Below are 55,784 nucleotides of genomic sequence, written 5' to 3' on the forward strand. Positions count from 1 at the left end.
CGGCATAGAGTTCGCCGATCCGGCGCAACGCCTCGGCCGCCACCGGCGAGCCGGTCGCCTCAGCGACCTCGTAGAACTTGCGTCTTGTGTGCGCCCAGCAGGCGGCGAGCACGATGTCTCCTTTGCCGGTCAACCGCTCGAATCCCGCGTAACCATCTACGTGCAGGACGCCCTTGAACCGTTCGAGATGCGCCACCGGTCGCTCCGCTTTCCGGTCCGGCGCGAACAGATAGACCGCCGCCGGCGGTTCCGGTCCATTCCAGGGGCGTTGTTCGCGCGCATAGACCCAGAGCCGTCCTGTTTTCGTTCGTCCACGGCCCGGATCGAGCACCGGGATCGGCGTGTCGTCCGCAAACAGATGGTCGGAGGCGAACACGTTTTTGCACAATCGCTCATGCAGGGCTTCCAGCCACCAGCATGCGCCGCCAACCCATCCGGCCAGCGTCGAGCGTCCGAGATCGACGCCGTGGCGGGCGAAGATCTGCGACTGCCGATAAAGCGGCGTGTGATCACAATATTTACTGACCATCACCTGCGCGAGCAGCGCCGGTGTGGCCAGTCCACCAGCGATCAGCCGTTCTGGCGCCGCCGCTTGTACGACTTCGTTGCAGGCGCGGCAGGCGTATTTCGGGCGAGTGATGCGCACCACACGAAGCTGCGCCGGCACCCAGTCCAGCATCTCGCTGACGCTTTCGCCGATCGCATGGAGCGCACCACCACAACAGCCGCAGGTATCACCGAGGATCGCGAGCACAACGTCCTCGCGCGGCAGATGATCGGGCAGCGGTTTGCGTTTCGGGCGTCCGTCGTCGGTCTCGGTGACGACTATCGGGCGGTTCTCCCGGATGCGGGCAATGTCACCGTCGAGGTCTTCAAGCGCGAGCGCCAGTTGATCGGTATCCAGGCGTTCGGAGCGACGCCCGAACTGCGCTCGCTGCAACTTCTTGATGATGAGTTGGAGGCGCTCGATCTCACCGTCACGGCTGTCGACGACAACAGCCATTTCGCGCACCAGACGTTGCAACAGCGCCGTATCGGACGGCAGATTGTTGAGATCGAGCTGCATGTCCGATTTTACTCGAACGCGCTGATTCGAAGAAGCGAGTTCGCTATATTCTATGCGGGTTTCTGCGATTCAGCCTGCGAGCGCTGGCTTCCACACGCGCTCGGGTGCGCGCCAGTCGATGCCTTCGATCAGCATCGCGAGTTGTGCCGGTGTGAGCGTAATCGAACCGTCATAGCCTGCCATGACGGGCCACACGAAGCCACCTTGGTCGATGCGTTTCGTGAACAGGCAAAGTCCGTTGCCGTCCCAGAACAGGATCTTCAGCACCGATGCCTTCTTGCCGCGGAAGGCAAAGAGATGACCGGAGAATGGATCCTTCTTCAGCACGTCCTGGACCAGCATTGCGAGCCCGTCCATACCCTTTCTCATGTCGGTGTAGCCCAGCGCCATGTGCACTTTCACGCCCGCAGGAACGAACATCATGGTGCAATCTCTCCGCTCTCGATCTGCGTTCGCACAGCATCCGGATCGCTACCAACTGGAGCAAAGACGCGACCTCCATCGGCCAGGTCAACGGCCACCATTCGCTCGGGCGGACGTACGAGGTTACGCAGAACCTGCGTCTCGGCTGCGTTGTCGGCGAGCACGACGTGGGCGAGTTTCGCGCGCTTCTTTTGCCCAATGCCAAATTGCACACGCCAGCGGAACAGCAGCCCGGTGACGATCCCGTGCTTGCGGGCAACGGCAGATACCTTGGCGCCCGGCTGCTCGGTTTCCCTCGCGATCGCGAGCTTCTCCTCGTCACTGAAGAAGCGTCGGATGGGGGCGGTGGGCGCCGTCGGATCGCCGATTTCCGCGGCTGTCAAGCTCCTTTCGGGAGTTGAGTTCCTAGCACTAGTGCTAACGGCCGGGCGGGCTGAGGGGTGAAGATGCGCGCGCCAGTCGATTGTGACCTCGCCGGTATCCAGTCGGTCACGCCATTTGCGCAACGACTGCGGCGACAGCTGCATTGCAGCGGCGTAGGCACGGACGCCCATTCCGCTCCAATTCATCGCCTCCACATGCATCGCCCAGAACGCCTGTGTCGCGCGGTTGCGGATGTCCGTGCTGACGGAAAACCGTTGCTGCTTCTGCTTTCGCAGTTCTTTTATTCGCTCTTCCCGGTGCTTCTCGCGGCGCAATTCCGTCTGATATTCCGCGAGTTTACGTGCAGTGTCTTCGCCGGCAAGCTGCTTCAGCCAAGGCCGAAACGTGTTTTCGGTGAGGCGCTGCTGACGACAATATTTGCGGATCCCGAGACCGCTTCGGCGCCACGCTTCGACGTGCAGCGACCACCACTCGCGTCGCGCTTTGTTCTGGAAGTGTTTTGGTCCCACCGGAGAATCTCCACAGCAGCAGAGAACCCGAAATGGAACGACATCACACGAGGAGGAAGGTGTGCAGGAACCGGACGCTTACACACGACCGATTAGTAAGGCAAGATAAAGCGAGTTGCCTCGCTGCCGGAACTTCGTTCCTAAGTGTTTGTCTGCACATTGTTTTGAGGGGCTCGCTCTTCGTGCGATGAGGTGCGGCGGGGGCGCTTCCGACCCTTTCTTCTTTGTTTCCAACGGTCTCAGCGATGTCGCTCGCAATGTGCGGGATGCGCGAGACCGACGCGCTTGCGCTGGCATAAGTGTTTCTGCGCTACCCTGCGATGGGCGCATTTCGGCTCTTGCAGGAATTGTTTCGGTTTCCAATCGTCGTCTCATGGCACGTGACGAAAACGACTTCCGCATCCGTCCCGGCAAGGTCCGTGATCGCAGTGGTGGACGGGCGAGTGTGATCCGGATCGGCGGGATGCGCCGTCGCCCGGCCAGCTTTCTCGGCGAGGTCCATCAGGCCATACGCCGGGCGGGCGGCAACCCCGATCGGCCGGGTAGGGCCGGAAAGGGAAGCGGCCGGTTCAATGCACGAGGACGGGGCGCTGCAACGGCGCTGGAGCTGAAGGATCGGAGCGCGTGGAGCCGGGACGCGAGCGGCCGGCGCACGCGGGCGCGGCGGGTGGCGGTCAAGGCTCGCGTGGTGAAGCTCAACCCGCAGCGCGGTGCCGCGCGTGGACGGCAGTTCGTCAGCGCCAAGGCGGTGGACGCGCACCTGCGCTACCTCGAACGGGACGGCGTGACGAAGGATGGCGAGAGGGGCCAGGTCTATTCGGCCGAGCGCGACGTCGAGGATGGCCGCGCTTTCCTCGACCGGGGTCGCGAGGATCGCCATCAGTTCCGCTTCATCGTCTCGGCTGAGGACGGCGTGGAGCTCGCCGACCCGCGCGAGACCGCCCGTGATCTGATGAAGCAGATGGAAGCCGACCTCGGGACCAAGCTCGACTGGATCGCGGTCGATCATCACAACACCGGCCACCCGCACACCCACATTCTCGTGCGCGGCGTCACTGAGGACGGCAAGACCCTCAACATCGCCGGCGACTATATCGCCTACGGCATTCGCGAACGAGCCAGTGAGATTGTTACCCAGGAACTGGGCCGCCAGACCGAGCTTGAAGTGACCAAGCAGCTTGAGCGGGAAGTGGACGCCGATCGCTTCACCCGGCTCGACCGGATGCTCATCGCCGAGCAGCAGAGAAAGGAGTTCTCCGACCTGCGTCCTGACCGGGACATGCGCGACACGTTCCAACAGAATCGGGCACTGCTGATCGAACGGGCGCGCAAGCTGGAGCGCATGGGGCTGGCATCCGAAATCGAGACCGGAAAATGGATTGTATCGCCAAAGGCCGAGCCGGCGCTGCGCGAGCTTGGCGAGCGCGGCGACATCATCAAGACCATGCACCGGGCGCTGGAACGGGAGGGCCTGGCGGGAGATCGGCACCCCGCGCGCTACGTCCTGCACCGCGAGAACGCGACCGAACGCATCGTCGGCCGGGTGCTGGACAAGGGGCTCGGCGGCGACGAGATGGGCGAGCGGGTCCGGCTGGTGATCGATGGGGCAGACGGGCGTGTGCATCATATCGAGATGGATGCCGCCCGCGCAGAGGAGGTCGCCCGAGGCATGATCGTCGCGGCGGGCTCCGCCCCTCCCGGGCCCCGCGCCGCAGACCGCAATATCATGGATATTGCAGATCAAGGAGGCGTCTACCGTCCGTCCGAGCATCTGGAGCGGGCGAGAACTGCCATCGACCGCATCGGCGACGACCCCGAGGCCTTCGTTCGATCCCACGTCCGCCGCCTGGAGGCGCTGCGCCGGGCGGGCCATGCCGAGCGGATCGATGCGGATCACTGGCGCGTCCCTGCCGATCTTCCCGAGCGCGGCCAGGCCTACGATCTGGCGCGGGACCGCGCCAACATCCGAATAAGCGTGCTGTCTCCCACCGGCCTTGACCAGCAGATTGGCCACGACGGCGCAACCTGGCTCGATCGCGAACTGGTCTCACGCCAGCGCAGCGCGCTCGCTGGTGAGGGGTTCGGGCAGGAGGTGAGGGCCGCGCTCGAGAAGCGCAAACAGGCGCTCGCGAATATGGGTCACGTCAAAGATCTCGGCGACGGTCGCGTCCGGGCACCCAGGGATCTGATCCAGCGGCTTGAGGCTGCCGACATCGAACGAGCCGGCAAGGCGCTCGCCGCCGAACGCGGTTTGCCATGGCGGCCTGTCGTTCCGGGTAACTACGTCAGCGGCCAGCTTGTCGACTCCACCCAGCTATCCAGCGGCCGGTTCGCGATGATCGAGAACTTCAGTGGCGGCTTCAGTCTGGTGCCGTGGCAACCCGTACTCGACAAGCGCATCGGGCAGCACATCTCCGGCCTAATGCACAATGACAGCGGCATCGAATGGAGCTTGGGCAGAAAGCGCGGGCTGGGGTTGTGAGCGGAGGAGCAAGCCTTGCCTGCTTGGAGCCAAACAGGCCGGACCGGCGCCATCCCGTCAAGGCTGGCGCGTTCCGCGCCCCCGCTTCGCGGCTTGCGGCCTTGACCGATTGTCGCCGGCCCGGCAGGGGCTTGCCAAGCAGGTAAGGCTTGATGGGAAGCCGTGTCGTTCGATATGACCGCAGGTGAGACACCGATTGAGTGAACCTAGCTCGGTCGCGTCACCAAGGCGCCGCGCGGGAAGTGCCCCCACCAAACCAGCGAGGCTAGATCGCTGCGGACGCATCAATCATCCATGGTATCGAGTTTGCGCGCATGCCGCCGCCGGTCTTCGGTCGAGGGCGCCGCGATGCGAACTTGTGCGTCGTCGTTCGCTGGGTCCCGCCTTTGCTTTCGTTGATGCGTGGGCGTAAGTCTTTGCGCGATCGGTGATGCCCTGTCCTTGTGCGGCGGCGATGGCAGCACGTGCGGCACGGCGCACGTTCCATCCTTGCCACCTTAAGCTTAACGATTCTTTGCGCTATGCTGATCGGTGACGTGTTCGCTGCCGGCATGGACTTCGTAGTTTGGTAGACGAGAAAGAAGCTGAACAAGAAATCGCTCGTATTCGGCAACGCCTGACAGCCCTGGATGCTGAGCGGGTTGAGCTTGAAATCGCGCTCGCTACACTTGAGCAAAAGCTGACGTCTGTCAGGCTTTCCGATAAGCCATCGCTCTTTGTGGACGCGCCAATCACCAATAGTTCGCCGTCGGCGAACAAGGTTGCGCTTTTTCGCAGCCTGTTCGCCGGGCGCCCGGATGTTTTCCCTGTTCGATGGGAAAACCGGAAAGTGGGTCGCTCAGGATATGCTCCTGCTTGCGCCAACGAATGGGCCAAGGGAATATGCGGCAAGCCGAAGATTAAATGCGGCGAGTGCCCTCATCAGGCGTTTATTCCGACTTCGGATGACATTATTGAAAAACACCTTCGCGGCGGCGGCAATCTGCGTGAGGGCGACTTTGTCGCGGGGGTATATCCCTTGCTGCAAGATGAAACATGCTGGTTCCTGGCGGCCGATTTCGACAAGGAAAGCTGGGCGGACGATACCAGGGCGCTGCTGGATACATGTCGAGCAAAGGGAATTCCTGCCGCTCTGGAACGATCGAGGTCAGGAAACGGGGGTCACGTCTGGGTATTCTTCTCTGAGCCTATTCCCGCCAGAACCGCTCGTCAGCTGGGCGCTGCACTGATCACCGAGACGATGGAGAACCGGCCTGAGATCGGCTTCACCTCCTATGACCGTTTCTTTCCTAACCAGGATACAATGCCGATCGGCGGCTTTGGAAATCTGATCGCTCTACCATTGCAAAGAAGGGCGCGGGAAAACGGCAACAGCGTCTTCGTCGACGGAGATTTGCGGCCCTACGACGACCAGTGGGCCTTTCTGTCATCCTTGCCGAGGCTCTCTGCTGATACGGCCTTCAGGATCGCCGACGAGGCGGAGCTGTCGGGTCGGATTCTCGGTGTCCGGATGCCGGTGGAAGACGAGCACGCTGACGAGCCCTGGCGAATGACGCCGTCCCGTCGCAGCGAACCCCGCCGGATGGAGGCTGTGATACCGGAGAGAATCAAGGTCGTGGTCGCGGATCAGGTGTACATAGATAGGACAGAGCTCCCACCGGCCCTGATTACACAGTTCATTCGCCTGGCAGCTTTCCAGAATCCCGAGTTTTATCGTGCGCAGGCCATGCGTTTGCCGACCTTCGGCAAGCCGCGGGTCATATCATGCGCCGAACTTCATACGCGACACGTGGCGCTGCCTCGGGGTTGCCTTGAGGAAGCAATCGAGCTCATCAAAAGCCACCGCGCCGATGTTGTTTTGGAAGACCGTCGGGAAATCGGCAGGCCGCTGCCCACGGAACTGTCCTTCCAGGGAGAATTGCGGCGGCCACAGTTGAAAGCCTTCGACGCACTTGTTCCTCATGATCACGGCGTTCTTGCTGCCACGACCGCTTTCGGGAAAACCGTTGTAGCGGCAGCGCTTCTCGCCCGACGCGCCCGAAATACGCTTGTTCTCGTTCACCGGCGCGAATTGCTCAATCAGTGGGTCGAACGGTTGCGATCCTTCCTAGACATTGATCCGAAACAGATTGGAATTATCGGCGGCGGGAGGCGGAAACCGACCGGGGTCATCGATGTTGCGCTGATCCAGAGCCTTGTCCGAAAAGGTGAAGTCTCGGATCTCGTAGCGGATTACGGTCATCTTATTGTTGATGAATGTCACCATCTGTCTGCCGCGAGCTTCGAATTGGTGGCGCGTCGATCAAAAGCACGGTTTGTCCTGGGTCTTTCCGCGACCGTTGCGCGCAAGGATGGGCATCAACCGATCATCTTCATGCAATGCGGCCCTGTCCGCTACCGAGTTGATGCTCGTCAGCAGGCTTTCGAACGTGGCATTCGTCACCGCGCGCGCGATCGCTCGACAAAATTCGAATTGCCGCCATTGCTGGCGTCGGCAGAACGGCCGTCTATGCCAGCAATTTACGCGGCCTTGGCTCAGGATGAACCGAGGAACGACCTCATCTTCGATGATGTCCTGAAATCGCTGGAGGCAAGGCGTTCGCCGGTTGTTCTGACCGAGCGGAAGGATCACCTCGAATATCTTCGGAATCGGTTCGCGCCGTTTGTAAAAAATCTTGTCGTTCTGCGTGGCGGCTGCCGAGCGCAAAATCGCCGAAGCGGCTTTGCGTGTATCTGACGATCAGGAGCGGCTGATACTCGCGACAGGTCGGTATATCGGAGAAGGGTTCGATGACGGCCGGCTCGATACGCTGTTCCTGACCATGCCTATCTCCTGGAAAGGAACGTTGGCCCAGTACGTTGGCCGGCTCCACCGTCAACATGACGGGAAAACGGACGTTCTCGTTGTCGACTACGTCGATAGCGCTGTGCCGGTTCTGGCTCGCATGGCTGCAAAACGACGGACCGGATACAGAGCGCTCGGCTACGCGATCGAATAGACTGACCGAGAAGATAAGGTCCAAGCCCCGGAATTCTTGTTCGAGAGCCTTCAACCGCCGCCTGCAAGCACTTCTACGCCATAGCATGATGGCTTCATTTTTGTCTTCCGTGCTCTCGTTTCCTCGTTCCTTTTGTCCGATGGACCTGACGAGGGAGCGGCGGAATGGCGACGGAAGAGGAAAGGAAAGGGCCTCGTCCGGCCAATGACAATGGATTGAGTACCGATGAATCGCTCGACCCGCGAATTCTGCGGATTGCTGAAGCTATCGGCCGACAGCTCGCCCGCGAGCGGGCCGGGCAACCGGCCGCCGCCAATGACAACGAGCCAGGGCCACGATAGGGCCAGGTTCTTCAGCTACGGTTTCGTCTACCTGCTCGTTTGCTCAGGTGACGATCATACTCCCTGAGCAAAGCGGGCGAGGGACGGAGTGTCGTCGGACCGCGGTGAAACATGCATCTTGACGGCGGCGGAAATTGCAGAATCGATGTGAAGGTCTGATCGGAGAGAACGCCATGCTCAGGGTTGCGCTTTACGCCCGTTATTCGACTGACAATCAGAGTGTGGCGTCGATCGAGGACCAGTTCCGCATCTGCCGTGAGCATGCGGGCAGGGAAGATTGGCAGGTCGTCGATACCTATCAGGACGCCGCCATCTCCGGCGCCAGCGTGATTCTCCGACCGGGCGTCCAATCGCTATTGCAGGACGCCCGCCGTAGCAAGTTCGACATTGTGCTCGCCGAGGCGCTGGACCGAGTCTCGCGCGATCAGGCCGACGTCGCGACGCTGTTCAAGCATCTGCGCTTTGCCGGCGTACAGATCGTCACTCTGGCCGAAGGCGAAATCTCCGAACTTCACGTTGGTCTCAAAGGCACGATGAACGCTCTGTTCCTGAAGGATCTCGCCGCCAAGACCCATCGTGGTTTGCGCGGGCGGGTCGAGAAGGGCAAGGCTGGCGGTGGGCGGTGCTACGGATACGACGTGGTGAAGCGTATCGACAGCGAGGGCGAACCGGTTCGGGGCGAACGCAAGATCAATGGGGCCGAGGCTGCGATTGTCCGCCGTATCTTCCGGGAATTCGCGGTTGGGAAATCACCGCGCGCCATTGCGACCGATCTGAACCGGGATGGCATTACCGGCCCGTTTTGCCGCACCTGGGGCGACACGACGATTCGGGGGTACGCCTGCCGGGGCAATGGCGTCGTCAACAACGAGCTTTATGCCGGCGTGCTGGTCTGGAACCGGCAGCGCTTCATCAAGGACCCGAATACGGGCAAGCGGGTGTCGCGTCCGAACCCCGAGGCGAAATGGATCAGGACCGAGGTGCCGGAGCTGCGCATCGTCGATGACGAGTTGTGGCAGCGGGTGAAGCGGCGCCAGGCCGAGCTTGCAAAGCAGTTCGAGGCGACGACCACAGGCGTCCGCGCCGCGCGCGCGGAACGGCTGAACCGCCTGCGTCGTCCCGCCTTCCTATTGTCAGGTCTGCTCACCTGCGGATGCTGCGGCGGCACGTATGGCATCGTCGTCAACGATCGCTACGGCTGCCTCAGTCATTTCCGCAAAGGGATCTGCGATAACGGCCGCACCATTCGCCGCGACGACATCGAGCGGCGCGTGTTGGCGGGCCTTACCGACAAGCTGGTATCTCCCGAGGCCGTGGCGGTCGCGGTGCGCGCCTACGCGGAGGAAACCAATCGCCAGAACCATGAACGGCGAGCGCAGGCGGAAGCGGATCGTCGCGCCCTTGAGAAGATTGAGAGGAGCATCAAAAGGATCATGGACGCCATCGAGGATGGAATGTACCAGCCGGCCATGAAGGCGAGGATGGGGGAACTGGCTCAGCAGAAAGCCGAGATCGAGGCACGACTAGCCGAGGCTCCGGCCGATCTACCGGACGTACATCCGAATATCGCTGAACACTATCGCGCGAAGGTGATCCACCTTGCCGAAACGCTGGCTGAGCCTGAGTCCAACCGGGAGGCCCGCGAGGACATCCGCTCGCTGGTTGGCGAGGTGGTGATAACCCCCGGCAATAAGCGGGGTGATAGCCACGCCATCCTACGCGGCGAGTTGATGGCTATTCTCGATCTTGCTGCGGGCCGCCGAAGGTCGCCCAAGCCTGAAGTTATAACAAACGCGCTTGCAGGTCCCCGCAACCACCGAGCGACTCGGAAAGGTCGCCTTTTCGTTTTTGCGCGACATTTCGCAGAGATCGGGTGTGGCGCCTCCCGGCAGCTAGGCCACAGCGTGCCTCCTTACTCTGGGTTTAAGAAGCAACCATCAGAATCCGCGAAAGATTGGACCGCAATCAGGCTGTTCAGGCGAAACCCATTTTCCGGCCGTAGCTCAAACAGTGGTATTTTGCCTCGCGAGCTCGAAAATGCTTTATCTTTCAATGGGGGTTGACTGACACTCTCTCCGCCATTTGCACGATTTTGTACGCCAAACTACGATTTTACACGACTTCGCACTCGATAGCGCGTCTGTCAGATGCCCCTTCTCAGCACTCTTTCGCAAAACGAGCGATACGGAATGTTCGACACGATTGATGGCTCCGAAGCCAACGGTCCGCCGAAGGCGAACTCATGGTCCGAGGGCATAAATTCCCCGCAGTTGCGGTCGCTTATCAGTCCAACAAGAAACTTCTTATCTCCGCGGGCATCCTGAGGCATTGGCCTTTCTGGCTGCTGATCGTCCCGGTGCACTCGACCACCGCGCCCGAGCCGCTCTGGTGACTGAACTGTTTCGAAAATCAAGCGTTGCTCCAGCGGTTCCAGAAGCGGGAGCGTGGAATGGAATTGATCCTGCGTCCGCTCGGCATGGCCATTGCGACGGGATGGGAAATCCTGTGGCCTCTGATCCTCGGCTTTGCGCTGTCGGCTATCGTCCAAGCAGTTGTTTCGCATCGGCAAATGAGCCGCCTGTTGCCGGACGACCGGCCACGCTCGATCGTCACCGCGCTTGCGCTCGGGGCAGCATCATCGTCGTGCTCGTATGCAGCCGTGGCGCTCGCCCGCTCGGTATTCCGCAAGGGCGCCAACTTCACCGCCGCGATGGCGTTCGAGATGGCCTCGACCAATCTCGTCGTCGAACTCAGCATCATCATGCTGGTGTTCTTGGGCTGGCAGTTCACGCTGGCCGAGTTTGTAGGCGCGCCGATCATGGTCGCGCTGTTGGTCGTCCTGTTTCGGATGTTGATGAGCCATAGTCTTCTCGACGAAGCAAAAGTGCAATCTGACCGGGGCATTGCCGGACGAATGGAGGGACACGCGGAGATGGACATGTCGGTGACCGAAGGCGGCTCGTTCTTGCAGCGGCTGACGTCGGACGAGGGCTTGACCGCCGTCAGCCACTATTCGTGGTGGATTGGGCCTCAGTCTGGATGGATATTGTTGGAGGCTTGTTGATCGCGGGCGCACTTGCGGCCTGGGTCCCGAACTGGTTCTGGCAGTCGTTCTTCCTGGTCGATCATCCGACGATCGCTAAACTTTGGGGTCCGATCATTGGTCCCTTGGTAGCGGTGATTTCTTTCGTCTGCTCTGTCGGGAATATCCCGCTGGCTGCGGTGCTGTGGAACGGCGGCATCAGCTTTGGCGGCGTCATCGCCTTCATCTTCGCCGATCTGATCGTGCTTCCCGTCCTCAACATCTACCGAAAATACTACGGGTTGACGATGGCTGGTTTCCTGTTTGCGACTTTTTACGCGGCGATGGCGGTAGCTGCGTTGATCGTTGAGGGGCTGTTCTGGGTTTTCGGCCTGGTCCCGCTGGAACGGGACGCTCGAATGGTCGAAGCGTCAATTACGTGGAACTACACCACCTGGCTCAACATCGCCTTCCTCGTGCTTTCCGCGTGTCTGGTTTGGCGATTTCTCAGGACTGGCGGCCCTGACATGTTGTGCATGATGAACAAGTCGCCTGCCGTGGAGCAGGCCCACTAGAACATCGGCGAGATAGCATATGCGTAAGCCGTCACATGAGGGCTGAACCGATGAAGATGCTGTTTCAGATCGGCGATTATTTTGCGGGCGCAGCAATCGGCGCGGTAACAGCGTTGATCATCCGCACCGTCATCTCGCCGGGACTGGATATGGTGCTCGCCATGCTGATCGGAATGGGCCTCGGCATGATCGTGTCGCTGCTCATGGGTTACATGCTTGCTCCGCTTATTGGCATCATCGACGTAATGGTGCCGGGCTCGTTGACCGGGATGTATGGCGGCATGCTGTTCGCAATGCGCGACTCGATGGCGGCGGGGTCTCGTACGATGGGCGCCAGTCTTGTCGTCGGCGCGGTCTTCGGCCTCGTCGTAACGGCGGCCGTAAAGATCTACAATTATGCACTGCGGGGGGCCGTAATCGAGGCAGGGGATTGAGGTGGTTTGCCATGGATGTTCAAACGCAGAAGAAATGGGATCGTGCCAGCCGCACCTATGATCTGTTCGCCAAGGCTGACGACAGGCGGCTTGGATCGGAAAAACAAAGGCTGTTGGGCAAAGCTCGGGGCAAAACGCTGCACGTTGCCGCGGGTACCGGCAATGATTTCAAGTTCTTTCCGCCGGGAATGGATATCGTCTCGATCGATATCAGCCCGAAGATGCTCGACCAGGCCAAGAGCAAAGCGGCAAGCTACAAAGGTTCGATCGAGCTTCGCGAGGCCGACGTTCATAACTTAGGCGATCCGGACGAAACGTATGATACGGTAGCGACCATCTTCACCTTTTGCTCGGTTCCGAATCCCATCACTGGCCTCCAGGAGCTTCGCCGTGTGCTGAAGCCGGGCGGACAGATTCTGATGCTGGAGCACGTGCGCAGCATGGCGATCGCGCCGCTCGGCGTCATGCTGGATCTGATGTCGCAGCTGACCAAGAGAATCGGCCCAGAACTCAATCGCGACACAGTTGGCAACGTACAAAAGGCCGGTTTTCGGCTCCGCCGGGTCGAGAATGTCTACCTTGACGTCGTGAAAATAATCGAGGCAGTCAAGGACGAGTCTTGAGATCCGGTTCGACCTTGGCAGGTCGCGCGATTAAAGCGATCGAAAAATTACAGCACGAATCCTGCTGCCTTTCGGCGATATCCAATGGCGGCGATCGACGGCTTTAGTGCGAGACGAGGTGAATGGCGGGATGCATGGTGCCGAGCAAGCCGACGATAGTGAAAATTGCCAGTCCCAGGACGGTTTCAGTCGCGCTGTTCCACGTGAGCTGATCAAGCGATTCCGACTGAGCCGCTTCGGAGCGCCCGATCGCGAGCCGCGGCGTTAAGCGGAATCGGTTGACTGCCGCAAGTGTGAGCATCATGACAAAAATGGCGAGCTTGAGCATCAGCACGCGCCCATAGTCAGTGACGACGAGCGCGTGCAACGAGCCGACAAGAATCCAAGCGTTGATTGCGCCGGTGGCCACCAGGGCCACCACACTGACGATGCCCAGAAACGAAAACCTCCGCGCGGCGTCGAGCGCCAGCAGTGCCCAGGCATCAGTTCGGCGGACCGCGGCGAACAGCAGGATCAGCGATACAAGACCACCGATCCAGGCTGCCGCGGCAACCAGGTGCAGCGCGTCGGAGGCAAGGTGCAGGTTGCCTTCGGCTCCAAGCGTTGAACCGGCGTGTCCGGTCCAGGCAAGCGTTGCGGTGAGACAAAGCGCGGCTACAACTGTGAGCCAATCGGCTGCCGCGACGCGATCGTAAATCAGGCAGGCAGCGAGAACGACCGCGAATCCGGCGCGGACCTCCGTAACCTGTCCGAACTGGGTCTCGCTCAATACCGTGGACAGGGTTTCCGCACTTATCGCCTCGTTCAACGGCAGACCGCTCATCGAAACCGCCTCCAGCGCGAACCAGATCGCACCCGAGATCACGGCGGCGGCAAGACCAACCCAGAGGACGCGTCCGGTCTGCATCCGAAACGCCTTGGCTGCGGCTTCCTCCGAGCGCAAGACTGGTCGCGCGATCGCGATCCGGAAGACCAGCGTCCCGGCAGTAATGGTTGTCGTGGCAAAGTGGATTGCTCGCGTCAAGACCAAGAATGTGTCTGTTCCGAACCAGTCCATCGCTTCGCCAGTGCCGCTACTGGCCGACCTGGAAGGTGAAGCTGCCGTCGGTGGTGTGAGTGTCGACCGAAAGCACGCGCCAATTCACGTGATACGTGCCCGTCCCGCTCGGGCGAAGCGCCACCGACATCTGGTTGCCACTCACGCGCGCCTTCCCGCTATCGACGCGTTGTCCGGTACCATTGGTGACAGTGACGCTACTGAAGGCCTGCTCCAGCTTCTGCGTGAACCACAACGTCACCTGATGCGGCGGACTTGCGACCTTGTTGCCGACGCGCGGCTCCGCATGATCGAGAAAGGCGTGGGCAGTCGCTTTGCCTGGCGCTAACAGCAGCAGTGGGACAATGATAAGGAGAGATAGGTGTCGCATGATCAACGTCCTGCGAATGGGCTGGCAGGCTGGACCGCGCCGCCAAAGATCGGCTTGCCGATGCCACGCGGATCGATATCGTCGAGATAGAGGTGCAATTGAGCGATCACGCCGACGTTGGTTCCACTTTGCCGGTTGATCGGAATCAGCGCCTCGACGCCCAGCTGAAACTTGTTGTCGACCCAGATGACTCCCGGATTGATCGTCCCAGTCGTCACCCTGACTGAGGTCAGCGTGTTCGCCACCGGCGTCTGCATGTTGGCTTCGACCAAGGGAATCAGGTGATTGATGAAATCCGGCAGCCCGAGATCCATTACGGAGGATTTCAGGTACGGCATACTGTATTGAATCGTTCCACCCCAGTTCAGCACCTTCGGATGGAATTCAGTATCGGCCGTCAGCTCGCCAGTGTCGGAGTCAATTGCGAAAGTCGTTGTCGAGCTCCTAGCCGGGATGGCGTAGCCGATCTGCCCGGTGATTGCCACTGGACGCAGCCAAGACAGCGTGTCCGGCAGATCGCCGAGGCCTTTGCCGAAATAAATGGTCGGCGTGTAGGTGTTGAACGGGTCCGCTCCGACGCTGTCCGCGCCGGTACCGCCCCATTCGACGCTCACGCCCACCGACATCACGAATTCATGCTCGGGGTTCTTGAAGACGCGGTATTTGAAAGTCGTCTCCAGATTCTGAAATCCATTGGCTCCGGGAGCCGTCGGATCGATGGGACCGAGGAAGGCGTAGGTTGTGCCAAACGACACCGCGAAGTCCTCGGTGATGCGCTTGGAAAACTCGCCGGATATGTCCCGCTGCCGGATCGGCGGAACGTCGCCCGTCTTGAAACTGTCGACGGTGGGAAGGGACAGTTCATCGTTGACGCCGGGATCATCGATGCTGAGCGTAGCCGGAAAGAAGCGATTACCGACGATTTCGTGGGCAATGCTCCCGGAAAGGGGAATCAGCGCAAGCGCGAGCCCCGACAGACCCACAAGCGCATGACGGATAGACATGAAGACCTCCGCAAGATTGACATGCAAATGCGGCGGCCGACGGCCGCCAAGCTCACGTCAAACGAGGAGGCGCGCGCACCTGGGTGTTGGAGCCGACGCGGGATGGCGAAAGCAGTGACGCCGTATCTTGCCAGACAATGCGTCCCGGCCAACGAGCGAGGGTGATGTCTGCCACGTACTTCGGCGTATCGACCCACGCCCCCGCATGCATCACACAACACGTCGCGAAGGTGCCATCATGCGCAGGCCGCCCGCCGGCTTGATCGCTCCGTCCAAGGCTAGTGCTACTATCGTGACAAATGGCGGCGGACACGAGCGGATCAGCAATCGCAATTGCGGCGGCCCAGCACGCGGCGATCGGCGCCAGGATCTGCACCGTCAGCGCCACCAGAACGATTGGAAGAAATTCCTGTAACCGTCTACGCATCGGCCCACCCGAGCTTGACGCTATCACTAGGGTAAGTCGAGAGTCGAGTTCCTTGCGACGCCACCGCTACTTGTGGCCACAAATGGCATGAACTGGCCAGGTCAGCTGCTGCGGATCGCGGGGGACGCGTTCGCCGCTCCTGCTGAGATTGGCCAACTACACGGTGATCCGGACGGGGCCATACACGACATGAGTTCAGTTGGACGGCTAACCGTCGACCTCACAACACAATGTGCACTGGCTAGAGTGTTACCTTCGACCGCGTTTATCCGGCTGGAAGGTTTGTGAGGACCTGGATCGCGAATCCGTCAGGCCCGACAGGGAAAGGTGTCAGAAAGTCATAGCCTGCGCCGGCGGATCCTCACGGACTCGTGACACACCTTTGATGCCTAATCGCAAGCAGATCGTTAACCCGGCTGGCAATGCCCTCAGCCGGGGGATATCATGATACCATGACGTCGCAGCGCATTCGGAAGATTGCAGCTTTGATGATGGCCATGGTCTTGGCCGTGGGCCTGACGACGCATGGCGTCGGCCTCCCCAATATGTCCCTAAAGTCCAGCATGACCGCTGCGCTGATGGATACGTCGATGCCTGTGAATGCGCCGATGCCCGGCAAGTGCAAGGGGTGCATCGGTGACGAGCAGGGTGTCGCGCCGGCCGTTTGTTCCGCGTTTTGCAGTGCAGTGATCGCGCTCCCCACGGCGCCGGCGATTCTCCTCGCTGGACCCGCCGAAACGCTGAAACCGGTTTCCGGACCAGACGGGATCAGCCACGTTGATCGTCCCGAACTCCATCCACCCAGAACGATCATCCTGAGCTAAGGCGCATCGCATCTGCGATAGCGTCGAGGTGCGTGTGTGCAGGTGAAGCATCGCACCGCGCGCCCGCTGTTCGAGCGCGACGCGTTGCGTCGTCCCTCGACCCTGCGACACAGGATGGTCATCGATGTCAATTTTACTTCCTCGGGCAACCAGCCGCCGCGCGTTCCTCGCCGGCGCGGCGGGCCTTTTTGCGAGCGGAATGGTTCGTGGTGTGCGGGCCGATAATGTGGATGCGAGCCAACAGTTCGCGCTCACCGCAGCACCTGGCCGCATATCATTGGTTGGCAAACCTCACCCCGACACAAACGTCTGGTGCTATGGCGGCCGCGTGCCAGGCCCCACGCTACGCGCGCGACAGGGCGAGCCCGTCCGCGTTGTCGTCGAAAACGGCCTAAGCGAGGGCACGACCGTACACTGGCACGGCATCAGGTTGCCGATCGCGATGGATGGCGTGCCGGGAATTTCCCAACCGCCGATCAAGCCGGGCGAACGCTTCAGCTACGAATTCACGCCGCCCGATGCGGGCACGTTCTGGTACCACCCGCACGCCGACAGCTTGCAGCAGCTTGGGCGCGGCCTAGCCGGCGCGCTGATCGTCGATGAACCGCAGCCTGTCCCAGTCGATCGGGACGTGCTGTGGGTACTGGGGGACTGGCGGCTCACCAGTGATGCACAGATCGCATCCGGCTTCGGCAACAGCATGGATGCGGCGATGTCGGGACGTGTCGGCAACACGGTCACCCTGAACGGAAGATTGTCCGAGGAGGAGCCGGTGCGGGCCGGCGAACGCGTCCGTTTGCGGCTCGTCAATGCCTCCTTGGCGCGGATCATGGCGCTTCGGTTCGAGGGTCATCGCCCTGTGATTCTTGCGGTCGACGGGCAGCCCTGCGATCCGCACGAGCCCGATGGAGGTCGTCTATTCCTGGGCCCTGCGATGCGCATCGATCTCGCGCTCGACATGCATGGCGAGCCGGGCAAGCGCTACCGGGTCATCGATGATTTCTACGACCAGCTATCGTATTGGCTGACGCACCTCGCCTATGACAACGCGCCGCCTCTCCGCGCGCATTCGCTCGATCCGCCGCTCGCTTTGCCGCGCAATCCAGTGCCGGAGCCGGACCTGGCAACAGCGCAGCACCATGAACTGCACCTTCAGGGTGGCATGATGGGCGGCGGCGCCATGGCTGGAATGGGAGGTATGGGCATGATGGGAGGCATGAACGGAATGTCCGACATGTCCCATGCGACGTGGGCGATCAACGGCATGTCGATGACTGGTGACGGCCACGCCGGAATGAAGCCGCTGCTGACGCTTCAACGCGACCGAAGCTACGTCCTGGCGCTCCGCAATGACACCGCATGGTGGCATCCGATGCACCTGCACGGCCACAGCTTTCGTGTGCTTAGCCGGAACGGCATATCGGTGCCGCATCGGCAATGGGCGGACACCATTCTTATGCCGCCAAAGGAAACTGCCGAGGTTGCATTTGTGGCTAGCAATCCCGGCGACTGGATGTTGCACTGCCACGTCACCGATCACCAGGTTTCAGGGATGATGGCCATCCTTCGAATCGCTTGAACCTTAAGGAGAGTTTCAATGAGACGACGAACCTTCTGCCTCGGTTGCCTGCTTGCTGCTATCACTCCTTCGCTTCCCGCCTTCGCGGCGGAGCCGATCCACGCGACGCTTTACAAGAACCCACAATGCACCTGCTGCGAGGGCTACGCGGCATATCTGCGCAATAACGGCTTCGACGTCGAGGTGAAACCAACCAATGACCTCAATCAAATCAGCGAAAACTCAGGCATCCCTGAAAAATATCAGGGATGTCACACGATGTTCGTCGGCGGCTACGTCGTCGATGGCCATGTGCCGGTCGAGGTAGTGCGAAAGATGTTGAAGGAACGGCCGCCGATCGCGGGCATCACATTGCCCGGCATGCCGACGGGTTCGCCAGGGATGGTCGGCCAGAAGACGAAGCCCTTCGTGGTCTATGCCGTCACGAAGGATGGCAAGGCGCCAACGGTTTACGCATCGGTCTGAATGGGAGGCCAAAGAGGTGTTCGTTCAACGTAGAACTGGTGAAGAGGATTCAGCGGTGATGATAGCCGGCGTGCGATGGCCCTCGGTGGTTATCGCGACCGCAGCATCAGCAGTGCTTCTCGTCGTGCTCGGTGGCGCATGGGCCGCCGCCGAAGAGCATCGGGGCAATCTTGTCCTACACAGTTCTCCACGACCGCTCACCGCCATTCAGTTCGAGGACGAGCGGGGACAAACGCGTAGTCTGATCGATTTCAAAGACAGGGTCATCGTACTCAACATCTGGGCGACATGGTGCGTGCCTTGCCGCCGCGAAATGCCAGCTCTAGACCGGCTGCAGGCTCAGCTTGGCGGTCCTGATTTTCAGGTTGTTCCAGTTTCGATCGATCGCGGCGGCATCGATACGATCCGCAAGTTCTACGACGAGACCGCTGTTCAGAAGCTTCCGCTATACGTTGACAAATCCGGTCAGGTCCTGCGCGCAGTTGGCGCCATCGGCCTGCCGACCACCCTCGTCATCAACCGTGACGGTCAGGAGGTTGGCCGAATAACCGGACCGGCCGAATGGGATTCGGCCGAAATGGTGCAATTTCTTCAACCACTGATCGCCGAACCGCGCGAGACCAACAGCATTGCGGGGAAGCGTGAGTCTCTAGTGGTTGAAACGGGTAAGAGCGCGTCCGGTCCTCTGCAGCGCTGGCTTGGATGGCTGAGAGCCCTGCTCAGCAGATGAAAGGAGAGACAGATGACCGCAATTGAACCGGTGAAGGCAAGCAGCGTTCCGCGAAAGGCTAAGCTCGACATTGTCCGCCCGCTGGCAAGCCGCCGACTGCTCTTGATCGTTGCGATGTTGATTGCCGCGGCTCTTGCCGGCGTCGCAGCACTGAATTGGCGCTGGTTGGTGGCGGTCGGAGCGGTATCGGTCCTTGTTAGCACGTTGCCATGTCTTCTGATGTGTGGCCTCGGACTATGCATGCACAAATTCGGAGGCCGCACCGGCGCGAACTCGGTAGACGAGTTGTCGGCCGTGGGCGCCTCAGACGTACATATTGGAGCGCCAGCTCAGAGGCCGCCTGCCGAAGGCTGCTGCTCGGGAGGCGATCATCGGTTTGGCGAAGAACCCGCCATGCAATCGAGGGAGAAGAACAATGCATAAGCCCGTTGGCTCGATAATACTTGCGATCACGCTTCTGGCCCTAACTAGTGCCGCCGGCGCAGTCTTTGCCGATCCTGGATCTTCACCGAGCCAGCGCGGCGGAATGATGGGCGAGATGGGAGGTGCCGGCATGATGCGCTCGATGAGGGGCATGATGCAGGGCTGCGGCGCGATGATGCAGGGTGGCTCGCCCAGCGGCCATCCGAATGAGCAGTGGCGCGGGGACCGGCGCTCGACACCGGATCGCCGCGAATGACGACCTGTCAGGCTGTGGCATCAAACTGGCTGCAGCGTGATCGTTGAATTAGGAGCTGCACCATGATCGTCAAGCTTGGAGTTGCGATCGTTGTTCTGCTCGCGCTGGCAGCTTCCGTCTTCCTGAGTACGTCTCTGATGATCGAGCTTCCGGAACCGAAAATCACAAGGTTAGGAACGGCTGCGATCGGAGGACCATTCACGTTGGTCGCGACCAACGGAGAAACCGTGAGCGATAAAACGTTTCGAGGCAAGTGGGTGCTCATCTACTTCGGTTACACCTATTGCCCCGATGCCTGCCCGACCGCTCTTAACAGCATGAGCGTGGCGCTCGAAAAGCTCGGCTCGCAAGCGAACGATCTGCAGCCGTTGTTTATCACCGTCGATCCGAACCGAGACACGCGTGAAACGATGGCCAAATATCTGACGGCGTTCGATTCACGAATCATCGGCCTGACCGGGACGAAAGAGCAGATCGACAGCGTGATCAAGGAATACCGCCTCTACGTCTCACGCGATAAACCAGAGCGTGGTGGAGATGACTATCTCATTACTCACAGCTCATACATCTATCTGATGGGCCCGCAAGGTCGTTTCGCGAACGTCATTCACGCAGAGGAACTCGGCGACGAGATCGCTCTCCGGTTACGCAAGGAGATGGCCGATGCCGGTCGATGAAAGGGTCTTCACATGAAACGTGTATCTTATCAGGTCGCTGTGGTGCTTCTGGCGTTTGGAATCGGCGGCGCAAGCCAGGCGCAGACGCCGGCGGCCAACTCAATCGTGGTGGAACAGCCTTGGGCGCGAGCCACGCCGCCGGGGGCGAAGACCGGCGCAGCTTATCTGACGGTGATGAACAATGGTGCCACACCAGACCGACTGCTGGGTGCAACGACGCCATTGGCCGACAAGGTCGAATTTCACAAAGAGACTGAAGAGAGCGGTGTGTCGCGCATGCGAGAGGTACCCAGCGTTGAAGTTCAACCCGGAGCGAAGGTCACTTTCAAGCCGGGCGAGATGCACATGATGATGGTTGGTCTCAAGCAGCCATTGAAAGAAGGCCAAAACCTGCCGCTCACGCTGCAATTCGAAAAAGCCGGCAATGTCGCCGTAACAGCTTCAATCGGAAATGTGGGCGCCATGAAGCATGGAAACATGGGGGCGATGCCGCCCGGCTCTTCAATGGGAAAATAGAAAGAATGTCGATCCGCCTGCTAAAGAACCTGCGCGTCCTGGTGCCATGCTTGGCCACCACCGCCATTATCGTTGGGGTGTGGTTGGCAGACTTGCCCAGCTTGCATATGGGACGGGTCACCGTTGCCGCCGAGGGCCAGCAAAGCCAGATCCCGCAGGACGAATTCGAACAGCGGGTCCGAAACTATCTGCTCGCTTATCCGGAGGTCGTCGGCGAAGCGCTCAGTCGCCTGGAGGCGAAGCAAGGCGAGCTGCAGGCGGCGGCGGAAGCGGCGCTGAAATCGCATGAGGCCGAGGTGTTCCAGGATCCGGACAGTCCGGTAGGAGGCAACCCCAACGGCAATGTCACGCTGGTCGAGTTCTTCGATTACAACTGTCCGTACTGCCGGGCAATGACGCCGGTAATGGCGAAAGCTGAGGCGGCCGACCCGCAGCTCCGCATCGTCTACAAGGAATTTCCGATTCTCGGGCAAGATTCGGTATTTGCCGCCAAGGCGGCGCTCGCGGCCAACAAGCAGGGCAAGTACGTCGCCTTCCACCGTGCGCTCTATCAGGTCCGCGGACAGATCGATGAAGCCAAGGTCATCGAAGTCGCAGCCAGCGTCGGCCTCGATGTCAGCCGCTTGAAATCGAACATGCAGGATGCCGCGATCAACGCGATGCTGGCGAAGAATCTGAAGCTCGCCCAGACTTTGCAGATCAACGGCACGCCCGTCTTTGTAACCGCCAACGAGGTCAAGACCGGGGCAATGGATTTGAAGGCTTGCAAGCCTTGATCGGGAAAGCGCGGAGCAGCAAGCAAGGGACGAAGTGACCGAGCGGGGCTGGGCCAAAGTTGTGTGCAGCGAGTGGAAGGAATGGAGGAGGGATATGCGTGAAAGAATGTTTCTCCTGGCGTCGATTGTCGCCGTCGCGACGGCAGCGGGTTTGCCTGGGATGGCGGCCGCGCAGGACATGCATGATGGAATGTGCTCGGGCATGATGCAGGGTGGCATGGGTCAGGGCATGATGAGAGAAGGAATGGACCAGCAGCGGAACGACCACCACGCGATGCGTGGCGATATGGGCGGCATGATGTGCCCGATGATGCGCTCCGGCATGATGCAGGACGGGACGATGGGCTCTGGAATGATGGGTTCGGGCATGATGGGCATGGGCAGGATGGGCGAGGAAGGAGGCGGAGGACTGTTTGGGTCGCGCGTGACACCAATGATGAATCTGTCGGTCGATGACGTGCGCGCATATCTGTCCTCGCGGCTTGAGCGTCTCAACAACAAGCGGTTGAAAATCGGAGACATCAACAGCGGCGAGGGGACGATTACTGCAGACATCGTTACGGTCGACAACTCGCTCGTACAACGACTGAAAGTCGACCGACGCAGCGGCGCAATAGCATACGAAGATTGATCGCGCTCACGGGATCAGCAGTCCGGCAGTGCTAAGCGCGGACTTGAGCGCGGACGACGGCGACTATCCGGCCCCTCGGGTTAAGGAGACGCATGAGATGAAATGGCGCATGGGGACGGGACTGGCCGTGGCCGGCATACTGGCGGCGCTTGTGCCTGCCTGGTCCGCGCCGGATGCCAACCAAGGTCGGCGGGTCTTCGGTGCCTGTGCAGCGTGCCACTCGCTGGAGCCGAACCGAAGTATGACTGGCCCCAGCTTGTCCGGGCTCTGGGGCCGCAAGGCCGGCAGCTTGCCGAGCTTTCCGCGTTACTCGTCCGCGCTGCAGGCGTCGGGAGTCGTCTGGAATGACAAGACGCTCAATGACTGGATCATGGATCCGCAGCACCTCGTGCCCGGCAATGACATGACGTTCGAGGGAATCAAGAACGATCAACAGCGAACCGATCTGTTGGCGTTTCTCAAGCAGGCGACGCAACCGGGCCACGGGTCGATGCCGATGGGCGGAATGATGGGAGGCGGCGAGGTCGATCTCAAGACCGTCGGGCCGGAGCAACAAGTACGCGCCGTTACGTACTGCCGCGATACGTTTCGCGTGACGACGGCTGACGGCAAGACGCGCCCATTCTGGGAACGCAATCTGCGTCTGAAGGTCGATGGCAGCAACGTCGGTCCGGAGAAGGGGGCGCCTGCTCTGGTCGGAGCCGGAATGATGGGTGATCGTGCCGACGTGGTCTTTGCTACACCGGAGGAGATCAGCGGCTTCATCAAGCCGCAGTGTTGATCGCTACCAGTCCGCGGGCTCAAGGGGAACGACGAGTCGCCGCGCCATCGAGCACGTGGTTCGCTTCGCTGCAGCAGAGGCCTACGCGCCCGCCCACAACGGTGGCCCCAAGGCAAAAGAGTGCGCCGCAGCATTCTCTGATCTGTCCGAGTGGGATTCACAATCCGATGGCGCTTGGTCCAACGATTCTGATATTGTGGTGCCATGCAGATCCCCGCGCGCCTAATCTCGGTGCTTGTGTTGACGTTGGCATTTTCGTTGCCGGCATCCGCGCGGCCGAGTGAACGCGTAAGTGAACTGCCTGGAGCGGTTACAACTTCAGTACAATCCGCAGCTTCGACCGCTGCACAGCGCTTACCGAGGAAGTGCTGCGGCTGCGTTTGGATGGTTTGTGGCGCCGTCGGCGTCGCGTGCAGTGCATATTGTGGTCCGGGCAGTGTTCTCGGACCTCTCGCAATCGTTTCAGCGCCTTTTCCTCACCAATCCTCAGGCGCACCCGCTGTCCATGTTCTCCGGGATCATGGCATTCCGCCTGATCCGCATCCTCCAAAGCGCATCTCGCTCAGCTGAGCGGTCGCCTTTGCGACCGTCGCCGATCCGTGCGTGTCAGGCCGGACGTTTGCGGCTGGCACGTGCTTGCCGTGGATGACGTAGCCGGTTGTCACGCATTCACGGCAGCTGACCCGCCGCTATCCCGAAAGCGCGCGCCGCAGATCGGCAACTGAAGCCGAGCCTCCAACACCATTCGTTGGCGCGACGCGACCGGAGCGCGGAGGAAAAAATGGTTACGGTACAAAGTTTGTTCGGATGCCTCGCAATCTTGCTCCCAGTCATGTGGCTGGAACTGCCCTCAGGCGTCAGCCTGCGACTCACAGCGCCGGCCGACAAGACATCGGTTTCGCTATCCGACGGCAGTCACCGTCAGATCGTCGATGCGCGGTTCGCGCCATACTCGGCGATCGGAAAATTCAAGGGCACGATGACCTGTACGGCAGCGATGATCCTTGATCCGCGGATCATCGTGACCGCTGCGCACTGCATCATGGAGAGAGATGGGACGATCGGACGGTCGAATTTCACATTTCAGCCTGGCTATCAGGTCGGTAGCAATAGCGCGAAGTTTGATGCAACCGTCAGGGCTGTCGGATCGAGGCAAAACGTAGGCCACGAAACTGTCCGCGACGCGGCGAGAGATTGGGCGATACTGGTTCTGGACAGGGCGCCGTCAGGCGTTCAACCCTTTGTTCTCAGCCGCTACTCGATCGGGACCTTGGAGTTAGCCGGACTGCAACTCCAGCTGCCTGCCTACACCGACGATGTAGCGCACGCCGAGGCTCTCAGCGTCGATACGGCCTGCGCGGTTCGCGAATTGGTTTGGGATACCCTGATCCACAACTGCACGGCAGGGCGGGGTTCCTCCGGAGCGCCACTACTGGTGCGCGAGGAGCACGGCTACGCCATTATCGGCATCCAGGCCGCTTCGATTTTCGAAGGTGATCAAAGCGGGCACATAGCGAGGTTCGCCGGCAACCAGGCAATCGGTTCATGGATGTTTATGAAAGCGGCACTGGCTCTCTCTCGGCAGCTTAACACGGAGTCAGTCACGACGGTCAATTCCGCAGATTACTAATTAGTCCGCCGAACAATGTCACTTTCTTGAGGGTGATGGCCATGCGCACAGATCAATTAATCGAATCGTTGGTGGCAGAGCTAAAGCCGGTCGATCGGACCCGTATCAGCCGCGCTCTGTTGAGTGCATTGACGATCGGCGCGATGGCGGCGCTCTCGATGATGTTCGCAGTGTTCGGGGCCATTCCCAATTTGCTCAGCCGTCCACACCCGGATGTTTTCGTGGGCAAACTGTTGTTTGGAGTTGGTGTCGCTGCGACAGCGGCAACCATTCTACCAAAGCTGGCCCGTCCTCGCGCAGGTGTGCGGAATTCCCCAGCGCTCGTCTTCGTTCCCTTTATTGCGATTGTCGCAGTCGCGGTCTCCGCGCTGGCACCGGTCTCTGTGACCGAGTGGTCTGGCATGATCTTTGAAGAACACTCGATCAGGTGCCTCCTTACGATTCCTCTGCTTGCAATCGCGCCGTTCATGGCTCTCGTGTGGGCCCTGCGGCTCGGGGCGCCGACCGACCTGCCATCTGCCGGCGAAATCGCCGGCCTCGTTGCGGCCGGTTTGGGTGCAACGGCCTGCGCGCTCCCCTGTGTGGACCATTGGATTCCCGCCGTAGCTATCTGGTATGGCGTGCCGATCGGCATCTGCGCATTGCTCGGAGCAAGGCTCGGCCCAAGGTTGCTGCGCTGGTGACTGCTGGTCGCTGTCGAAGCGCCTCGTCAGCCCTAATGATCGTGCGTTACGTTCAGGGTTTCGTGATTCTGTAACCGAGTTGGCAATTTCAGCGAACTTTACTGAGAGACGTGTATTCGCAGGTAGAGCGCCGAATTGCTGCGCCGTATTTGCCGGGTTAGATCACTACGGAGCAGAGGGCTGACTATCCTGTTCGTCTCGTTGGTAAATGGTCCCAACCGGAAACAAAGGAGGATTAATGTTCGTTTTACGCCACACCTTGGAAACACGGCGCGCAGTGCTTGGTGCATCGGCATTGTTACTTGGATTGGGCACCGCGCTGTTAGGCGCGAACGAAGCGCTTGCGCAGGGAATGAAGGACATGCGCGGCATGGAAACTTCCAAGCAAATGACGCCGACACCCGCCAAAGGGACGGGAAAGGTCACCGCCCTCAACGCGGCCGATCGCAAAGTCATCCTCGACCATGGGCCAATTCCTGCCATCAAATGGCCGCAGATGAAGATGGAGTTCGCTGTCGCGCCGTCGGTTGATCTCTCCAAGGTGAAGACTGGCGACAAGGTTGATTTCACTCTCAGCGGCTCGGGCGGGTCCTACACGGTCGAGTCGATCGCTGCTGCAAAGTGAAGAGAAGGATGTGCTTACTTCGCGTGTAGTCAGGCGCGAATGGCTTGAGTCTGACGGCAGCGGATCTGGCGGTTGCCAAGCCGCCGACGGGTACGCGTCAGAGGGTATGTTCCTACTGTGGCGGTGTGGCGCCTAAGGAGAGGCCGACCGCCACTGGACTGGCAGTTCGCGTATGCCTACCGGATCGCCCGGTATGGAGGCAGCGCTCCCAAACCCTCACGCCACGTTATCAAGTCGTCTTTTTTCAAGGCATGCAGATGCACTGATGCGAGAGGAGCAGCTTTCACGGCTTCCTGATTGCCGCGCTTTTCTTGACCAAGAACGTAGCGCCGCAGCTTGGTACCGGCGTCGGATCAGACGTCGCGACCTGTTCGGCGTCTTTCTCGAGCGTCGCGTTCCTTGACGTAGGATTCAACGGCCGATCGCACGGTAGGAGCCGAGCCCGCCGCCTGCGACGCGGCTTCTGGCTCGAGCTACGGCTTCCCGAGCCGTTCTCATGGCCTGTTCGAAGGTCAGAATCCCGTAGGCAGAGACCTGGTATGTTGGCACCAACGTCAAGGATAAGGCTCAGGGACTATGCTCTTCACGGGTGGCTTCCCCAAGTACCGGGAGTATTGCACTGCCGCAATACAGGCGGGGTATCGCGACTTCGTCTTCGAACGCGGTCGAACTCCGGTTGCAGTTTGACCGCCGCAACTTAGTGAGACTGCATGCACGCCACGTCCACTGTCGCTTAGCGTAATTCCGGGTCGGATTTTCCACCGAATCCGCATCATCGACATGTCAACGTACCCGCCTGCCTGTGCGAGGAATAGCCGGCCGTTCATTGGTCGAAGGAATCATGCCTAAATCCCCGACGCCGATCCTGACCGCCTGTCAATCGGCGTTCGACTGGGACCCCCTAGCGGCATCCAAAAGGGACCCCTTTGATCGGCGTGCAACTTGTTCAGACGACATCTCCAGTAGTAGGCCGTCACTCAGCGAGCCCGGAGCTTGCTTCGGCTCAGCCGGCTATCGCCTAACCTCTGCTGTCTCGTAGCCTGCATCAAATTTTTGAATCGTTGGCCCTGATGGATTCATTTATTTAATTGGACGGTCGATTCGGGAATTGCGATTCTGGCGCATGTCCGAACTCACCGTGCAATATCTCGTGCTCGAGCGGCGCGATCCGGCCCGCAACATGGCGCGGTTCTATGTGCTCGCGATCGAGCCGACGCTGTTTGGCGATACAGCATTAGTGCGCGAATGGGGCCGTCTCGGTGGGCGCGGCCGACGGCGGCTCGATCTGTTCGATGGTCACGTGCAGGCCGTCGAGGCTCTTGAGTCCTGGCTCAGGCGAAAAACCCGTCGTGGTTACGTCCAGCGGCACTTTCTGTGCGCGGAGCCAGTGTGCAACACGCCGCAAGCTGGCCGATCTGGACAAAATGCCAGCGCAAGTATATCAAAGTAATCAGAAATCATATCCACCCGTATTCCAAGAAGTGCAAAAGTATTCCATAATCAATATTATGCGAACGTGAATAGCTAATCGTTTCCAATATGATAGTACTGCTTGGTTCCATAACAGAAAAGATGATCCAGAAGTGCTATGCAACGATGTGCGGATCCGGCGATACGGCTAGTGGCAAAAGATCTCGGCGGCATCGAGTTTCTGTTTGCTGGGCCCCATCGGAAATAGAGATCGATCCTGCCCTGCTCGTCCGCGGCCGTGCCGTCGTCGATCAGCGCGATCTGATCTTTGCGCGCGATAGCTAGTTTTGCGGTCAGCCTGCCCCAGGTCTCGGCGTAGCCGTCCACGCTACGTCGCGGATCGCGTTGGCCGCGCCACTCGGCCCCTAAAAACGTAGAGATCACCAGCGTGCGGATCCCGCTTCAAGCTCTCCTGAACCAGACGCGCAAGGCTTGGGAATCCGCGGCGCATATCGGTATGGCCGGTCGCGAGCCACACCCGCACATTGCCCGGTATGGCAATCATCGGCGCTCCAGCACGTCGAGGACCCGCGCCAGCGCTTCCGGGTCAACGTGAGCATCCACCCGGATGCGTCGCCGGTTGCCAAGATCGATCTCGATCAGTCCGTTCCGGGCGGCCGGTAACTGCCGTATCCGGCGATCATCTTCGGACGGAGGTTTCGAATTTTCTTCGCCCGTTGCTACCGCCGAGGCAATCTGCACCGGCGCAAAACATGGCACGCCCCGTTCGGCCGTCCGTGCCTGTCGTCGCCAGGTGAACACCACGCTCGCCGCAACGCCGTTGCGGCGCGCAACCTCCGTCACCTTCGCCCCCGGCGCCAACGTCTCCTCGACGATCCGCGCCTTGTCATCCTGCGACCAGCGCCGCCGCCGCTCCAGCCCGCCCAAAACCTCGACCCGCATCGCCTGATGACCTTAAAGCTAGACTTAAGGTCACACGCTTCGCGAAATACCCTGCGTCAGACAAGACGGCGCTCGTCGGATACGTACGGTGCACTTCGCCGCGCGAAAAGTGCGGTTTTGCGCCCATCGATAAAAACCGCCGACCTTACGAGCGGCAGTCCGGCTTGAGATTGTAGACCGGCGGCATCGGTCGCTTAGGAAAACGCTTAGCACGACGGCCGCCAGCGCGAACGGCAGGATACGCAGTAGCTCGCGCGAGTTCTGAGCTACCAGTAATCGACAACCTGACTCTCGCTCGCGCTGCGGTTCGATGGAGGCATGCCCGCCCTACCCGCCGCCCCACGCCTACGCACGCCCCGGCCGCCCGCTCAAGATCACGTTCGGCGAAATGCGCGGCGTGCTCGTCTAGCCGATAGAAATCGTGCATCGATCGCTCGAGGTCACCGGCCGTGATCTTGTAGCTTGGCGCCCCCAAGAACAGCAGCGCCATCGTAGATGGCCATGAGAACTCCAGCGATTTGGCCAGGATCAAGATCGGCTCTCGATCTTTTTCGATCAGTGCTCGTTCCACGATGTCGATCGGCAGTTGGCACAGCAAAGATAGAGCTACAGCCGTTTCGTTGAACTTGAGCGAGTGGGCAAATTCGAAGACCTTGTCCTCGGTCAGCTCGCCTCGCTCGTGCAGCTTTGCCACTGTCCGCTTGGCAGCGAAATAGTCCTTGGAGGCCGGACCGAACCTGGCGTGGATTGCGCCGGTGACGTCAACGACGACCTGATGGATCTGCGGCCCGATATCGGGACGCTCCCGTTCGAGTTTTTGCCGCACTTCTTCGGAGGCTTTGGCGATCAGCTGATGAAACAGGTGCCGCGGAATATCTTTTCGCAATCCCACAGATTCCGCGAGGATCGAATCCCCTTCCGAACGCCGCACCAGGTGTAAAAATCCGGAACTCGAAAAATTCGCCCCGTTATTTGCTGCGACCGAGCTCACGACCTCGTTGGAACCACGGACGACGAGGACATCGGTGACCGATTCCGGGACCGACCTTCGCTTGGAGATCGCAAGCAGATGCTGCTGACTCTTCGTCCTAGCACAAGCGATCAGCGTCTCAGTATCGAGGCGCTCCGACCGCTTGAGGATCGGCCAGGCGACCTCGATGCGGTCATCGGAGGCGAACTTGCGGGCCAGCTGGTAGGGTGCATTGGTGCTGGAGGCGAGCTTTCCTGCCAATCGGGCACGAGCTGTCGTCTCAATCTCCTGGGCGAGGCGACCAATGATCTCGCCGAAGGTCCAGATCTGGTCCTCGGAGTAGGTACCGGCAATCAGCACATCGGTCGCATGCCACAACGCCCGAAGACAACTCTCGGGATTTCCTTTGGCAACGGCCTCTTCCAACTCGATCAATAAAGACGCGGTGTCAGCCATGACGCGCTCGCAGCTCGAAAAAGTCTAAAAAAGACAAAGAGCTTAAGTCAGCGAGACCATCACACCATCTCCGGGTTGAACGACCGGTAAATCTCGCGCTTGTGCCTTAGCTCTGCGTTAAGGTCCGCCCAATCGAGCCGCTCAAATTTTACGCGCTTCAGGGCCCTGCGAAGGCAACGGCCAAAGCTGTTCGGCGACGAGACGACGATGCCGGTGCTCGATCCCGGCCGCGGGCGCGCCAAAGGGTCAGCTCTGGGCCTATGCAGCGGACGACAGGCCATGGGGCGGTGCCGAACCGCCGGGCGTCGCCTATGTCTATGCCCCTGATCGCAAAGCCGACCGACCAATCGCCCATCTCGCAGGCTTCAGCGGGCTCCTGCAGGTCGACGGCTATGCCGGCTATGGCAAGCTCGCCGAGCGTGGCGACGTTCGGCTTGCATTCTGCTGATCACATATGCGGCGTAACTTCTACGAACTTGCCACCCCCGGTCCCGCGCCTATTGCGACCGAGGCGCTCGGGCATATCGCCGAGTTCTATGCCATCGAGAAGGACATCCGTGGAAGTGAGATCGGTCAGTGGTTAAGGCTCGCTCACGCGCTTAGCGCGGGCGAGAGTTTCGGACGGCATCTCCCCAAATGTCCTGGCGTATAGGCGCGAAAAGTCGCCCAGGTGCCAGAAGCCGTTGGCAAGTGCGGTGGCTTTCACGCTTGATTGTCCCGCCGAGAGCTGGTCGCGAACCGCTGATAGCTTTTTCAGGCGCAGGTAGCAGTGCAGGCTCACGCCGTTGACGGACTGTGACGCGATCTGCAAGGTTCGGACGGATGTTCCAATGCGGCGAGCCAAATCGCTGCTGTAAAAATGAGAGCACGGCAGACTTTGAACTATCTCGTCCAGCTGTGCGACGATGTCTCGGTAGCGGTCAGAGGATGATCCAGAACTCGTCTCAGAGCGAGGTTCCAGCATGGTCGACCTTGCTAATCATAACGCGCCCTTGCAACACGAAACTTGGCCAAACTACCAACTGATGCGAGAAAGAATTGCCGCCGCAGCGTCCGAATAGCGGCCGCCGAAGCATGAGGGACACCATTTAATGGCGGGTTAATCTACGAGAGTTTGTTATCCGCATTTGCAGCGACCGTATCGTCGGGAATTTAAGAGCCCGGCTTCGATACGCAACACCGTCCGGTCTACCTACCTCGCTACGGCGGCGTCGAGGCGAATTGAGAAATGATCACCGCAACTTCGGCGGAATGAGGACAGATCCAATTGACGTCGCGGGTACGCCTTCTATTGGGAAGGTGATCTGTATTGGGCAGGTGATTTGCCTGTGCCATAAGGCTGCGCCGCAAATCGCCGCGGCGACTGGCGTTCAGCAGCATCGACCGTCTGGTATTTGTCCGCGCGTATCGGTAGAATTCAATTGTCGGAGATGACATGCCACATTGGATCAAACTCGTTGTCACTCTGGTGTTGCTGACGACGATCGCCAACCTTGGAATTCTCTCTTACCTCCTCGCTCCTCAGCGACCTGTCGCCGCGTCGAGGGAATTGTTCGACCACCCGGGTTTTAAGAAGGCTGTAGAAAGCATCGCGCAGGCAAAGGGGTATTTGACCGAAGCAGAAGTTGAGAAGATTATTGAGCGCTGTCGGGTCGTGCCTGGCGGCAAGATCAACTGCGACTGACAATGTTTTTGTGCTCGATAAGTGGAGCCGAAGTGTCTGATTCTCAAGAAAAGTCGATTCGGATTTTCCAGAGCACCGGGGTTGGCGGCATTTCATTTTGAGCGGACTTTGCCAGGGACTGCCACCTTTGTGGCGGCCCTTTTGAGATGCACCGCGGGATCACTGGCCTCGCCTAAATCTCTGGCGTCCCCGCAACCAAACGAACCACCCGCAGGCGACGACAAGAGCCAACAGGATCACGGCATCAAATGGGGCCGTTCCGCAGAAGCCGGTTCAAGCTAACAGTAAATTTAAGCGCCGGAATTCCATTTTAATAGCTCCACCGTGCTCCATCCCTCATTGTTTGCGTGCCGGGCTCAAACCCATCGGAGCTGCACAAATGCAAGACTGCAACGTAGCTGTCGCGCGAACCAGTGTGGAAATAACGACCATCGATCGGTCGCCGCGCCCTCATCATGACGAGTACGCCACCGCGATCAGACGATTCGATACGTTTGAAGAAGAGCAGGAGCAGCAAGTTGCACGCCGCTGGCAAGAGCTTGGCGTTCGCAGAGCAGCCGACGCCCTCGCCATCTTCGGCTCGCTGCCAAGGTAGCGAAGGGCTATCAGGGATATGGTCTTCCGCTCGCCGACATCATCTCTGAAGCCAGCCTCGGGCTGGTTATTGCCGCAACACGATTTGAGCCCGGCCGCGACTCGCGTTTCTCGAGCTATGCGCTGTAGTGGATGAAGGCCACCATCCACGATTACATTCTTCGCTCCTGGTCGCTGGTCAAGATCGGAACAACGGCTGCGCAGAAGAAGTTGTTCTTTCGTCTCAGGCGCGAAATGAGAAAGCTCGCGGGCGAGACGGCCAGTCTCACGCCGGAGAAGGCTGAAGCCATAGCTCAACTGCTCGAGGTCACCCCTCGGGAGGTGATCGAGATGGATTGCCGATTGAATGGCGACTTGTCGCTGAACAGGCCCGTCAACGGGGAGGACGAGACAACGGACTGGCAGTCGATGCTGGTGGACCAGTCGCCCACTGCCGAGATGATCCTGGCCGAGCACGACGAAGCGGCACGGAAATCTGGCGCACTTCACGCGGCAGTGGATGCGCTGATGACACGGGAGCGGCGAGTGTTCGAAGCAAGGCGGCTGAGCGAGAAGCCTCCTACGCTCGATGAATTGGCGCGCGAATTCTCGATTTCCAGCGAGCGCGTGCGGCGGACCGAGACTAGTGCCTTTGTAAAGGTCAAGCGGGCTGCAAGAAGGCATTTGAGGCCGGATGCGGAGCTGCGTTCACCGAGGTCAGAGTTCGAACTTCAAAAAGAAGCAGCATAGGCGTCCCAGACTGGGCGGGCCGGCCAATCAATCCGGCTTCAGGCTTGAACATCGCGACGAAGCCCGGGCAAGCGAGATCTGCACGACGCAACCCGGCCCGGGCAAGATCGTAAATCGGAAGCCGTGCAGCTTTATGATCGCGTGAACGAGGCTCAACCCCAGTCCAAGGCCGGGCGCCGCACGACGGGTCCTCTCCGATCGGTAAAAGCGTCTGGTGACGAGATCTCGCTCCGCTTCAGGGATCCCAGGCCCAGTATCGATGATACGCACGACGTCGTCGTTTCCGGTGCGGCATAGCCTCAGTTCGACCCGGCCTCCTCGCGGCGTATATTTCACGGCGTTGTCGACCAGATTGGAAATGGCTTCGAGCAGGAGATCGCGATCGCCCCAGGCGATGATTTCGTCGTTCGCCTCCACGATCAGAGCGACGCCTTTCTGTTCGGCGAGCGGCTCATAGAGCTCTCCGGCTGCGCGCACGAATTCCGTTAGAGAGATATCGGCGAATCCCGCCAAGCGCCTATTCTGATCGATCTCGGCGATGCGAAGCAACCCCGTGATCGCGTTAAGCGATCGATCAAGCCCACCAATGGCCTGTTCAAACACCGTTTGTATCTGGTCGTGGCGCGTTGCCTCGTCGCGGCCGCGCTCGAGAACCATCCTGACGGACGTCAGCGGCGTGCGCAGATCGTGTGCGATCTGATCTCCGACGCCGGAGAGCCCGCGGATGAGAGCCTCGATCTCATCTAGCTTCGCATTAAACAATATCGCAAACTCCTCCAACGGATCGTTCGTGCCCCTCAGCGGCAAGCGCTCGCGCAAATCCCCTGTCAGGAATTTCTGAACCGATCGGTCAAACAAATCGATACGTGCGCGCGCCCTCCTGCTCCTGAGGGCTCCGGCCGCCAATCCAAAGCACAGGACCGGGACGACACTCAAGGCCAGAGCGCTATCCACCGCACTTCCCGCCCGCCTTACTTCGTCGATGCTGCGACCGACGACCAGCGCCGATCCATCGTCAAGTCGACGGACAATAGCGCGCGCTACCGTTTCCTCGCGCCTCAAGGCTTCGAGGCGTATCATGGCAAATTCCCGAGCGTATCCGGTAGCGGCCAGCCCAAATGGCAGAGTCTCGACATTGCCGCCGAGGCGGCTGCCATCCTCTGCGAATCGCCCTATTAGATGCACCCGGCGCAGATCCCGCTCGAGGAACTGCTGAAGCTCCTCATTCAACCGCTGGGCTGGCAGTGTGGAAAAGGCATCGGCCAGATCGGTAATTGCCCGATCGATGTCAACAATCGCCTGGCTGGAGATCCACCAATGCAAAAATCCCCATGTCAGCAGCAAGCACATCGCGCACACGTCTGAAAACAGACTGGCCCAGCGGAAGCTCGTCGACGCCAGTCGCTTATGTAGGCTCATTGGCATGGCTCAACGCGCAGCTTTCGATAGGCTGGCTGCGGCAGAGGGCTGCCTAACCCGACGCGCGATTGATGCCATCATCAGCTGGTCCGTAGCTGCAACGCGCGTGGCATGCACCGGTTCAGCCTGCATCTCTGGCAGGACTTCAGCGAGTGCCTTGGGAGAGTCGCCTGAGACGATTGAGCTCATCGTTGAGCCTCCGCGGACGAACCGGCACGTTTCACAATGCGCGTTGGCGATTTGATCGTGCGCGCTTTAAATTATCTTCTGCGATTTTCGTTGTCAACGCTGGCGATTCAATCGCGCGCGATCTATACTCAAGTATAACTTGTGGGAGGCTCCAGTGGCGATACGAAAGAAGCGGCAGATCCGGCAAAAGACCCAAATGAAGCGCGGTCCCGCGTTGAACGAATTGCTGTGCTTCTCGATCTATTCGGCAGGGCATGCATTCAATCAGTTTTACCGCCCGCTGCTAACCAGAATAAGGCTCACGTATCCTCAATACCTGGTAATGGTCGTGCTCTGGGCAAGAGATGACCGTACGGTCAAAGAATTGGGCGAAGCGCTTTTCCTTGAATCGAACACATTGACGCCAATCCTAAAGCGACTCGAAGGCATCGGCCACATCGTCCGCACGCGTGATCCCGAAGACGAGCGGCAGGTCCGCGTGCGCCTGACGGATCGGGGGCTCGCGCTGCATCCCGAAGCCGCGAATCTCGTTGCCTGCGCCGAAGAAGCCCTCGGGATGTCCGACAGCGAACTCGTCAGGATACAACGAGAAGTAGCTGGCATCCGTGACCGGCTGCTGGACTACCAACGCAAAGTGGACCGGAGGTTCCGGCCGGATGACGAGCGATCGGCCAAGCGCCGCTAAATTCGGATTTAGTGCAGGAAACGCCAGTTTAGTGGCCTGAGTTTTTCGGCCATCTATTGTGTCCCCCTATCTCTAGTAGCAAAAAAGAGATCAGATGGATCGATATCAGCAGGACGGGACCTCCGGAATCCTGAACTTCCCCCCAACTGCTAGAGGTCGGTTGGCGCTTTGGTTGCACGTGGTCGTTCATGAACTCGCCACCAAGGCCAGGAAATACGGTGCGCTGCGTTCAAAAGACTGGACTGTTAGTCTCACCTGGGAGATCCAGCAGGCACTCGGCGCCGCCGGTAAGCTCGCCCCTTTGTCTGCTGCGAGGATGGCCGTCCGGAGGTGAAGCAGCCCAAGCGCCGCGGTTTTGGTACGCGCCTGATTACGAAGGCTCTCGATCAATACGGTAAGTGCAACTTCACTTCCGGCCGGCGGGCGTTGCGTGTTCCGTGCTCATCGATTTGGATCGAGATGTGGGCACGTAGCCGAAGCGCAATGCGGCAACAACACTCGCCGCAGGACCGCGGCTACCCACACCGATTACTCCGAGCCGCAAGAACAACACCTACCTGTCGTCTCGCGAAAGGAGTTTCGACATGAAAATGCTTTCCATTCTTTGTATCGCTCTCTCCCGTGGCGCTTCAACCAGCACGGCATTTGCCCGCGCCGGCATGGGATCGCCTTCCATGTCCATGACAGGTATGTCTATGACAGGCGGCGCCTTCGGCACCTTGGACTTGCCGGCCCACTGCTTACGTTTCACCTCGATCATGGGCACGACGGCCATGGCGATACCGACACCGGGCGCTGTTGTGTCGTCTCCACTGGCCAGCCCGGGCCCGTTTACGAGCCTTTTCTCGCCCACAACCGTTTCAGGTGCGCCAGCAACCACTCTGGCTTCACCTCCGCTGGCGCAAGACCCGACACTTCCAGGACGAGCGTGAGTTGCGCGCCGACCGAGGTGGAGCTTTCGCCTTCCGTGGAGAGCGTCACCTCCACAAACACCAGTGTTTCTGTTAGTCCCACTTCGGCGTTGAGCGCCTTGGGCACGATCCCCAGCATGTCAGAGCCGGCCGCGCCGACAAGTTCAAGCCTGTCGCCGACCTTGCCGACGGCCATGCCCGTGACCATGGTGTGCACGGTACCGGCAGCACGACGGGCACGATCGCACCGGCGCCGGTGCTCGGCAGCTCGACCCGGGAAGTTCGTGCACGTCGGCACCTGGAAACACGCTGGCCAATGCTGCGGCCTTGCCGGCCTCCACGCCCGATGTCGCGCTGGGCTCTCCACCCGGAACCATTCAGTCGCCGACGGTCGACGCCGACACGCTCAACACCAGCATCAGCCCCGCGCCGAGCGTGATGCCGACTCGGAACACGGCTGCATGTAGCGAAAGCATTTTCGATGGACCTCGCCAATCCGGCAGCGGCGGATTCCAACACGAGTGGCAGTGCTGCCGCCATGCAGGTCGCGTCGCCGCCTGGAGGAGACTGTTCTCGCTCGAACGAACGTTTTGGGACAGCTCGGTCGGCCGTCTTCCTGCTGATCATCGACGCGCCCGCCGACCGGGACAGGCCTTCAGGTTCGCTAGCGGCCCTGAACGCATGCCGGGTCGATCGCGCATCTGGCGACAAGCTCCTCAGCATATCTGCGGATTGTCGCCATGGTCACAGATGCCGCCCGGCTGTTCCGAAGGCGTCGTGGAATAGGCGTCGACGGGGGGGGGCCGGACATCCAGGGATGGCGGTCGAATTCATCGGCGAAGGGCAAGATGCTCCCAGGATGGGCGTGCTCCACGGCGTGCCGTTTATGCATGGGGTTCTCATATGCACTCGCAGCCGTCGTCAACATCGTGGTGGCGATCAGTGCCGCCGACAAGATCTTCAACATTGTCATCAACCTTCTCCATTCAAACACAAGGAGCATTTACTCTGTGAATGAGGTGCGGATTGATGCGGGAGATCCGAATGCAAGTCTTGCTCACAGCCCGTCAATCCGCTGTGACCCGCTTAGGATACTATCTGATCCGCAGCCGCGTGCTCGCGAGCCCAAATTGGAGACGGCTATTCACCAAGCCGCGCCGCTGATCGGCCTCTCCTCGAGCTCGGAGCACCCGGGGCCGACCGCATCGATTAGCTCGTCTGCGGCCCGCGAACAGAGACCCGGTTTCCTTCGACCAGGTTCAGCATCGGGTTGAGGATCACCTGATCGCCCGGCTTGACTCCCTGGTGCACCTCGACCTACGTGCCAAAATCACGCGCGATCGAGATCTTGTGCATGTGAACCACACCGTTCTCCACGACTGCGACATGCAGGCCATTTCATCGAACACGGCGGCGTCCGCAGGTATCACCATTGACGGCGTCTTGCGTGGAATGAATAGCTCAACAGTGCAATAGATGCCGGCTGAAGCGCACCATCCGGATTGGCCACGTCGATCTCGGTCAGCAGCGTGCGACTGCCGGGCTGCAACGCGGTGGCGATCGGCGTGACCTTTCCTGGAAACGCTCGCCCGGGAAGCTCCGGGACCCGGATGACTGCATCGATACCGGCTGAACACCCAACGCCTCGTCCTGGGGCACGAACACCTGTGTGCGGATGACATCCGCATGCATCAGCGTGAACATGAATGTCGAACCGGCCTGCACCAGGCTGCCGTCATCGATGTTACGCTGGGTTGTCACGCCGTCGAATGGACCCACCACGCGCTGATAGGCCTTGTCCTGCTCCAGAACCTTGATCTGAGGTTGCTGGACCGCGATGTTCGACTTCGCCACTGCCTCCGCCGCCTGCTGCGCGCGCAGTGTCAGGCGGTCATTGTCGCCCTGCTGGGCGGTCAACCATCCCTGCTTGACCAGCCGCTGTCGCGCGCACTGGTGACCTCTGCGAGCTCGCGGCTCGCCTGTGTCTGCTGCAGGCTTCCCCGGCTCTGCGCCAACGTGGCCTGGGCTTTGTAAGGGACAGAAAACGCCGGGATCGTGGGACGATGTCAGATAGACCCAGAACGGACTGCAAATCCGATTGACAAGTCGCCGTAACCAAACATGACGTGACCTCAAGGTCCACCCCCAACATTCCTGAATTGGAGCCTATCAGTCGCAAAGCCAATCTGGGTTGGCAATTCGGGAAAGCCAAGTTTTGCTAGGTCAGCAACCTGATGGCGATGCAGGCGATACGCCCGGCGTTGCCAGATTTTTCGTCATGCTCTCGGCGCAAGCCGACGTATTCGGCGTCGGCACCACGATCATCGTCGGATCGATGCTGGTGCCGGCAAGCTCCGCGACCGTGGATTGAATCGTGCCAAGCGGGGGGCTGCTCGGCACTTCGGGGGTCGAGAGCGGCAAAGCCGCACCATTGGTCGGCGGACCTCCCGGTGTCGAGCTGCATACGGTGGTCGATGAGCTGCCGAGCGGGGACACCGGCGAAATGGTCCCGGTCGTGCTGCCTGTGATTGACGTTGGAATGGTCCCCAACGGGTTCGCGGGCATTTCTGTGGTCGCGTTACCAGTTGTGGACGTGGCAGAGGTAGGCGGTACTGTCGATATGGTCGATGGCGTGGAAACCGATGGCGTCGTTCCGGTTGTGCTGCCAATTGCCAACATGGAAGTAACTGGCACCGACGGAGTTCCAGGCGCGATTTGCCCTGTTGGTGTGGAGCAGATGACGACGGTTCCCGGCGTTGCAGGATCAGAAGCCAGAGGCACCGGCGCCAGCGTCGTGTCAGGAGCGCCCGGCTCGGTCGTCGCCGAAAACGGGCTCGGGCCATAGAGCGGGGACGTCACGATCGTAGCCGGTGTCGATGGAAGGCCCATGGCTGTGGTGCCCATGGTGGAGATCTGCGCCAGGCAGGCGTTGCAGCCTGCTAGCAGGATGGCCGTTGTGAATAGCAAGCGTCGCATCGCAATTCCTTCCTCCGCGGCGGTTTAGCTTGTTTGCGCTTTGCGTACTGTGCGCACCGCGACCTTGCTGCTGTCCGCCAGGTTCACCATCGGATTGAGGATGACCTGATCGCCCGGCTTGACGCCGTCGTGCACTTCGACTTCCGTGCCGAAGTCACGCGCGATCGTGATCTTTTGCAGCCGGGCGGTGCCGTTCTCGACCACCGCGACATGCAGGCCATTCTGATCGAATACAACCGCGTCGGCCGGTACGATCATCGAAGGCGTCCTGCGCGGAATAAATAATTCGACGGTGCAATAAATCCCGGGACTGAGCGCGCCGTCCGGATTGAGAATGTCGATCTCGGTCAGTAGCGTCCGGCTGCCGGGTTGCAACGCGGTAGCGATTCGCGTGACCTTGCCGGGAAAGGTGCGATCCGGAATCTCGGGGACACGGACCACTGCCTCGACGCCGGGCCCAAGCCCGAAAGCCTCGTCTTGGGGAACGAACACCTGGGTCCGGATCACATTGGGGTGCATTAGCGTGAACATGAAGGTCGATCCGGACTGCACCAGGCTCCCGTTGTCTATGTTGCGCTGTGTGATGACGCCGTCGAACGGCGCCACGACGCGCTGGTAGGCCTTCTCCTGCTCGAGTATTCGAATCTGGGCTTCCTGGGCGGCAATATTCGACTGAGCCACTCCCATCGCTGCTTGCTGCGCCTGCAGGGTCAGGCGATCGTTGTCGCCCTGCTGAAGCGTGAGCCATCCCTGCTTGACCAGATTGCTGTCGCGCGCATTGGTGAGCTGGGCGAGATCGCGACTTGCCTGGGTCTGCCGCAATGTCGCCTGATCTTGGGCCAGCGTCGCCTTGGCCTGCGCAATCTGGTGGTCAAGCTCGGGGGCGGTAATGTCCGCCAACGGGGCGCCGGCCTTGACCCTATCACCGATGTCGACGTAGCGCTTTTCAATATAGCCGCTGGTGCGCGCAAAAATATTGGCCGCCTCGAATGCCGTGGTGGTCGCCGGCAAACTGACCGTAATCTTGCTGTCGCTGGCGCGGACCGCCGCGACGCGAACGTTGGGGACAAAAGTCCTGCTCTGTTGTGTGGTGGCCGCGACCTCGAGGCCGGCCTGGTAGTGGCGCAAGCCCCCTATTCCAAGGGCGCCCAGCAATAGCAGCAGCGCGCTTCCGCCGAACAGCACTCCTCCGTAACGACGTCGCCCCTCGCGACCCCCATCGGGCAGCTCGACAACCCGATAGGTTTCCGGATCAACGCGATCCTCGACATTTTCACTTTTCGGCTGCACACGAATCTCGGTCACTCCGGAATCTCCTCGAATACGCCATGGTGAGGCTTTCCATCGTTACCCTTGCGCAGCATGGCGAACAGGTAAGGCACGATCAGCAATGTTGTCGGCGTCGCGAACAGCAGGCCGCCGATCACGGCGCGCGCGAGCGCAGCGTTCTGTTCCTCGCCGGCGCCGCCGATCGCCATCGGGATCATACCGACGATCATCGCGGCCGCCGTCATCAGCACGGGGCGGATTCGGGTGTGACCGGCGCTCAGCGCGGCCTCAAAGGCGGAGTGACCTTTCAACTGCTGCTCGCGCGCGAAGGTCACGAGCAGAATCGAGTTCGCCGAAGCAACGCCGACCGCCATGATCGCCCCCATCAGCGAGGGTACGTTCAATGTGGTACCGGTGATGAACAGCATCGTGACGATGCCGCAGAGCGTCGTCGGCAGGGCCAGGATCACCACGAATGGATCGCCGAAGGTCTGATAGTTCACGACCATCAGCAGATAGACGAAGACCGCGGCGAACAGCAGGCCGATGCCCAGATTCCGGAACGCGGCGTTCATGCTCTGAATCTGGCCAACCACCTGAATTGCATTGCCTGGCTTCAGCTTCTTCTGCAGCTCCTTTGTAACCTTGTTGATGTCGGCCGCCACGCTGCCGAGATCGCGGCCCTGCACACTGGCATAGATGTCAAACACCGGCTGGATATTGGTCTGGTTAGAATTGGTGGCGACCTTGTCCCGCTTGAACGTCGCGACATTGGTGAGCATGCCCGGAACCGTTTGGCCGAGTCTCGTCGCCAGAGACGCGGAAACCGGCGTGTTTCCTAGCGCATTCAGCGAGTTGACTTTGTATTCCGGTGTTTGCACGGCAAGATAATACGGAATCCCCGAGGTCGGATCGGTCCAGAAGTTCGGCGATACCTGCTCCGACGAACTAAGGCTGACATTGATATTGGTGGCCACCGTGCTTGCATTGAGGCCAAGCTGCGCCGCGCGGGTCCGGTCGATGTGGGCGAAGAACGCCGGCGCGTCGACTTCTTGCTGCAGATGGGCGTCGACGATACCGGGTATGGCCGCAAGCCGCTGCCGGAGCTCCCTTGCAACCGAAAGATTGTTCTTGTCGTAGCCCACCGTCCGAACGTCGATCTGAGCCGGCAGTCCGAAGTTCAGAATCTGCGTTACCATATCGGCCGCCTGGAAATAGAATGTGTCCTCCGGGAATGCGGCCGGCAGTACCTCACGCAATTTTTTGACGTAATCAGCGGTCGGCTTGTGGCCCTCCTTGAGCGCCACCTGGATGACACCATCATTGATTCCGATCGTCGAACCGTCGGCGAATGCCAGATTATAGGCTCGCGCCGGCAGTCCGATATTGTCGACGATAAGGGACCGATCGTTTTCCGGAACGATCTCGCGAATCTTGTCCTCAACCGCCTGGACGATCGCCTCGGTGCTTTCGATGCGGGTGCCGGCGGGAGCGCGAACGTGAAGCTGGATCTGGCCACCGTCGATGAGCGGGAAAAAGTCCCGGCCAACGAACACCAACATCACCGCACCGAGACCGAGCATCAACACGGCGACGATCGGCACGATGAATCGCCGGCGAAGCAGAGTCGCCAGGAATGTCGAATATCCGTCACGCAGGCGCTCGAAGCCGCGCTCGAATGCGGCGGAAATCCGCGAGAAAATGCCCCCGGGGGGAGTGCTTTCGTCCGTGTGATGACGTTCGCTCCTGAGCAGCAACCCGATCGTGATCGGAGTCAGGGTCCGCGACAATCCATAGGAAGCCAGCATCGCAAATACGACGGCAAGTCCGAGCGGCGTGAACAAGTACTTGGCCGGTCCGTCGAGGAACACCACCGATGTGAACACGCAACTGATAGCAAGCGTCGAAACCAGCGTCGGGACCGCGATTTCCGCAGCACCGTGCAGGGTCGCGTCGGCAAGCGGCATACCCTCTTCGGTCCATAGACGGTGGGTGTTCTCGATGGTCACGGTCGAATCATCCACCAATATGCCGACCGCCAGCGCAAGACCGCCCAGCGTCATGGTGTTCAGCGTTTCGCCCAGAAAGTACAGCACGATGAGCGACGACAGGATCGCCAGCGGAATCGAAATCATTGCCGCCAGGGTCGACCGCCAGGAGCCTAAGAAAATCAGGATCATCAGCGCGGTGAGAGCAGCCGCGATGGCGCCTTCGCGCAGTACGCCATTGACAGAGTTCGTGACGAACACCGACTGGTCGAACAGTTGGCTGACCTTAAGTCCGGCCGGCGCGGCGGCGCGGATCGCCTGCAGGGCGTTCTTCACGCCGTTGACGACCGCCAGCGTCGAGGCATTGCCGTTCTTGATCACGCTAAGCAAAACCGAGCGGCGGCCATCCTCGCGCACGATGTTCTGTTGTACTAGTGATCCGTCACGGACCTGTGCCACGTCCTTCAAGAGGATGGTGGCGCCGTTGGCGAACTTGACCGGGATCATGTCGAGATCATTGATCGTCGCCGGCGTCGCATTCGTTCGCACCGTATACTGGGTGTCTCCGATCTTCGCCGTTCCCGATGGCAGCGTCAGGTTCTGCGTATTGACTGCGTTCACGATGTCGAGGGGGGTCAGCCCCCGCGACAGCAGCTTGTCCGGGTCGATATCCACCATAATCTGACGATATTTGCCGCCGGCCGGCGTCGGCAGAGTGACGCCAGGTACCGGCGCCAATTGTTGCCGAATGCGGTACATGCCGAAATCGTAAAGCTGTTGCTCGTTCAGGCTGTCCGAACTGAGACTGAGCTGCAGGACCGGGACGCTCGACGCATTGAACTGCACGACAATCGGTGGCTGGATGCCAGGGGGCATCAGAGCGCGAATCGAATTGGTGGCGGAAACGATCTGCGCGATAGCGAGGTCAACATTGACATTCGGCTGAAAGTAGATCTTTTGGATCGACAGACCATTGAGGGTCTGCGCTTCCATGTTCTTGATGCCGTTGACGCTAGAGCTGATGGAATATTGGCTGTAGGTGGTGACGCGCTGCTCCATTTCCGGCGTGGTGAGACCGGTGTATTGCCAAATGACCGTCACCACGGGGATGCGGATTTCTGGAAAGATATCCGTCGGCATTGACTTGACGGCGGCGACGCCAAGAAACACAATCAGCGCTGCCAACACATAGAAGGTGTGCGGAAATCGGAGAGCGAAACGAACGATGCCCATTATCTTTCCTTGCTGCGTGCCCGGTTATTCCATTTGCCAACCGGCTGCGTCCGCTATTTTGATTGTACCTGCACAACCGGACCGAGCATGTCGGCATGCCACTCTGTCGGGTAAAGGCGCGTGAGGAACAAGATCATATTTTACCTCCGAGATAGCTGGCCGTTGCGTGCGCAGACTCTTCGATGTCCGTGCCTGTCTCGTTTTCGAAATATCTTCGTGCAAGGTTCATCCAACAAAGCTCTCATCAGAGCAGCGAAAGCTCCGGTTACCCGAAACATGACCGCCATGCGCAACGATCCCAATTAAACTCCAATTTATGTTTCTGAATTGATCCCAGTCATCAATGTACGCATGTCGGCGGCCAAAACGAGATAGACACCCTCTCATCCACTCACGCGGGATTGGAACAAACAACTCCTCAGCAGCAGGCGCCGCTGCAAGCGCGGTTCGATGGGATGTCAGACGGGCTGGACGCAAATATCAGCCTCCGAAAGCAACGGATCTTCGCCGGCTTGCGCACGTAGGCGCCCGCTACGTTTGGGCGATTAATCGCGCGGGCACGACCGCCCTCCAGCGCCGGAGCATTTACTCCTCCCACCAGCGCAGCACTGGCAATTCGATGGGCGGGGCTTCGGTAGGCGCGCTGCGCTTACCTGTGTCCCGATAGACGCACTTATTTCTTGACGAAGAGTTCGCCGATGGACGCTATCGACGTTGGATGGGCTGCCGCCCGTTGTTCGATTTCTGCGATCTCCACATAGTACGTGGCCATCCTCAGCAAGCGCTGACGCGTTCTTGGGTCGTCTTCGTGGTCAGCAAGTTCGGTCAATTCGGAAGCGCGTCGGGTCAGGTCTGATGGATCTATCATGTTTAGGTACCTCGCGGCTCGTGACCGTGACTTCCGCAGGCCATCTCATGCCGCGCGCTTTATTGCCACGCTGCATCGCCAATGTTGCGCTGGGTTGGCCATCCACGAAGGGCAAAGCGGTTCACGTCAGCGGTATATTTGATCGCGCTGCGTCATGGCAATTCTGACTTGGTCTCCATCGTCGTACGGGCAGCGGCGAACCAAGCGTCGCCAGCCGCGCAGCAATCCGTGCAAAACTTAAATTCGGGAGTTACGATGTTTTGACCCGTGGCCGACGCTGAAACGTGCGAAGTTATAGCGGACGGTCTCCCATGGTCAGCCTTTGACCCCGAGCGAAACGGGTCAGTCGCTCGTCCTGTGTTCTGGTTCACCTTGTGACTCTCATTCACCGATATGGATGGTGGCGACCATAATAGCCGAGGAAGGTGTCCGGTGCGGAGTCGTAAGAGTGGTAGCGCTGGGCGCGGAATGTGGGACTAGCGCGGCCCATTCCCGCATAAGCACTGTTTGCCGCATAAACACTGGCCGCGCCACCAGGTAGCTCCGAGCCCATAGCAGAGATGCGCCTAATTTAGCCGGGCCGATCCATTCTCTGCGCAGCTTTTTCAGCATACACGGGGGTTATCGCCGACGTCGCAATTTTCCCCGTCCGGGGGGCGCCGTAGAAAATGCACCGATGCGCGGTGCTGTAATGCCGACACGGCCGTCATTATAGCGGGCGGTCGGGGAGGCGTTCGCATTGGCGTCCTCTGCGAGGTGCCGCGAGGTTACATGGCTCGTGCGAGCCATGGCGGGCGTTGCGAGCATGGCGGCAGCGATCAATCCGGCCGAAAAGAGCTTGATTGTGGTCATTGAACTTCTCCTTTGGATGCAGCAAGCCAAAGTCGTTTGGCTTCTCCAAGTGACATGTGGGCAGATACGAATTTCTGAACGCAACACTAGCTCACAATCGTTCAACGCGCCGTGAGCCTCTTGCACGATGATCAGCCACTCGATTGAGAGACGGCCAGAATGACTGGCTCGAATTTTGGAGCTATGGACCGCGTTTTGGAATGCGCACGAGTTGCCGATCAGCGTCGCTGAGTCGTTTTGCATCGGCCACGGATTGGCAGACAATCCTCTTTCTCACGCGTTATCATTATGCGATGCGCGAACTCGCGCTATCTTGAAAAGACGTGAGAAAGTTTTGGCTGTGAGGACTCGTAACCCTTCCCACTTCGATAGCGAGGCCAAAACGTTGGTCTCTCGTATCCAATGGAGAAACTGAAATGACCAAATTTAAGCTCTTATCGGCGGGATTGATCACCGCCGCTATGCTGGCAAGTCCGGCCATGGCTCGCGAGAATCATATCACTTCGCACCGGGATAACGTCGACGTTGCTGCCACTGGGCATTACGCTGACGGACGCGTCTGTCAACTAGCTCCCCGCGTCGGCTCATTTGCGGGCGAGCCCTGGGACAACGGCCCGCCTTGTGAACCCGAGACAGGTTTCTGATCTGTCCTGATCGCAGAGCGCCGGCGCAACAACGAAGCAGACTGATGTTGTGTGGGCCCGAGGCCGGCAGCCGCGACCGCGAAAATGTTGGGCCGGAGAACAATGCTCCGGCCCGACTTCTTGCATGAACATCACTTCTGCATTGGCCCAGGTGCGACGCCACTCCCAGCAAACATGAAGGTTTTTATAATCGATTTCATCCACGTCAGATCTCACTTCAATGAAGGCAACTGATGATGGAGGTTCAATATGAAATCGATTCCAATACTCGTACTCGTCTCGGCAACTGCGCTGTCCGCACTTGCCTTGTCCGGCTCCGCCGCGACGGCGGGGCCCATTGTCCCGCCCGGACACTACTGCATATCCTATGACGAAGGCGGCACGGATTGCAGCTTCACGAGCTATGCACAGTGCCTGGAGACCGCGTCTGGAATTGCCGCGGAATGCTATGGCAAGACCGCTGGCGACGACGAAAATGATCGGGCTTATATCCCGCATTGGTAGCGGTCCTATTTTCCGACACCGCTTCACAAGAGAAGGAACGTCACGATGAGACGAATTATGACAATGCTGGTGACCACCATGCTCGCCGCAAGCATGCTTGCGGCTAGAGCAGAAGCGCGTGGTGGCGGTGCCCACATCGGCGGCTTCGGGGGCGGCCGCGTCAGCTTCGGTGACCACGTGGCCGACGGCTCCGGCTTCCGTCACTCCGCAACGCACCGTTTCGGGGGTATCTGGCCTGGCTATGGTGGCCTGTTTGACTATGGCCTGGACTGTTACAATCCCCACTACCACTATCCGCCATATCACCGGCCGCCCTACTGCGGTTGATCCTCTGGTGCAGCGGGCTTTGACGGCGCAGATTCGAAAGTCGGTGCTTGAGTGATCCGTCGTCCCTCCGGTACTTCGGCATGGGAAATCCACGTCAACTGCTTAAGCGCGATAACTCGCGGGTGAAAGCACAGTGGCGAACTCGTCGCGACCGATTCAGCCGCTTTCCTTGCGCTTTCCTTGCGCTTTCCTTGGCGTGTTCGGCACGACCGAAAGCGCGCCGAAGCAATATCCCTTCACCCCCCGGCATAGGTTACTGCTGTCACCTGCCAAAATGATGCCGGCCCGAACGATTTCGCGCCGGAGTTTTTGGCTGAAATTTGTTAGGCTTCATCCGCTGGCGTTGCGTGCAGTACAACGAACCACCGCGAGTTAATCATGCTCAGCGTGTCATCCGGCGCGGTCTCTCCCCAAGTTCAGTCGCTCCGCGCGGCCTGATGCTTACGATAGACCTACCAGCTGTCTGTTTGCGAGGCGAACAGCGGATTGGGGATCGTGCGTCGGCAGATATACCGTCGGATGGACTTGGGCGAAAACTCTAATCGAGTCCAACGTTGCGCAGGAAATGCCCTCGTGCGCACTGACGCCGTCCACCCTGCCGGCGAGCATCAGGCGCTCATTGTAGGAGGTATCGCCAGCAAGAAAATGCGTTGTGCCGTCCTCCTGGCGTACTAGTACGGAGGCATGATCCGCAGTGTGACCTGGAGTGGCCACCGCGACAATGTCCCCAGCATGTGTCAATCGTCGGCTGCGAGCGAAGGGCCCAAACGGTTCCGCGGCGAGTTCAAGCGCTGTTGGATCAAACCAGGAGGGCCAACGATGAGGAAGGTATCCGCGTATTCGCCCCGCCCATCCACTTGCCGTGCGAAGTTCGCCGGAGGCAACAAGGATTTCACTATTTTGGAAATGTGCCAGGCCGCCATCATGGTCCATGTGCAAATGAGTGAGAACGACCTTTTTTACATCACGTGGTCCAATGCCCAGCGCACGCAATTGCGGACCGATTTCTTCTTCCCTATCGATTCGAAAAACGACGTCCCATCTGGCAAAGGGATGATACGACGCTCCGGTTTCGAGCAAATGCGCTCCCTGGCCAGTATCGACTACGATAACGCCTTCCTTGTGCTCGATCGCCCAAGCGTATGTCGGCAACCACTCGGTCCAGTTCCGGTCGGTGAAAATGGCAAGCCGTCGTGCCAACCCGTGTCCGTGTCCTTCGACCTGCGCACGTTTTATTTTAACGAAGCCGGTTTGGATTGCATGAATACGCATGGCTGCTTCCGTCCTCCGTGTCATCAAAAAAATTGTCCGATGTGATTTGACGTGGCTTCTGTTTCGTTCTGTATCATTGTGCTTCCAGCGCTTCATGGATGGGAAACCGCGCCAAGAACCAGGTGATCCCTATCAAATCTGCCGTCCCTCCCGGACTTAAGTGGCGCGCGATCAGCGCATCATCAAACGCGGCCATCTTGCGCAATCCGTCCGGCGCCAGAACGCCACCCTCCTCGAGGAGCCTTCTGGCGTAGGCGCGGACATAGTCCCGGCCGGCGCCACCGCCGCGTGACAGAAGATTGGTGTCATTATTGACGGCGAGCAGATTCAATAGCACTTGCAGGAGCATCAGCTCCTCGTTGATACCGCTCGACCGCAATTGGTCGTAGACCGGTAGCGCGGCCTCGCGCACCGTCGCATATCCCGAAGCGGCCTCGCCCCTTGCGCCGACGACCCCATAGCGCCGGAAGACGCGTTCGCCCGCCGTACGCGCCTCTCCCCTGGCCTTCAGCTCGCGATCCACTAGCCCGACGCAGATGCTGGCAACCTCATCGCACAGACGCTCGCGCGTTATGGAGATCCCACGCCCTAAAAGACGACCAGCCCCGAAACAGAGCAAGCCAAGCGAAAAGATGCCGCCCTTGTGCGTGTTAACGCCGTCGGTCGCCCGCAGCATCGCTTGTTCGCAGAGCACGCCGACCGGACGTACCAGCGAGAGCGATGCACTCGCGGCGATATAGGCACAAGAATTACCGATCTCCACAAAACGCGGCCACCAAGGTGCAATGGCGCGCGCGCTGGCCAGGAACGTGTGCATGTCCATGTCATGGTGAGCGCCGCAATTTCGTCGATCGACCAATCCGGGTTTGGGCGTGAGCATCAACTCTGTGAGCAATGCCCGATCCGCGTACGCGGCGAGCGCGCTGGCAGTCCTCTCCAGAGGCTCGTACCCCGCCGATGATGTCAGCGGACTAATTGACTGAGCGCAGATCATAGTCATGAACGATCCTGGCTATCGTGCTCAGTAGTTCTTCGAGCGGATGCAAGCGCGAGCGGCCGCAGGCATGGGCAGGCTGCCCGCATAACAGGCAGCGGCGCGGCGAAAAGCTCAGCTCCCGACGGGACAGCGGGCCACTTCCAGGCGCGATAACGTCGAGATCCCAAAGACGCCCGATCGGGTGACAGTCTTCCAGAGCGGCGGTGACCGACTTGACGATCCGCGCTTCCGCATCAATGACGTAGAGCGCTTCGGGACCGGTCTCCCGCCACAAGACCTCGCGCGACAATACGTGCCACCCGCGCTTATCTGAGATGGCCTCCAACTGCTTGAGCGCCTCGCTCAGTACCCGTCGGGGCAACCAGCCATCCTTCACCGGGCCGGGCATCACCACAGTCATGGATACGAGCGGTTTGCTAAAGCACGCCAAGGCAGCGGCTTGACGCGCGGCTCGCTGCTCTCGAGCCGCCAGCATCTGTTCGAGGCTGACGGCGCGCGCGACGGCGGTCTCGGCCAGCGCACACATGATCAGTGCCTCACCTGCCGCACGACATCGATCACGCTACCGTCACGATAGCGGATGACACCGACAACGCGTTCGGTGAATTCGAGGGGCTCGGGCTCGCCCGTTAGCGCCACAGCTTTCTGGCGCAGCTCCGCGATTTTCATGACGGGCAAGCGGGCGTCACGCAGCCGCTGCTCGACTTCCGGACGCTTGGGGTTGACTGCGATGCCATGATCGGTCACCAGGACGTCGACCGATTCACCTGGTGTCAGAAGCGTGGTGACCCGGCGCACCACCGTCGGGATACGACTGCGCACGAGTGGGGCAACGACGATGGTCAAATCGGCCGCCGCCGCGACGTCGCAGTGTCCTCCGGATGCGCCGCGCATCACGCCGTCGGAGCCGGTGATCACATTGACGTTGAAGTCGAGATCGATCTCCAGCGCACTTAGAATGACTACGTTTACCCGGTCGACGTAAGCCGCTTTCGATGTGGGATTCGCATATTCATTGGCCGAGATCTCGATGTGCGCACTCGAGGTACGCAGCGATTCCGCGGCATCGGCGTCGAATGACTGGACATCGACGAGCGCCCTGATCAATCCCTTCTTGTGCAACTCGGCAATGCTCCCGGTGATCCCGCCCAGTGCAAAGCTGGCCTTGATGTCCCTGCCCGTCATGCGTTCTTCGAGAAAGCGGGTGGCGGCGGTGGATGATGCTCCAGAGCCAGTCTGAAGGGAAAAACCATCCTTGAAGTAACCGGAGTGCTCGATGACGTCCGCGGCGTGGCGAGCGATTAGCAGGTCCCGCGGATTGTTTGTGACGCGTGCCGCGCCGACGCTGATCAGCGCGGGATCTCCGACCTGATCGAGCTTGACGATGAGATCGACCCGATCCTGCGAGATGCTCGCCGGATGATTCGGGAACTCGACCAATTCCTGGGTCAGCAGCACGACTTGTCGAGCATATTCGGCGTCGACCTTCGCATAGCCGAGCGAACCGCAGCTCAAGCTTCCGTGCGAGCCATTGGCGTTGCCGAACTCGTCGCAGCAGGCCACGCCCAGGAACGCAACATCGATCTTCAGCTCTCCCGTCTGCAGCAGGTGAACCCGGCCGCCATGCGAGTGAATCTGTACCGGCCGCTTCATCAGCCCATTCGAAACCGCTTCGGCAAGCCGGCCGCGCATCCCGGACGTATAGATTTCTGTGATGACGCCGTTCTTGATGTGCTCCACCAGAGGGTCGTGGCAATTCAGAAGCGAGCTCGAGGCGAGTGTGAGGTTCTTGAAGCCGAGCCGGGCCAGAGTCTCGACAACCTTGTTCACCACCTTGTCGCCTTCCCTGAAGGCGTGATGGAACGAGATTGTCATCCCGTCCTTGAGTCCAGATCGCTGGATGGATTCTTCGAGCGAGCCGCAGAGCTTGCGGTGCAACTTGGTGTCGAGGGCTGAGAGATAGGGAGTCTGGGCGTTCGCTCCTGCAAACGGCGCCAATTTCGCGAGCGAGGCGTCCTGTGTAGCCAGGTTCTTTGATGCGGTGTTCATGACATCGTCCTTCGTATTATTGTGGTTTTAGTCAGGATGCCTCGGCAAGTTGGAGTGCCATTTCAGCCTCTTCGATCACAGGCGGGTCGACCATCTTCCCATCGAGTGACACGACTCCAAGCCCCTTGCGCCGCGCCTCCGCCGCCGCTGCAATGACGCGCTTCGCATGACTCACTTCCTCCTCGGTCGGCGCGTAAGCTCGATGCAGAAGCTCGATCTGCTTCGGATGGATCAGGGACTTCCCATTGAACCCGAGCCGTTTGGCGATCTTGACTTCGCGCAAGAAGCCAGCGTCATCGTTCACGTTGCCGTACACGACATCAAACGCGTCGATCCGCGCCGCGCGTGCGGCATGCAGCACCGCAGCCCGGGCGTAGAACAGCTCAGGCTGCCAACCCTTGCTGCGCTTCGTGTGCATGTCGACGAGGTAATCAAATCCGGCAAGCGCGATTGCGATCATGCGCGGCGAAGCCGTCGCAATCGATACGGCGTTGACGACGCCGGAGGCCGACTCGATGGCTGCCACGATCTTGGTATCCCCGACCGGGCGGCCACAGGTGCTCTCGATCTGCGCCACGTGAGCCTCAAGATCGTGAATCTCCTTTGCATTCTCGGTCTTGGGCAGGCGCACCACATCCGCGCCACCCCTGACCGCGGCCTCCAAATCCTTGAGGCCGAACTCGGTGCCAAGCGAATTGACACGTACGACAGTTTCAATGTCGCGATAGGCCGGATGATGCAGCGCCTGAAACACCAACAGTCGCGCAGAGTCCTTCTCTCGCGGCGAGACGGCGTCTTCCAGATCGAACATGATCGAATCGGGTTTGTACACGAATGAAGTGCTCAGCATCGCCGCGTTGTCGCCGGGGACGAAGAGCATGCTACGACGTAGTTTCATGATAGCCTCCGCCAATCCAGTTCTGACGCCTCACAGCCGCGCAATACCGCCGCTTGAACTCGTGCACGGATCACGCAATCGAGCGCGCCCTTGTCCTCGATGACGATCGCTACGGCGCTCACCGAGAGGCTGTCGAGCGTATCGGCCACGACCAGCCTTATCTGCTTGCCGAACTGCTTCATCACCTCGCTCCTGAGCACAATCTCGCGAGTGCCCTTGTCGCTTGGCGCAACCTTGACCAGCACATCGCTAGATTCCAAGGTGCCGGCGATTGCTTCCTTGATGACCTTCATCGCTCTTGACCCTCCATTTCTGAAACGTTGTTGCCTGCCGAAACTTTCCGCTCGAGGAACTCTAAAGTCGTCGCGGGGACGAGTTCCTTGATGGTGGCGAAATCCCGTCGTGCGAGCAATCGTCTGACCTGGGACGCAGAAATCGGAGTGCCGTCGACGGATGCTCTCGGTATTTCGACGACCGCGATCGGCGGAGCCGCGGAGGCTGCATGCTGCAGCCAGTGCTTCATCTCGGCGTTGTAGCAGCGGGTAACGGGATCGAAAAGTTCGGTGCCGACGTAACGGTGCGTGATGCGGAGCGCCGGCGCGATGTATTCACGAAACAGGAGCACGTCGATTGCGGCCCAGCTGCTGTCGATCAGCGGCTTTTCCTTCAGGAAATAACCGGGGAAGGTGGCGCGGGAGATGATGTAGTCGGAGCCAGGATGGAGCGTCAGCTTGTCGATGTGCGTTACGCCTGCCGCCACGACCGCGAGGCGATCGTCATAAGACAATAGCGACGCGTCTTCTCCGACCACGAACACATGGAGCCAATCACACGCGTGCGCGGCCTGCTCGACCAAATAGCGATGGCCGAGCGTAAAGGGGTTGGCGTTCAGGACGATGGCGCCGATCCTGCGCCCCGGCCGACGCCGCTCACGTAATCCGTCGCAATATCTTTGAATCGCGACTGGACTGTTCTCCATCAGGATGACCAGCCGCGGCACCTCGACCAGCGGATAAAAGCCCCAACCGCGAAAAAACGGCAGATTGTGAGGCGGAGAGTACAGGAAGAGATGAAACTGTCCTCGCTCGGCTGCCAGTGTTACAACCGCACTGCCGAGCCGCAGGCTGATTGACTCCCCGCGAAAATGTTGGGCGATGGCGACACACTTGATCGTATAGTGGTCCAGACCGGCACAGGCGACAACATGTCCTTCTCGTCGATACACGACGAATAGCTCGACCTGGCCATCCAGTTCGAGATTGTTTGCAGCAAGCAGCGTTTGGATCTCTTTCATCTCGTGAGGCGCATCCGTCGGGTCTACCGTGTAGAAGTCCGCTTCGATATTCATAGGTGCAGCCTCTTTCACGCGGTCATCAGATGGTGGGTCGCCACGATCATGATCGGGATGGTTGCGAAGGCGAGCACCCTCGTCACCAGGATCGTGGTGGAAGATTCGGATTGGAGAAGGCCGTATTCTTCAGCAAACATGGTCGTGATCACGGCTGAGGGAAGAGCCGCAAGCAAAATTGCTTCCTGCGCGACCACGCCAGTGACCCCGAACGCCAGGACAGTCAGGAGCATGGCGACGGGGTGCACGAGGTTCTTGATGAGAGCGTCTACTGCCACCGTCTTCGTGAGCTCAACTTTCTCCTCAGCAATGATGAGGCCTGCCACGAAGAGCGAAATTCCTGTCGTTGCACTGCCAATGAGGTGCAACGAGCTGATGACGAACTTGGGCATGTGAAAATCGAGAATGACCGCCACGATCCCAAGGAAAGGCACCCAAACACGCGGTTCACGCATTGCCTTGACGAGCGTTTTCGTGAATGCCGCGAGACCGCGGCTCTTCCCGTTGTCCGAACCAAGCTCGAGCAATACCGTTGTGAGGGGAAGGATGATCAGCGACGGAACGAGGTTTGCGATGAGGATCGGATACAGGCTCGATGGGCCAAACAACTGCCCAAGGATCGGAACGCCCATGAATACCATATCGGGGAAAGCGAGCAGGCTCGCCTTCAATGTCGACGTACGCAGGTCGTAGCGCCAGACGAACCGGCAGCCGAGCAGCACCACGAGGTATGGGACCATTAGTCCCACTACGAACAGCAACGGTATTCGGTAGTCAACCAGGTCGGCTCGGGGCGTTTGCAGAATCCCAGCGAGCAGCAACGGCGGCAACAGCCAAGCGAGAACCAGCCGCGTCAGCAAGGCCCGGTCAGTACTCCCGAAGAACTTCAGTCGACCGGCGCGGTAGCCGAGATAGATGACGAAAGCGACGGGTACGAGGGTGGCGGCGATGGTGTTTAGCATGCGCTGCTCCGATAATTAGACTGAGCGCCGACCCTCAAGCATTCGCGCCGTCTTCGCGTGATCGTTCTCGTTCGGATGCCTGCGCGCCGATGCCGAACCTGTTTGCGATCGCGAGCACCCGCTCGGCCTCTCGCTCCATCGCCGGCTCGACGACATGTCCGGCGATCACGGGCGTGCTCGTGCCGGCTGCGGCCCGAGCGGCGGCGACGGAGCGAGCGCGGGTCACGGCATCCGCTGAAGGCGTAAAGATGGTGTTGATGGCGGCGAGCTGTTCTGCCTGGAGAGCCGACTTTCCTGTCATGCCGAGCTTCCGGCTCGCCATCGCTTCTCGCCGCAAGCCGGCGGCATCCCCTTTGAAATAAGGTACGTCGATGGCCGCGATGCCCGCCGTAGCGGCGGCCGCGACGACCACGGATCTCGCGAACAGGAGACTCTGCCAGGAACCCTCCGCGCCAAGGTCGGCCGCCAAGTCACCCCCGCCCAGAAAAAGCCCGCAGACACGGTCGTGCGCCTGCGCTATCCGATCGGCGACGAATACAGCCTGCGCTAGCTCGATCATCGGGATGACGCCGACGCTCGACAGCGGACCATCCAGGATGTCGATCACGAGTCCGGTCTCGTCGGCGGACTGGCACTTCGGGATGATAAGCGCGTCGGGTCTGGCGTTGGCTTCCTTTAGCGCAAGCAAGTCATGAAGCCCGGTCACCGAGCGCGGGCTGTTAATACGCAGGATACGTACGAAGTCCGCTTCGGCTGGCTGACCCAGAAAGGCAAATGCGGCCTCTCGCGCCTGCCGCTTGTTGTCGGGAGCGACGGTCGACTCGAGATCCACGATGATGGAGTCGGCACCGGCGGCGCGGGCGCCGTGAAGGGAGTCGGGCCGAGAGCCGGGCGTGAGCAGGAAGCTGCGGCATGCCCGGACCTGGCTGCGAAGCGAAGCGGTGGATTTCTGCGTGGTTGGCACAACAACGTTGATTGTCATATAGGCTCCTTTGCCGACTGCTGGGGCAGGCTCGAGGGCGCGGCCCGGTTCACTCAGCGATCGATAGGATGAAGGTAAGCTGCGCACGGATTTGGACGATTAAAATGGCTGCTCAGGTGACTAAATTTGCGTTTAAGGCTGAGAACCACGCGAGTATGCATTCGGAGACGCCGGCATATTGCGCCACGGCGGTTTGCGGTCTCGCGGGATAAAGGCGAACGGGCGACCGACACGCAAGTTACCAATCCGGCGTCTTGCCGCCGACTTACGAGCCCCGCGCCCACCAGAACCGC

General features: G+C 60.0%; 58 protein-coding genes and 1 pseudogene. 32 read left to right on the plus strand and 27 right to left on the minus strand.

The features are described from left to right. The 3 genes from IVB46_RS19280 to IVB46_RS19290 form a co-directional block, all read right to left on the minus strand. Positions 1-1,066: IS66 family transposase (locus IVB46_RS19280; RefSeq protein ID WP_247343247.1), on the minus strand; the 1,066-nt coding region annotated here is incomplete at its 3' end. Positions 1,067-1,135: 69 nt separating this feature from the next. After that, positions 1,136-1,489, minus strand: coding sequence for an IS66 family insertion sequence element accessory protein TnpB (gene tnpB / locus IVB46_RS19285; RefSeq protein ID WP_247316095.1), 354 nt, complete (start codon positions 1,487-1,489; stop codon positions 1,136-1,138). Continuing rightward, positions 1,486-2,382, minus strand: coding sequence for a transposase (locus IVB46_RS19290; RefSeq protein WP_247316097.1), 897 nt, complete (start codon positions 2,380-2,382; stop codon positions 1,486-1,488). The genes tnpB and IVB46_RS19290 overlap by 4 nt, the downstream gene beginning before the upstream one ends. Before the next feature lie 373 nt (positions 2,383-2,755). On the opposite strand from IVB46_RS19290, the gene IVB46_RS19295 reads away from it, so the two are divergent. The 8 genes from IVB46_RS19295 (at position 2,756) to IVB46_RS19325 (ending at position 12,858) form a co-directional block, all read left to right on the plus strand. After that, on the plus strand, positions 2,756-4,864 hold the full coding sequence (locus IVB46_RS19295; protein ID WP_247301944.1) for a DUF3363 domain-containing protein: 2,109 nt from the start codon (positions 2,756-2,758) through the stop codon (positions 4,862-4,864). Between the two features lie 565 nt (positions 4,865-5,429). Beyond that, entirely contained in the window at positions 5,430-7,601 is a 2,172-nt protein-coding gene (locus IVB46_RS19300) for a DEAD/DEAH box helicase family protein (protein ID WP_247343250.1), read from the plus strand. 426 nt (positions 7,602-8,027) lie between these two features. After that, positions 8,028-8,204 carry a hypothetical protein gene (locus IVB46_RS19305; protein WP_247343254.1) on the plus strand — a complete coding sequence of 59 codons (177 nt, stop codon included), beginning with the start codon at positions 8,028-8,030 and terminating at the stop codon, positions 8,202-8,204. Between the two features lie 173 nt (positions 8,205-8,377). Further along, positions 8,378-10,267, plus strand: a complete 1,890-nt coding sequence (locus IVB46_RS19310) for a recombinase family protein (RefSeq protein ID WP_247343257.1) — start codon at positions 8,378-8,380, stop codon at positions 10,265-10,267. Between the two features lie 386 nt (positions 10,268-10,653). Beyond that, positions 10,654-11,268 carry a permease gene (locus IVB46_RS44770; RefSeq protein WP_253075434.1) on the plus strand — a complete coding sequence of 205 codons (615 nt, stop codon included), beginning with the start codon at positions 10,654-10,656 and terminating at the stop codon, positions 11,266-11,268. Continuing rightward, on the plus strand, positions 11,244-11,801 hold the full coding sequence (locus tag IVB46_RS44775; protein ID WP_253075435.1) for a permease: 558 nt from the start codon (positions 11,244-11,246) through the stop codon (positions 11,799-11,801). Before IVB46_RS44770 ends, IVB46_RS44775 begins: the two co-directional genes overlap by 25 nt. Positions 11,802-11,851: 50 nt before the next feature. Next, positions 11,852-12,235, plus strand: a complete 384-nt coding sequence (locus tag IVB46_RS19320) for a hypothetical protein (RefSeq protein WP_247301934.1) — start codon at positions 11,852-11,854, stop codon at positions 12,233-12,235. 11 nt (positions 12,236-12,246) lie between these two features. Next, entirely contained in the window at positions 12,247-12,858 is a 612-nt protein-coding gene (locus IVB46_RS19325) for a class I SAM-dependent methyltransferase (protein WP_247301932.1), read from the plus strand. A gap of 103 nt (positions 12,859-12,961) precedes the next feature. Here IVB46_RS19325 and copD read toward each other — a convergent pair whose 3' ends face one another. The 4 genes from copD to IVB46_RS19345 are packed head-to-tail and all read right to left on the minus strand — an operon-like array spanning position 12,962 to position 15,716. After that, complete coding sequence (copD, locus tag IVB46_RS19330) at positions 12,962-13,915, minus strand: copper homeostasis membrane protein CopD (RefSeq protein WP_247343262.1); 954 nt, start codon at positions 13,913-13,915, stop codon at positions 12,962-12,964. Positions 13,916-13,931: 16 nt separating this feature from the next. Further along, complete coding sequence (locus IVB46_RS19335) at positions 13,932-14,285, minus strand: copper resistance CopC family protein (RefSeq protein WP_247301925.1); 354 nt, start codon at positions 14,283-14,285, stop codon at positions 13,932-13,934. A gap of 2 nt (positions 14,286-14,287) precedes the next feature. After that, positions 14,288-15,289: a hypothetical protein gene (locus tag IVB46_RS19340; RefSeq protein WP_247343265.1), complete on the minus strand. Its 1,002-nt coding sequence runs from the start codon at positions 15,287-15,289 to the stop codon at positions 14,288-14,290. A gap of 52 nt (positions 15,290-15,341) precedes the next feature. Beyond that, positions 15,342-15,716, minus strand: coding sequence for a DUF2946 family protein (locus tag IVB46_RS19345; protein WP_247301918.1), 375 nt, complete (start codon positions 15,714-15,716; stop codon positions 15,342-15,344). A gap of 452 nt (positions 15,717-16,168) precedes the next feature. Here IVB46_RS19345 and IVB46_RS19350 point away from each other — a divergent pair, with 452 nt between their 5' ends. The 15 genes from IVB46_RS19350 (at position 16,169) to IVB46_RS19425 (ending at position 27,762) form a co-directional block, all read left to right on the plus strand. Beyond that, positions 16,169-16,540: a hypothetical protein gene (locus IVB46_RS19350; protein ID WP_247343268.1), complete on the plus strand. Its 372-nt coding sequence runs from the start codon at positions 16,169-16,171 to the stop codon at positions 16,538-16,540. 124 nt (positions 16,541-16,664) lie between these two features. Beyond that, complete coding sequence (locus IVB46_RS19355) at positions 16,665-18,119, plus strand: multicopper oxidase family protein (RefSeq protein ID WP_247301913.1); 1,455 nt, start codon at positions 16,665-16,667, stop codon at positions 18,117-18,119. An 18-nt stretch (positions 18,120-18,137) separates the two neighbouring features. Beyond that, entirely contained in the window at positions 18,138-18,584 is a 447-nt protein-coding gene (locus IVB46_RS19360) for a DUF411 domain-containing protein (RefSeq protein ID WP_247301910.1), read from the plus strand. A 16-nt stretch (positions 18,585-18,600) separates the two neighbouring features. Further along, complete coding sequence (locus IVB46_RS19365; protein WP_247301907.1) at positions 18,601-19,314, plus strand: TlpA disulfide reductase family protein; 714 nt, start codon at positions 18,601-18,603, stop codon at positions 19,312-19,314. A gap of 12 nt (positions 19,315-19,326) precedes the next feature. Then, positions 19,327-19,737 carry a hypothetical protein gene (locus tag IVB46_RS19370; protein ID WP_247301905.1) on the plus strand — a complete coding sequence of 137 codons (411 nt, stop codon included), beginning with the start codon at positions 19,327-19,329 and terminating at the stop codon, positions 19,735-19,737. Further along, positions 19,730-19,993: a hypothetical protein gene (locus IVB46_RS19375; protein ID WP_247301904.1), complete on the plus strand. Its 264-nt coding sequence runs from the start codon at positions 19,730-19,732 to the stop codon at positions 19,991-19,993. The genes IVB46_RS19370 and IVB46_RS19375 overlap by 8 nt, the downstream gene beginning before the upstream one ends. 62 nt (positions 19,994-20,055) lie before the next feature. After that, positions 20,056-20,670 carry an SCO family protein gene (locus IVB46_RS19380; RefSeq protein ID WP_247301902.1) on the plus strand — a complete coding sequence of 205 codons (615 nt, stop codon included), beginning with the start codon at positions 20,056-20,058 and terminating at the stop codon, positions 20,668-20,670. Between the two features lie 12 nt (positions 20,671-20,682). Next, entirely contained in the window at positions 20,683-21,186 is a 504-nt protein-coding gene (locus tag IVB46_RS19385) for a copper chaperone PCu(A)C (RefSeq protein ID WP_247301901.1), read from the plus strand. Between the two features lie 5 nt (positions 21,187-21,191). Next, entirely contained in the window at positions 21,192-21,962 is a 771-nt protein-coding gene (locus IVB46_RS19390) for a DsbA family protein (protein WP_247343271.1), read from the plus strand. Positions 21,963-22,056: 94 nt separating this feature from the next. Further along, on the plus strand, positions 22,057-22,593 hold the full coding sequence (locus IVB46_RS19395) for a hypothetical protein (RefSeq protein WP_247301896.1): 537 nt from the start codon (positions 22,057-22,059) through the stop codon (positions 22,591-22,593). A gap of 97 nt (positions 22,594-22,690) precedes the next feature. Then, positions 22,691-23,374, plus strand: a complete 684-nt coding sequence (locus IVB46_RS19400) for a c-type cytochrome (RefSeq protein ID WP_247343274.1) — start codon at positions 22,691-22,693, stop codon at positions 23,372-23,374. A gap of 781 nt (positions 23,375-24,155) precedes the next feature. Then, positions 24,156-25,004, plus strand: coding sequence for a trypsin-like serine protease (locus tag IVB46_RS19405; protein WP_247343277.1), 849 nt, complete (start codon positions 24,156-24,158; stop codon positions 25,002-25,004). A gap of 41 nt (positions 25,005-25,045) precedes the next feature. Continuing rightward, positions 25,046-25,687 (plus strand): DUF1109 domain-containing protein, encoded by a 642-nt coding sequence (locus IVB46_RS19410; protein ID WP_247301889.1) that lies wholly within the window; start codon positions 25,046-25,048, stop codon positions 25,685-25,687. 238 nt (positions 25,688-25,925) lie between these two features. Continuing rightward, on the plus strand, positions 25,926-26,312 hold the full coding sequence (locus IVB46_RS19415) for a copper-binding protein (protein WP_247301886.1): 387 nt from the start codon (positions 25,926-25,928) through the stop codon (positions 26,310-26,312). A gap of 1,123 nt (positions 26,313-27,435) precedes the next feature. Then, positions 27,436-27,762, plus strand: coding sequence for a WGR domain-containing protein (locus IVB46_RS19425; RefSeq protein WP_346016130.1), 327 nt, complete (start codon positions 27,436-27,438; stop codon positions 27,760-27,762). A 74-nt stretch (positions 27,763-27,836) separates the two neighbouring features. Here the strand turns inward: IVB46_RS19425 and IVB46_RS19430 are convergent, their stop codons facing one another. The 3 genes from IVB46_RS19430 to IVB46_RS19440 form a co-directional block, all read right to left on the minus strand. Beyond that, positions 27,837-28,109 carry a hypothetical protein gene (locus IVB46_RS19430; RefSeq protein ID WP_247301879.1) on the minus strand — a complete coding sequence of 91 codons (273 nt, stop codon included), beginning with the start codon at positions 28,107-28,109 and terminating at the stop codon, positions 27,837-27,839. A gap of 174 nt (positions 28,110-28,283) precedes the next feature. Further along, complete coding sequence (locus IVB46_RS19435; protein ID WP_247301877.1) at positions 28,284-28,685, minus strand: transposase; 402 nt, start codon at positions 28,683-28,685, stop codon at positions 28,284-28,286. 145 nt (positions 28,686-28,830) lie between these two features. Continuing rightward, positions 28,831-30,111 (minus strand): DUF2336 domain-containing protein, encoded by a 1,281-nt coding sequence (locus IVB46_RS19440; protein WP_247301875.1) that lies wholly within the window; start codon positions 30,109-30,111, stop codon positions 28,831-28,833. 183 nt (positions 30,112-30,294) lie between these two features. Here IVB46_RS19440 and IVB46_RS19445 point away from each other — a divergent pair. Further along, a pseudogene (locus tag IVB46_RS19445) lies at positions 30,295-30,670 on the plus strand (transposase); the annotation flags it as partial. Positions 30,671-30,691: 21 nt separating this feature from the next. Here IVB46_RS19445 and IVB46_RS19450 read toward each other — a convergent pair. Beyond that, positions 30,692-31,075 (minus strand): helix-turn-helix domain-containing protein, encoded by a 384-nt coding sequence (locus tag IVB46_RS19450; protein ID WP_247301873.1) that lies wholly within the window; start codon positions 31,073-31,075, stop codon positions 30,692-30,694. Between the two features lie 471 nt (positions 31,076-31,546). Here IVB46_RS19450 and IVB46_RS19455 point away from each other — a divergent pair, with 471 nt between their 5' ends. The 4 genes from IVB46_RS19455 to IVB46_RS45095 all read left to right on the plus strand — a co-directional run bounded on the left by IVB46_RS19455 (position 31,547) and on the right by IVB46_RS45095 (position 33,118). Then, on the plus strand, positions 31,547-31,795 hold the full coding sequence (locus IVB46_RS19455) for a hypothetical protein (RefSeq protein WP_247301871.1): 249 nt from the start codon (positions 31,547-31,549) through the stop codon (positions 31,793-31,795). 379 nt (positions 31,796-32,174) lie between these two features. Then, complete coding sequence (locus tag IVB46_RS45085) at positions 32,175-32,390, plus strand: hypothetical protein (protein ID WP_346016131.1); 216 nt, start codon at positions 32,175-32,177, stop codon at positions 32,388-32,390. After that, positions 32,324-32,518 (plus strand): sigma factor, encoded by a 195-nt coding sequence (locus IVB46_RS45090; RefSeq protein ID WP_346016134.1) that lies wholly within the window; start codon positions 32,324-32,326, stop codon positions 32,516-32,518. The genes IVB46_RS45085 and IVB46_RS45090 overlap by 67 nt, the downstream gene beginning before the upstream one ends. 3 nt (positions 32,519-32,521) lie before the next feature. Next, positions 32,522-33,118 carry a sigma factor-like helix-turn-helix DNA-binding protein gene (locus IVB46_RS45095; RefSeq protein WP_346016132.1) on the plus strand — a complete coding sequence of 199 codons (597 nt, stop codon included), beginning with the start codon at positions 32,522-32,524 and terminating at the stop codon, positions 33,116-33,118. Between the two features lie 27 nt (positions 33,119-33,145). On the opposite strand, the gene IVB46_RS19465 is transcribed toward IVB46_RS45095, so the two are convergent. Next, complete coding sequence (locus tag IVB46_RS19465) at positions 33,146-34,537, minus strand: HAMP domain-containing sensor histidine kinase (RefSeq protein ID WP_247343280.1); 1,392 nt, start codon at positions 34,535-34,537, stop codon at positions 33,146-33,148. 385 nt (positions 34,538-34,922) lie between these two features. On the opposite strand from IVB46_RS19465, the gene IVB46_RS19470 reads away from it, so the two are divergent. Continuing rightward, positions 34,923-35,411, plus strand: coding sequence for a MarR family transcriptional regulator (locus IVB46_RS19470; protein ID WP_247314020.1), 489 nt, complete (start codon positions 34,923-34,925; stop codon positions 35,409-35,411). A gap of 553 nt (positions 35,412-35,964) precedes the next feature. Here IVB46_RS19470 and IVB46_RS19475 read toward each other — a convergent pair. From IVB46_RS19475 to IVB46_RS45100, 3 genes are all read right to left on the minus strand, one after another. Further along, on the minus strand, positions 35,965-36,186 hold the full coding sequence (locus IVB46_RS19475) for a hypothetical protein (RefSeq protein WP_247314011.1): 222 nt from the start codon (positions 36,184-36,186) through the stop codon (positions 35,965-35,967). A 56-nt stretch (positions 36,187-36,242) separates the two neighbouring features. Then, a complete protein-coding gene (locus IVB46_RS19480) occupies positions 36,243-36,518 on the minus strand; it encodes a hypothetical protein (protein WP_247314009.1) in 276 nt (91 codons plus the stop codon). Positions 36,519-37,748: 1,230 nt separating this feature from the next. Continuing rightward, the gene (locus tag IVB46_RS45100; protein WP_346016135.1) at positions 37,749-38,030 is read right to left on the minus strand and encodes an efflux RND transporter periplasmic adaptor subunit; all 282 of its coding nucleotides are present in this window, start codon (positions 38,028-38,030) and stop codon (positions 37,749-37,751) included. A gap of 759 nt (positions 38,031-38,789) precedes the next feature. Here IVB46_RS45100 and IVB46_RS19495 point away from each other — a divergent pair. Continuing rightward, a complete protein-coding gene (locus tag IVB46_RS19495; protein ID WP_247314002.1) occupies positions 38,790-39,167 on the plus strand; it encodes a hypothetical protein in 378 nt (125 codons plus the stop codon). Positions 39,168-39,322: 155 nt separating this feature from the next. On the opposite strand, the gene IVB46_RS19500 is transcribed toward IVB46_RS19495, so the two are convergent. The 3 genes from IVB46_RS19500 to IVB46_RS19510 all read right to left on the minus strand — a co-directional run bounded on the left by IVB46_RS19500 (position 39,323) and on the right by IVB46_RS19510 (position 45,508). After that, positions 39,323-40,603 (minus strand): efflux RND transporter periplasmic adaptor subunit, encoded by a 1,281-nt coding sequence (locus tag IVB46_RS19500; protein WP_247313999.1) that lies wholly within the window; start codon positions 40,601-40,603, stop codon positions 39,323-39,325. Next, positions 40,600-43,788 (minus strand): efflux RND transporter permease subunit, encoded by a 3,189-nt coding sequence (locus IVB46_RS19505; RefSeq protein WP_247343284.1) that lies wholly within the window; start codon positions 43,786-43,788, stop codon positions 40,600-40,602. Before IVB46_RS19505 ends, IVB46_RS19500 begins: the two co-directional genes overlap by 4 nt. Positions 43,789-45,277: 1,489 nt before the next feature. Next, a complete protein-coding gene (locus IVB46_RS19510) occupies positions 45,278-45,508 on the minus strand; it encodes a hypothetical protein (protein WP_247343287.1) in 231 nt (76 codons plus the stop codon). 893 nt (positions 45,509-46,401) lie between these two features. Here IVB46_RS19510 and IVB46_RS19520 point away from each other — a divergent pair. Beyond that, positions 46,402-46,656 (plus strand): DUF3551 domain-containing protein, encoded by a 255-nt coding sequence (locus tag IVB46_RS19520; protein WP_247313991.1) that lies wholly within the window; start codon positions 46,402-46,404, stop codon positions 46,654-46,656. A gap of 45 nt (positions 46,657-46,701) precedes the next feature. Next, positions 46,702-46,983, plus strand: a complete 282-nt coding sequence (locus tag IVB46_RS19525) for a hypothetical protein (RefSeq protein ID WP_247343290.1) — start codon at positions 46,702-46,704, stop codon at positions 46,981-46,983. Positions 46,984-47,424: 441 nt separating this feature from the next. On the opposite strand, the gene IVB46_RS19530 is transcribed toward IVB46_RS19525, so the two are convergent. The 9 genes from IVB46_RS19530 to IVB46_RS19570 all read right to left on the minus strand — a co-directional run bounded on the left by IVB46_RS19530 (position 47,425) and on the right by IVB46_RS19570 (position 55,491). Continuing rightward, positions 47,425-48,255, minus strand: a complete 831-nt coding sequence (locus IVB46_RS19530; protein WP_247343293.1) for an N-acyl homoserine lactonase family protein — start codon at positions 48,253-48,255, stop codon at positions 47,425-47,427. A gap of 73 nt (positions 48,256-48,328) precedes the next feature. Then, positions 48,329-49,255 (minus strand): triphosphoribosyl-dephospho-CoA synthase CitG, encoded by a 927-nt coding sequence (gene citG / locus IVB46_RS19535; RefSeq protein WP_247343296.1) that lies wholly within the window; start codon positions 49,253-49,255, stop codon positions 48,329-48,331. After that, complete coding sequence (citX, locus tag IVB46_RS19540; protein ID WP_247313984.1) at positions 49,227-49,778, minus strand: citrate lyase holo-[acyl-carrier protein] synthase; 552 nt, start codon at positions 49,776-49,778, stop codon at positions 49,227-49,229. Before citX ends, citG begins: the two co-directional genes overlap by 29 nt. A 2-nt stretch (positions 49,779-49,780) precedes the next feature. Further along, positions 49,781-51,301, minus strand: a complete 1,521-nt coding sequence (gene citF / locus IVB46_RS19545) for a citrate lyase subunit alpha (RefSeq protein ID WP_247313982.1) — start codon at positions 51,299-51,301, stop codon at positions 49,781-49,783. Between the two features lie 31 nt (positions 51,302-51,332). Next, positions 51,333-52,199, minus strand: coding sequence for an aldolase/citrate lyase family protein (locus tag IVB46_RS19550; protein ID WP_247313980.1), 867 nt, complete (start codon positions 52,197-52,199; stop codon positions 51,333-51,335). Further along, positions 52,196-52,492 carry a citrate lyase acyl carrier protein gene (gene citD, locus IVB46_RS19555; protein WP_247313978.1) on the minus strand — a complete coding sequence of 99 codons (297 nt, stop codon included), beginning with the start codon at positions 52,490-52,492 and terminating at the stop codon, positions 52,196-52,198. Before citD ends, IVB46_RS19550 begins: the two co-directional genes overlap by 4 nt. Continuing rightward, complete coding sequence (gene citC / locus IVB46_RS19560; RefSeq protein ID WP_247343299.1) at positions 52,489-53,547, minus strand: [citrate (pro-3S)-lyase] ligase; 1,059 nt, start codon at positions 53,545-53,547, stop codon at positions 52,489-52,491. The genes citD and citC overlap by 4 nt, the downstream gene beginning before the upstream one ends. A 14-nt stretch (positions 53,548-53,561) precedes the next feature. After that, positions 53,562-54,509, minus strand: coding sequence for an AEC family transporter (locus IVB46_RS19565; RefSeq protein WP_247343302.1), 948 nt, complete (start codon positions 54,507-54,509; stop codon positions 53,562-53,564). 34 nt (positions 54,510-54,543) lie between these two features. Next, positions 54,544-55,491, minus strand: a complete 948-nt coding sequence (locus IVB46_RS19570; RefSeq protein WP_247313972.1) for an aldolase/citrate lyase family protein — start codon at positions 55,489-55,491, stop codon at positions 54,544-54,546. Between the last annotated feature and the right edge of the window lie 293 nt (positions 55,492-55,784).

The organism is Bradyrhizobium sp. 61 (assembly GCF_023073075.1).
In the GTDB taxonomy this organism is placed as follows: Bacteria; Pseudomonadota; Alphaproteobacteria; order Rhizobiales; family Xanthobacteraceae; genus Bradyrhizobium; species Bradyrhizobium barranii.

What these genes read in the sequence shown, in the direction of transcription:
- IVB46_RS19380 (WP_247301902.1), top strand. Translation starts at nt 20,056, where the DNA reads ATGATCGTCAAGCTTGGAGTTGCGATCGTTGTTCTGCTCGCGCTGGCA.
- IVB46_RS19350 (WP_247343268.1), top strand. Translation starts at nt 16,169, where the DNA reads ATGACGTCGCAGCGCATTCGGAAGATTGCAGCTTTGATGATGGCCATG.
- IVB46_RS44770 (WP_253075434.1), top strand. Translation starts at nt 10,654, where the DNA reads ATGGAATTGATCCTGCGTCCGCTCGGCATGGCCATTGCGACGGGATGG.
- IVB46_RS19480 (WP_247314009.1), bottom strand. Translation starts at nt 36,518, where the DNA reads ATGGCCGTCGGCAAGGTCGGCGACAGGCTTGAACTTGTCGGCGCGGCC.
- IVB46_RS19355 (WP_247301913.1), top strand. Translation starts at nt 16,665, where the DNA reads ATGTCAATTTTACTTCCTCGGGCAACCAGCCGCCGCGCGTTCCTCGCC.
- IVB46_RS19335 (WP_247301925.1), bottom strand. Translation starts at nt 14,285, where the DNA reads ATGCGACACCTATCTCTCCTTATCATTGTCCCACTGCTGCTGTTAGCG.
- IVB46_RS45085 (WP_346016131.1), top strand. Translation starts at nt 32,175, where the DNA reads ATGCAAGACTGCAACGTAGCTGTCGCGCGAACCAGTGTGGAAATAACG.
- IVB46_RS45095 (WP_346016132.1), top strand. Translation starts at nt 32,522, where the DNA reads ATGAAGGCCACCATCCACGATTACATTCTTCGCTCCTGGTCGCTGGTC.
- IVB46_RS19425 (WP_346016130.1), top strand. Translation starts at nt 27,436, where the DNA reads ATGTCCGAACTCACCGTGCAATATCTCGTGCTCGAGCGGCGCGATCCG.
- tnpB (WP_247316095.1), bottom strand. Translation starts at nt 1,489, where the DNA reads ATGATGTTCGTTCCTGCGGGCGTGAAAGTGCACATGGCGCTGGGCTAC.
- IVB46_RS19505 (WP_247343284.1), bottom strand. Translation starts at nt 43,788, where the DNA reads ATGGGCATCGTTCGTTTCGCTCTCCGATTTCCGCACACCTTCTATGTG.
- IVB46_RS19405 (WP_247343277.1), top strand. Translation starts at nt 24,156, where the DNA reads ATGGTTACGGTACAAAGTTTGTTCGGATGCCTCGCAATCTTGCTCCCA.
- IVB46_RS19320 (WP_247301934.1), top strand. Translation starts at nt 11,852, where the DNA reads ATGAAGATGCTGTTTCAGATCGGCGATTATTTTGCGGGCGCAGCAATC.
- IVB46_RS19465 (WP_247343280.1), bottom strand. Translation starts at nt 34,537, where the DNA reads ATGAGCCTACATAAGCGACTGGCGTCGACGAGCTTCCGCTGGGCCAGT.
- IVB46_RS19295 (WP_247301944.1), top strand. Translation starts at nt 2,756, where the DNA reads ATGGCACGTGACGAAAACGACTTCCGCATCCGTCCCGGCAAGGTCCGT.
- IVB46_RS19370 (WP_247301905.1), top strand. Translation starts at nt 19,327, where the DNA reads ATGACCGCAATTGAACCGGTGAAGGCAAGCAGCGTTCCGCGAAAGGCT.
- IVB46_RS19415 (WP_247301886.1), top strand. Translation starts at nt 25,926, where the DNA reads ATGTTCGTTTTACGCCACACCTTGGAAACACGGCGCGCAGTGCTTGGT.
- IVB46_RS19310 (WP_247343257.1), top strand. Translation starts at nt 8,378, where the DNA reads ATGCTCAGGGTTGCGCTTTACGCCCGTTATTCGACTGACAATCAGAGT.
- citG (WP_247343296.1), bottom strand. Translation starts at nt 49,255, where the DNA reads ATGACTATGATCTGCGCTCAGTCAATTAGTCCGCTGACATCATCGGCG.
- citC (WP_247343299.1), bottom strand. Translation starts at nt 53,547, where the DNA reads ATGAATATCGAAGCGGACTTCTACACGGTAGACCCGACGGATGCGCCT.
- IVB46_RS44775 (WP_253075435.1), top strand. Translation starts at nt 11,244, where the DNA reads ATGGATATTGTTGGAGGCTTGTTGATCGCGGGCGCACTTGCGGCCTGG.
- IVB46_RS19565 (WP_247343302.1), bottom strand. Translation starts at nt 54,509, where the DNA reads ATGCTAAACACCATCGCCGCCACCCTCGTACCCGTCGCTTTCGTCATC.
- IVB46_RS19455 (WP_247301871.1), top strand. Translation starts at nt 31,547, where the DNA reads ATGCCACATTGGATCAAACTCGTTGTCACTCTGGTGTTGCTGACGACG.
- IVB46_RS19410 (WP_247301889.1), top strand. Translation starts at nt 25,046, where the DNA reads ATGCGCACAGATCAATTAATCGAATCGTTGGTGGCAGAGCTAAAGCCG.
- IVB46_RS19360 (WP_247301910.1), top strand. Translation starts at nt 18,138, where the DNA reads ATGAGACGACGAACCTTCTGCCTCGGTTGCCTGCTTGCTGCTATCACT.
- citX (WP_247313984.1), bottom strand. Translation starts at nt 49,778, where the DNA reads ATGTGTGCGCTGGCCGAGACCGCCGTCGCGCGCGCCGTCAGCCTCGAA.
- IVB46_RS19375 (WP_247301904.1), top strand. Translation starts at nt 19,730, where the DNA reads ATGCATAAGCCCGTTGGCTCGATAATACTTGCGATCACGCTTCTGGCC.
- citD (WP_247313978.1), bottom strand. Translation starts at nt 52,492, where the DNA reads ATGAAGGTCATCAAGGAAGCAATCGCCGGCACCTTGGAATCTAGCGAT.
- IVB46_RS19510 (WP_247343287.1), bottom strand. Translation starts at nt 45,508, where the DNA reads ATGACCACAATCAAGCTCTTTTCGGCCGGATTGATCGCTGCCGCCATG.
- IVB46_RS19395 (WP_247301896.1), top strand. Translation starts at nt 22,057, where the DNA reads ATGCGTGAAAGAATGTTTCTCCTGGCGTCGATTGTCGCCGTCGCGACG.
- IVB46_RS19520 (WP_247313991.1), top strand. Translation starts at nt 46,402, where the DNA reads ATGAAATCGATTCCAATACTCGTACTCGTCTCGGCAACTGCGCTGTCC.
- IVB46_RS19550 (WP_247313980.1), bottom strand. Translation starts at nt 52,199, where the DNA reads ATGAAACTACGTCGTAGCATGCTCTTCGTCCCCGGCGACAACGCGGCG.
- IVB46_RS19440 (WP_247301875.1), bottom strand. Translation starts at nt 30,111, where the DNA reads ATGGCTGACACCGCGTCTTTATTGATCGAGTTGGAAGAGGCCGTTGCC.
- IVB46_RS19345 (WP_247301918.1), bottom strand. Translation starts at nt 15,716, where the DNA reads ATGCGTAGACGGTTACAGGAATTTCTTCCAATCGTTCTGGTGGCGCTG.
- IVB46_RS19530 (WP_247343293.1), bottom strand. Translation starts at nt 48,255, where the DNA reads ATGCGTATTCATGCAATCCAAACCGGCTTCGTTAAAATAAAACGTGCG.
- IVB46_RS19450 (WP_247301873.1), bottom strand. Translation starts at nt 31,075, where the DNA reads ATGCTGGAACCTCGCTCTGAGACGAGTTCTGGATCATCCTCTGACCGC.
- IVB46_RS19385 (WP_247301901.1), top strand. Translation starts at nt 20,683, where the DNA reads ATGAAACGTGTATCTTATCAGGTCGCTGTGGTGCTTCTGGCGTTTGGA.
- IVB46_RS19475 (WP_247314011.1), bottom strand. Translation starts at nt 36,186, where the DNA reads ATGGCCGTCGTGCCCATGATCGAGGTGAAACGTAAGCAGTGGGCCGGC.
- IVB46_RS19400 (WP_247343274.1), top strand. Translation starts at nt 22,691, where the DNA reads ATGAAATGGCGCATGGGGACGGGACTGGCCGTGGCCGGCATACTGGCG.
- citF (WP_247313982.1), bottom strand. Translation starts at nt 51,301, where the DNA reads ATGAACACCGCATCAAAGAACCTGGCTACACAGGACGCCTCGCTCGCG.
- IVB46_RS19305 (WP_247343254.1), top strand. Translation starts at nt 8,028, where the DNA reads ATGGCGACGGAAGAGGAAAGGAAAGGGCCTCGTCCGGCCAATGACAAT.
- IVB46_RS19570 (WP_247313972.1), bottom strand. Translation starts at nt 55,491, where the DNA reads ATGACAATCAACGTTGTTGTGCCAACCACGCAGAAATCCACCGCTTCG.
- IVB46_RS19525 (WP_247343290.1), top strand. Translation starts at nt 46,702, where the DNA reads ATGAGACGAATTATGACAATGCTGGTGACCACCATGCTCGCCGCAAGC.
- IVB46_RS19390 (WP_247343271.1), top strand. Translation starts at nt 21,192, where the DNA reads ATGTCGATCCGCCTGCTAAAGAACCTGCGCGTCCTGGTGCCATGCTTG.
- IVB46_RS19325 (WP_247301932.1), top strand. Translation starts at nt 12,247, where the DNA reads ATGGATGTTCAAACGCAGAAGAAATGGGATCGTGCCAGCCGCACCTAT.
- IVB46_RS19340 (WP_247343265.1), bottom strand. Translation starts at nt 15,289, where the DNA reads ATGTCTATCCGTCATGCGCTTGTGGGTCTGTCGGGGCTCGCGCTTGCG.
- IVB46_RS19470 (WP_247314020.1), top strand. Translation starts at nt 34,923, where the DNA reads ATGAAGCGCGGTCCCGCGTTGAACGAATTGCTGTGCTTCTCGATCTAT.
- IVB46_RS19435 (WP_247301877.1), bottom strand. Translation starts at nt 28,685, where the DNA reads ATGCGGGTCGAGGTTTTGGGCGGGCTGGAGCGGCGGCGGCGCTGGTCG.
- copD (WP_247343262.1), bottom strand. Translation starts at nt 13,915, where the DNA reads ATGGACTGGTTCGGAACAGACACATTCTTGGTCTTGACGCGAGCAATC.